The organism is Bacillus sp. JJ1533, from assembly GCF_036965045.1.
Lineage (GTDB): Bacteria > Bacillota > Bacilli > Bacillales > Bacillaceae_L > Ferdinandcohnia.
Genome location: NZ_JBALOV010000025.1, coordinates 158,270 through 215,940, shown reverse-complemented (window position 1 = coordinate 215,940; position 57,671 = coordinate 158,270). Strand labels below are relative to the sequence as shown.

At 36.2% G+C, this 57,671-nt stretch carries 49 protein-coding genes, 1 pseudogene and 2 riboswitches (2 of these 52 running past the window's edge); of the genes and pseudogenes, 49 read left to right on the top strand and 1 reads right to left on the bottom strand.

The window, feature by feature from the left end; genetic code table 11:
• The 14 genes from V7138_RS12995 to V7138_RS12930 form a co-directional block, all read left to right on the top strand.
• Positions 1 to 575, top strand: the final stretch of a protein-coding gene (locus V7138_RS12995; protein ID WP_335397965.1) for an oligosaccharide flippase family protein. It extends 865 nt beyond the left edge of the window; 575 of the gene's 1,440 nt are visible here — the last part of the coding sequence; the start codon falls outside the window, past its left edge; its stop codon occupies positions 573 to 575.
• 16 nt (positions 576 to 591) lie between these two features.
• Complete coding sequence (locus V7138_RS12990) at positions 592 to 1,704, top strand: glycosyltransferase (protein ID WP_335397963.1); 1,113 nt, start codon at positions 592 to 594, stop codon at positions 1,702 to 1,704.
• 31 nt (positions 1,705 to 1,735) lie between these two features.
• Positions 1,736 to 2,641 (top strand): glycosyltransferase family 2 protein, encoded by a 906-nt coding sequence (locus V7138_RS12985; protein WP_335397961.1) that lies wholly within the window; start codon positions 1,736 to 1,738, stop codon positions 2,639 to 2,641.
• Between the two features lie 36 nt (positions 2,642 to 2,677).
• Positions 2,678 to 3,952 (top strand): lipopolysaccharide biosynthesis protein, encoded by a 1,275-nt coding sequence (locus V7138_RS12980; RefSeq protein WP_335397959.1) that lies wholly within the window; start codon positions 2,678 to 2,680, stop codon positions 3,950 to 3,952.
• A gap of 50 nt (positions 3,953 to 4,002) precedes the next feature.
• Positions 4,003 to 4,236, top strand: a complete 234-nt coding sequence (locus V7138_RS12975; RefSeq protein WP_335397957.1) for a hypothetical protein — start codon at positions 4,003 to 4,005, stop codon at positions 4,234 to 4,236.
• A complete protein-coding gene (locus V7138_RS12970; protein ID WP_335397955.1) occupies positions 4,233 to 6,371 on the top strand; it encodes a hypothetical protein in 2,139 nt (712 codons plus the stop codon). Before V7138_RS12975 ends, V7138_RS12970 begins: the two co-directional genes overlap by 4 nt.
• Positions 6,372 to 6,435: 64 nt before the next feature.
• Positions 6,436 to 7,680 (top strand): hypothetical protein, encoded by a 1,245-nt coding sequence (locus tag V7138_RS12965; RefSeq protein WP_335397953.1) that lies wholly within the window; start codon positions 6,436 to 6,438, stop codon positions 7,678 to 7,680.
• Positions 7,681 to 7,691: 11 nt separating this feature from the next.
• Complete coding sequence (locus V7138_RS12960) at positions 7,692 to 8,795, top strand: glycosyltransferase family 4 protein (RefSeq protein WP_335397951.1); 1,104 nt, start codon at positions 7,692 to 7,694, stop codon at positions 8,793 to 8,795.
• Positions 8,796 to 9,107: 312 nt separating this feature from the next.
• Positions 9,108 to 10,196, top strand: coding sequence for a glycosyltransferase family 4 protein (locus V7138_RS12955; RefSeq protein WP_335397949.1), 1,089 nt, complete (start codon positions 9,108 to 9,110; stop codon positions 10,194 to 10,196).
• Positions 10,197 to 10,359: 163 nt separating this feature from the next.
• On the top strand, positions 10,360 to 11,196 hold the full coding sequence (locus tag V7138_RS12950; protein ID WP_335397947.1) for a glycosyltransferase: 837 nt from the start codon (positions 10,360 to 10,362) through the stop codon (positions 11,194 to 11,196).
• Between the two features lie 23 nt (positions 11,197 to 11,219).
• Entirely contained in the window at positions 11,220 to 12,221 is a 1,002-nt protein-coding gene (locus V7138_RS12945; protein WP_335397945.1) for an NAD-dependent epimerase, read from the top strand.
• Positions 12,222 to 12,259: 38 nt separating this feature from the next.
• A complete protein-coding gene (gene galU / locus V7138_RS12940; RefSeq protein ID WP_335397942.1) occupies positions 12,260 to 13,150 on the top strand; it encodes a UTP--glucose-1-phosphate uridylyltransferase GalU in 891 nt (296 codons plus the stop codon).
• Positions 13,151 to 13,353: 203 nt separating this feature from the next.
• Positions 13,354 to 14,361 carry an LCP family protein gene (locus V7138_RS12935; RefSeq protein WP_335397940.1) on the top strand — a complete coding sequence of 336 codons (1,008 nt, stop codon included), beginning with the start codon at positions 13,354 to 13,356 and terminating at the stop codon, positions 14,359 to 14,361.
• 136 nt (positions 14,362 to 14,497) lie between these two features.
• A complete protein-coding gene (locus tag V7138_RS12930) occupies positions 14,498 to 15,556 on the top strand; it encodes a glycosyltransferase family 4 protein (protein ID WP_335397938.1) in 1,059 nt (352 codons plus the stop codon).
• Positions 15,557 to 15,618: 62 nt separating this feature from the next.
• Here the strand turns inward: V7138_RS12930 and V7138_RS12925 are convergent, their stop codons facing one another.
• On the bottom strand, positions 15,619 to 16,251 hold the full coding sequence (locus tag V7138_RS12925) for a YigZ family protein (protein ID WP_335397936.1): 633 nt from the start codon (positions 16,249 to 16,251) through the stop codon (positions 15,619 to 15,621).
• Between the two features lie 156 nt (positions 16,252 to 16,407).
• On the opposite strand from V7138_RS12925, the gene V7138_RS12920 reads away from it, so the two are divergent.
• The 35 genes and pseudogenes from V7138_RS12920 to folE form a co-directional block, all read left to right on the top strand.
• Positions 16,408 to 16,947 carry a BsuPI-related putative proteinase inhibitor gene (locus V7138_RS12920; RefSeq protein WP_335397934.1) on the top strand — a complete coding sequence of 180 codons (540 nt, stop codon included), beginning with the start codon at positions 16,408 to 16,410 and terminating at the stop codon, positions 16,945 to 16,947.
• A gap of 286 nt (positions 16,948 to 17,233) precedes the next feature.
• The gene (locus V7138_RS12915) at positions 17,234 to 21,844 is read left to right on the top strand and encodes a cell wall-binding repeat-containing protein (protein ID WP_335397932.1); all 4,611 of its coding nucleotides are present in this window, start codon (positions 17,234 to 17,236) and stop codon (positions 21,842 to 21,844) included.
• Between the two features lie 266 nt (positions 21,845 to 22,110).
• The gene (locus tag V7138_RS12910) at positions 22,111 to 23,250 is read left to right on the top strand and encodes a sensor histidine kinase (RefSeq protein WP_335397930.1); all 1,140 of its coding nucleotides are present in this window, start codon (positions 22,111 to 22,113) and stop codon (positions 23,248 to 23,250) included.
• Positions 23,251 to 23,491: 241 nt separating this feature from the next.
• Positions 23,492 to 24,181, top strand: coding sequence for a response regulator transcription factor (locus tag V7138_RS12905; protein ID WP_335397928.1), 690 nt, complete (start codon positions 23,492 to 23,494; stop codon positions 24,179 to 24,181).
• A gap of 252 nt (positions 24,182 to 24,433) precedes the next feature.
• Positions 24,434 to 26,119 carry a hypothetical protein gene (locus tag V7138_RS12900; RefSeq protein WP_335397926.1) on the top strand — a complete coding sequence of 562 codons (1,686 nt, stop codon included), beginning with the start codon at positions 24,434 to 24,436 and terminating at the stop codon, positions 26,117 to 26,119.
• Positions 26,116 to 27,648 carry a hypothetical protein gene (locus V7138_RS12895; protein WP_335397924.1) on the top strand — a complete coding sequence of 511 codons (1,533 nt, stop codon included), beginning with the start codon at positions 26,116 to 26,118 and terminating at the stop codon, positions 27,646 to 27,648. Before V7138_RS12900 ends, V7138_RS12895 begins: the two co-directional genes overlap by 4 nt.
• A 132-nt stretch (positions 27,649 to 27,780) precedes the next feature.
• The gene (locus tag V7138_RS12890) at positions 27,781 to 28,623 is read left to right on the top strand and encodes a DegV family protein (RefSeq protein ID WP_335397922.1); all 843 of its coding nucleotides are present in this window, start codon (positions 27,781 to 27,783) and stop codon (positions 28,621 to 28,623) included.
• A gap of 57 nt (positions 28,624 to 28,680) precedes the next feature.
• On the top strand, positions 28,681 to 30,171 hold the full coding sequence (locus tag V7138_RS12885; RefSeq protein WP_335397920.1) for a DEAD/DEAH box helicase: 1,491 nt from the start codon (positions 28,681 to 28,683) through the stop codon (positions 30,169 to 30,171).
• Between the two features lie 65 nt (positions 30,172 to 30,236).
• Positions 30,237 to 30,824: a class D sortase gene (locus V7138_RS12880; protein WP_335397918.1), complete on the top strand. Its 588-nt coding sequence runs from the start codon at positions 30,237 to 30,239 to the stop codon at positions 30,822 to 30,824.
• A gap of 200 nt (positions 30,825 to 31,024) precedes the next feature.
• A complete protein-coding gene (locus V7138_RS12875) occupies positions 31,025 to 31,306 on the top strand; it encodes a late competence development ComFB family protein (RefSeq protein ID WP_335397916.1) in 282 nt (93 codons plus the stop codon).
• 3 nt (positions 31,307 to 31,309) lie between these two features.
• Positions 31,310 to 32,014, top strand: a complete 705-nt coding sequence (locus V7138_RS12870; protein ID WP_335397914.1) for a ComF family protein — start codon at positions 31,310 to 31,312, stop codon at positions 32,012 to 32,014.
• A gap of 47 nt (positions 32,015 to 32,061) precedes the next feature.
• The gene (locus V7138_RS12865; RefSeq protein ID WP_335397912.1) at positions 32,062 to 32,298 is read left to right on the top strand and encodes a hypothetical protein; all 237 of its coding nucleotides are present in this window, start codon (positions 32,062 to 32,064) and stop codon (positions 32,296 to 32,298) included.
• A gap of 430 nt (positions 32,299 to 32,728) precedes the next feature.
• On the top strand, positions 32,729 to 33,133 hold the full coding sequence (locus V7138_RS12860; protein WP_335397910.1) for a TIGR03826 family flagellar region protein: 405 nt from the start codon (positions 32,729 to 32,731) through the stop codon (positions 33,131 to 33,133).
• A gap of 76 nt (positions 33,134 to 33,209) precedes the next feature.
• Complete coding sequence (flgM, locus tag V7138_RS12855; protein ID WP_335397908.1) at positions 33,210 to 33,470, top strand: flagellar biosynthesis anti-sigma factor FlgM; 261 nt, start codon at positions 33,210 to 33,212, stop codon at positions 33,468 to 33,470.
• Between the two features lie 20 nt (positions 33,471 to 33,490).
• Positions 33,491 to 33,973 carry a flagellar protein FlgN gene (locus tag V7138_RS12850; protein ID WP_335397905.1) on the top strand — a complete coding sequence of 161 codons (483 nt, stop codon included), beginning with the start codon at positions 33,491 to 33,493 and terminating at the stop codon, positions 33,971 to 33,973.
• Positions 33,974 to 33,991: 18 nt separating this feature from the next.
• Positions 33,992 to 35,554 (top strand): flagellar hook-associated protein FlgK, encoded by a 1,563-nt coding sequence (gene flgK, locus V7138_RS12845; protein WP_335397903.1) that lies wholly within the window; start codon positions 33,992 to 33,994, stop codon positions 35,552 to 35,554.
• 10 nt (positions 35,555 to 35,564) lie between these two features.
• A complete protein-coding gene (flgL, locus tag V7138_RS12840; protein WP_335397901.1) occupies positions 35,565 to 36,467 on the top strand; it encodes a flagellar hook-associated protein FlgL in 903 nt (300 codons plus the stop codon).
• Positions 36,468 to 36,510: 43 nt separating this feature from the next.
• Entirely contained in the window at positions 36,511 to 37,080 is a 570-nt protein-coding gene (locus tag V7138_RS12835; protein ID WP_335397899.1) for a DUF6470 family protein, read from the top strand.
• A 22-nt stretch (positions 37,081 to 37,102) separates the two neighbouring features.
• The gene (gene fliW / locus V7138_RS12830) at positions 37,103 to 37,540 is read left to right on the top strand and encodes a flagellar assembly protein FliW (RefSeq protein WP_335397897.1); all 438 of its coding nucleotides are present in this window, start codon (positions 37,103 to 37,105) and stop codon (positions 37,538 to 37,540) included.
• A gap of 12 nt (positions 37,541 to 37,552) precedes the next feature.
• On the top strand, positions 37,553 to 37,777 hold the full coding sequence (gene csrA, locus V7138_RS12825) for a carbon storage regulator CsrA (protein WP_335397895.1): 225 nt from the start codon (positions 37,553 to 37,555) through the stop codon (positions 37,775 to 37,777).
• A gap of 184 nt (positions 37,778 to 37,961) precedes the next feature.
• Complete coding sequence (locus V7138_RS12820; RefSeq protein ID WP_335398079.1) at positions 37,962 to 38,780, top strand: flagellin; 819 nt, start codon at positions 37,962 to 37,964, stop codon at positions 38,778 to 38,780.
• Positions 38,781 to 38,906: 126 nt separating this feature from the next.
• Positions 38,907 to 40,139 carry a flagellin lysine-N-methylase gene (fliB, locus tag V7138_RS12815; protein ID WP_335397893.1) on the top strand — a complete coding sequence of 411 codons (1,233 nt, stop codon included), beginning with the start codon at positions 38,907 to 38,909 and terminating at the stop codon, positions 40,137 to 40,139.
• A gap of 783 nt (positions 40,140 to 40,922) precedes the next feature.
• Positions 40,923 to 41,148, top strand: a pseudogene (locus V7138_RS25305) (JAB domain-containing protein).
• Positions 41,149 to 42,487: 1,339 nt separating this feature from the next.
• Entirely contained in the window at positions 42,488 to 44,041 is a 1,554-nt protein-coding gene (gene fliD / locus V7138_RS12800) for a flagellar filament capping protein FliD (RefSeq protein ID WP_335397887.1), read from the top strand.
• A gap of 165 nt (positions 44,042 to 44,206) precedes the next feature.
• The gene (flaG, locus tag V7138_RS12795; protein WP_335397885.1) at positions 44,207 to 44,563 is read left to right on the top strand and encodes a flagellar protein FlaG; all 357 of its coding nucleotides are present in this window, start codon (positions 44,207 to 44,209) and stop codon (positions 44,561 to 44,563) included.
• 46 nt (positions 44,564 to 44,609) lie between these two features.
• Positions 44,610 to 45,008: a flagellar export chaperone FliS gene (fliS, locus tag V7138_RS12790; protein ID WP_335397883.1), complete on the top strand. Its 399-nt coding sequence runs from the start codon at positions 44,610 to 44,612 to the stop codon at positions 45,006 to 45,008.
• Positions 45,008 to 45,358, top strand: a complete 351-nt coding sequence (locus tag V7138_RS12785) for a flagellar protein FliT (protein ID WP_335397881.1) — start codon at positions 45,008 to 45,010, stop codon at positions 45,356 to 45,358. Before fliS ends, V7138_RS12785 begins: the two co-directional genes overlap by 1 nt.
• Positions 45,359 to 45,507: 149 nt before the next feature.
• A riboswitch (cyclic di-GMP riboswitch) is annotated at positions 45,508 to 45,593 on the top strand.
• A gap of 93 nt (positions 45,594 to 45,686) precedes the next feature.
• On the top strand, positions 45,687 to 50,510 hold the full coding sequence (locus tag V7138_RS12780) for an OmpL47-type beta-barrel domain-containing protein (protein ID WP_335397879.1): 4,824 nt from the start codon (positions 45,687 to 45,689) through the stop codon (positions 50,508 to 50,510).
• Positions 50,511 to 50,880: 370 nt separating this feature from the next.
• Positions 50,881 to 50,966, top strand: a riboswitch (cyclic di-GMP riboswitch).
• Positions 50,967 to 51,119: 153 nt separating this feature from the next.
• Positions 51,120 to 51,356 (top strand): phosphopantetheine-binding protein, encoded by a 237-nt coding sequence (locus tag V7138_RS12775; protein WP_335397878.1) that lies wholly within the window; start codon positions 51,120 to 51,122, stop codon positions 51,354 to 51,356.
• Positions 51,353 to 52,804: a class I adenylate-forming enzyme family protein gene (locus V7138_RS12770; RefSeq protein WP_335397876.1), complete on the top strand. Its 1,452-nt coding sequence runs from the start codon at positions 51,353 to 51,355 to the stop codon at positions 52,802 to 52,804. Before V7138_RS12775 ends, V7138_RS12770 begins: the two co-directional genes overlap by 4 nt.
• 135 nt (positions 52,805 to 52,939) lie before the next feature.
• On the top strand, positions 52,940 to 54,034 hold the full coding sequence (locus V7138_RS12765; protein ID WP_335397874.1) for an alpha/beta hydrolase: 1,095 nt from the start codon (positions 52,940 to 52,942) through the stop codon (positions 54,032 to 54,034).
• Positions 54,024 to 54,263 carry a phosphopantetheine-binding protein gene (locus tag V7138_RS12760; RefSeq protein WP_335397872.1) on the top strand — a complete coding sequence of 80 codons (240 nt, stop codon included), beginning with the start codon at positions 54,024 to 54,026 and terminating at the stop codon, positions 54,261 to 54,263. Before V7138_RS12765 ends, V7138_RS12760 begins: the two co-directional genes overlap by 11 nt.
• Complete coding sequence (locus V7138_RS12755) at positions 54,260 to 55,699, top strand: class I adenylate-forming enzyme family protein (protein ID WP_335397870.1); 1,440 nt, start codon at positions 54,260 to 54,262, stop codon at positions 55,697 to 55,699. Before V7138_RS12760 ends, V7138_RS12755 begins: the two co-directional genes overlap by 4 nt.
• A gap of 15 nt (positions 55,700 to 55,714) precedes the next feature.
• Positions 55,715 to 57,316: a methyl-accepting chemotaxis protein gene (locus V7138_RS12750; RefSeq protein ID WP_335397868.1), complete on the top strand. Its 1,602-nt coding sequence runs from the start codon at positions 55,715 to 55,717 to the stop codon at positions 57,314 to 57,316.
• A gap of 131 nt (positions 57,317 to 57,447) precedes the next feature.
• Positions 57,448 to 57,671, top strand: the 5' end (the start) of a protein-coding gene (gene folE / locus V7138_RS12745) for a GTP cyclohydrolase I FolE (RefSeq protein ID WP_335397866.1). 346 nt of this gene lie beyond the right edge of the window; the window shows 224 of its 570 coding nt (coding positions 1-224); its start codon is at positions 57,448 to 57,450; its stop codon lies off the right edge, out of view.

Sequence of the window (57,671 nt, the reverse complement as noted above, 5' to 3'; positions counted from 1 at the left end):
TAAGCCTTATCTCTATACCTGCTGTAGCAGGGTTTATGATGCTAGCCCCGAATATTGTTGAGATTGTCCTTGGAGAAGAGTATAGAAGCATTGCTCTTACACTCATCCCATTTATTGCAGTGGGAGCCTTCTTAAAGGGATTTAAGCTTTATTGTTTAGATATTATGTTCCATATCCATCAAAATACAGCCATTCAAATTATTCCGTCCCTGCTTGCAGCGATTGCCAATGTCATTTTAACCTTTCTGTTCATTCCTTTGTTCGGATTACAGGGAGCCGCAATGGCAACGGTATTGTCCTATTTGCTTGCTGTTGTATTGAGTTGGGTCATTATCAGTAGAAGGTATAGCTTTCCTTTTCCTACTAAAAATGTCTTTCTGATTCTTGTTGCCACATTAGGAATGAGTCTGTGTCTATGGCCACTTAAAGATAAAATAGGGCCCGGTATGTTGGCGATGCAGATTGGGATTGGCCTTCTATCTTATCTATTTCTCGTTCTTATTTTAAATATCGCTAATTCTAGAAAAAGATTAAGAAAGCTATTAAATAGGAAGATACTAAAAGGTGAAGAATAGAAAGAGGGAGGTTCTGATGAAAAAAATTGCACTCTTTATCCCGCGGCTAACCATTGGTGGCGCAGAAAAGGTGATGATTTCTATTGCAAATGGACTTTCGGAACGGGGACATGATGTCGATCTAGTTGTTATTTCCAAAGAGGGCGATTTGGCAGGAATGGTTTCACCCAGCGTTACGGTAGTGGATCTTCAAAGTAAAAGGACCTTCTGCAGTATTCTTGCGTTGAAGAAATATATTGAAGAAAAACGACCTGATGTATTATTATCAGCATTAGATAATGCGAATATTGTTGCGGGTTTAGCTAAAATATTAACAAATACCGACACAAAGCTTGTTTTAAGCATCCATACTAATTTACAATACTCTTATGAGCATCCAAGAACCTTTATTCAACGTTTTTATCCATTCCTATTAAGAAGGGTTTTTAAACAGGCAGATGCAGTTATTGCCGTTTCAAAATGTGTAGCAGCGCTTTCTAGCAAATTTTTAAACTACCCACTTGAGAAAGTGAAGGTTATTTATAATCCAGTTATTCATGAAGAAATCTATGAATTGGCTAATGAGGATCAAGAACATCTTTGGCTTCAAGAGAATCGCTCGATTCCAGCCGTTGTTGCAGTTGGTCGGATAGTAGAAGCAAAGGATTATCCAACTCTCATTCATGCATTCGCGAAGGTGGTCAAAAGGACAAAGGCAAGGTTGATCATTGTGGGAGATGGCAAGGAAAAGATAAAAAAAGATATGGAATCATTAATACAGTCCTATGAGATTCGTGATGTAGTGGACATCACGGGATATAAAAAAAATCCGTATTATTATATAAAAAATGCTGATTTGCTTGTATCCTCTTCTAAATTAGAGGGCTTCGGTAATGTGTTGGTTGAAGCATTAGCACTTCGAACACCGATTGTGTCAACGAATTGTCAATGTGGCCCTAGTGAAATTCTATTAGATGGCAGGTTAGGTAGCCTTGAGCCAGTAGGTGATGTGGATGCATTGGCGAAAGCCATTGAACAGAGGCTTACGAATCAATATGCATTTGATGAGGAACTTTTGACTACCCATTTACGTCAAATGGAAGCACAAGCGGCAGTTTTAGAATATGAAAAGGTAGTTTTGCAGGAATGAAAAAGAAGAGTAGGGCTAGGTGAATGTTTTTATGTACACTGTATCAGTAATAATACCGACGCATAACCGACCAGATTCTCTCCTATTAACGTTAAATAGTGTAATAAATCAAACCGTAAAGCCTTACGAAGTAATCGTTGTAATTGATGGAAATAGCCCTGATATTGAAGAGTTACTTCAAAGTTATGGTACAAATGGGATACCGCTTCTCATCGAGCACCTAAAACAGAAAAAAGGGGCTTGTTTTGCAAGAAATCATGGAGCCAATCGTTCAACCGGCGATATTTTAATGTTTCTTGACGACGATGATATATGGGAACCTACGAAAGTGGAAGATCAACTTAACGTGTTTAAGGCTAAGCCTGAGGTAGGTCTAGTCTACTCGGGAAGAATTGTCGTATATGAAGATGATCGGTCTACACCGATTCGAAAAATTACTCCTGTTATGAAAGGGAAATTATTCCCTCATATTTTTTATGATAATTATATAGGAACAACATCATCAGTTGCTCTAAAAAGATCATTGTTTATGGAAGTTGGAGGATTTGATGTTAATTTGCCTGCCATGCAAGACTATGATTTGTGGATACGATTCTGCAAATTAACGAGTGTTGATCATGATTCGAAGTACAATGTCCGCTATTCAGTCTATCGGAATCCGGACTTACACATTGGTGGAAAAGGCAATTATCATAAGTTTGTTGTCAATTACATGATGAAAAAGTATAAGGACGAGTTAGAACAATTATCTCCAAAAGTAAAAAGGAGATTTAAATCGTCAAGGTTTCTTCATGTGGCTAAAGCGGTATACAAAAAAAGCTATATTCGATCTCTTCGATTCTCGATGAAGAGTTATATCAATTATCCAAACATAAAAGCAATCGTACTGTTATTTCCAAAGGGCTTAGCTACACGGTTAAGTAAAAGAATTTATTAACCCTATTGGTTATGTACAGCAAAAGAAGGTGTCTTCGTGTTTCGAAAAGGTTCATTTACAAAAAATGTTGCAGTCTTAATGTCTGGAACTGCCATATCCCAAGGTATCTTAATTGCTGCAGCGCCCATACTGAGTAGGCTCTACACACCTGATGCATATGGTATATTTACTTTATTTACATCAATTGTGATTATCCTTTCCGTCGTAGCAACATGGAGGTACGAATTAGCTATTGTTCTACCGAAAAAGGATGAAGACGCTGTTAATGTGATGATGCTTTCAGCATTTTGCGTCGTACTTACTTCTCTATTTTCAGCAATCTTAATTCTGTTTTTCGGTGATTGGTTCGTAAAAGTAATTGATGCAGAAAATCTAAAGCCATGGCTATGGTGGATCCCAATCAGTATTTTTGCTACGGGGATTTATCAGAGTCTCAATTATTGGTCTACACGTACGAAGCATTTTGGAGAAGTTTCTATTTCTAGAAGCGTTCGTTCTGTTGGTACAGTTGGGGTACAAATACCCGTTGCTTTTGTAAATGCTGGACCAGTTGGACTTGTTTCAGGATACATTATTGGACAGGTAGTAGCATCCTTTGCTCTTGCCGTTCAAATTTTAAAAAAATATAAAACATTATTTAAGGATTCTTTTCAGGTCCAACGCACAAAAGAGCTTGCAAAAGAATACGCGGAATTCCCAAAATATAGCTCACCACAGGCTTTTATTAATGCGGTATCGCAAAACATTCCTTCATTTTTATTAGCCTTTTACTTTGGTCCGGAAGCGGTTGGATTGTATTCCCTTTCGCATCGGCTTTTGAGCATGCCAATCACCCTTATTACACAATCGGTGAAACAAGTGTTTTTCCAAAAAAGCTCAGAGGCTTATAATAACGGGCAAAATGTGTATAAATTATTAAGAAAAGCGACACTTGGGTTATTTGGAATCGGAATAATTCCATCGATAGTCGTGATTTTATTTGGACCTCCGCTTTTCGCTTTTGTTTTGGGAGCAGAATGGTATGATGGTGGCGCTTATGCGCAATGGATGATTTCTTGGTTGTTTTTTGCCTTTGTCAATTCACCTGCATTTGTTGTCGCACAAATCTATGGTTTTCAAAAACAACTCATGTATTATGAAATCGGTCTTTTTGTATTTCGGGCAATTGCCCTTGTTATCGGGGGGATGTATTTTACAGACCTCGGAAGCATCGCCCTTTATAGTATTGTTGGTGCGATTTATAATGGCTTATTAATTTATTTTGTCTTACAAGCAGCAAAGAAAAGACAGCCCGAGCAGCAGCCGGCTTAACGAAAAGGTAAGGCCGTAGTTTTCAAGTTCGTTTATTGGAGGATACACAAATGAGTAAACAAACCAATCGGAAAGAGAAAGGCATTCTTGATAAAAGGTTAAGTATCTCGGTTGTTCCAATCACTGTGTTTGGAATCTTGGTTGTGGGGGTTATTTTATCTGTATTTTTAATGCCGATTACGGAACCTTCCATTCAAAACACCAAGTATAAACAAAATCTAGTGGAATCGGGCGTTAATATTTATTGGAATGATCAATTAACAAAGGTAGAGGAAGAAAAATGAGATTAACGATTAAAGTAAAATATATTCTATACGTTTTAATAGCCTTACTATTGATCACTCCGATTCTTGGATTCACTCTGAAGCCTAAATGGGATGCACGGAATGCGAGCCAAATGTTAAATAGCGGTAATGAAGCTGGTTTAACGAGGGTTGAGCAGTTATTGAAGTCTGACCTAGCTAGTGAAGACCGGTATGCTGTCATTAGGGACTTTATAATAAAAGAGGTCTATTCTGATAGCTATGATTTTTATATTGTACCATCTGGCTACAATATGCCACGTCATTCTTCGATTGAATTTTCTTCATTAGAAGAGGCAAAGCCATATATTGAGGAGTATGTTGAAAATGGCCCAGTAGACGAGTTTCTATTGAAGGGAGCTAAGCAGCTAGCTTCCTATTATGATCGTAATCTCGATGGGCAAGCATCGATTGAGGTGCTAAAAAGAGCAGCTGAAAGATTTGACACAGATCATCCAAATTATCTGGATATGCAGCTTGCCCTTTCACAACAGCTTCTTAAATACGAACAAATCGAAGAGGCTCAGGAAATCATTCAAGGTGTAAAAGAAGTTATGCAGGATACTCCATCATTTGTCGGCTTATCTGTTTTTGATGCTGAAATCGCAATGCGGTTAGGCGAAAAGGAACAAGCATTGGCGAGTATTAACGAAGGAATTGCAGCCTTTGAAGAAAATAAGGAAAATGAGGATTACAGCAAAGTATTTAGAGAATATCAGGGGCTAACTCAACTCTCTGAGAGAATAGATGCAGGATTGTCGACTGTTAGAGGAACAATTAAGAGAAGTGATGGTACTCCCCTTAGTCATGTCAATCTTATTTTAGTTGGTGCTAATGATTCGAAGAACCGGAGCTTGTACACATATAACGTCATCACAGGTGAAGATGGCTCCTATCAATTCGATGGCGTTCCAGAAGGATTTTATAAAATAATCGTTGGGATAACATTCAACCAAGGTGAGGGCTGGACGTGGCCAATTAATAACTATGATACGATTGAGGTTCATGAAGAAAACACTGTGTATGATGTTGTGTTTAGACCGTTATTAAATTTAATTTCACCAACAAATGATGAAATTATTAGAGGTGACGATGTCACATTTAAGTGGGAAGAGGTTGAAGGTGCAGCCTATTATGACATGAGTTTTGGATTCAATGGTGCCTCAAGCAAGCTCTTGTTTAAAAAAATTCCAACTAATAGATTTGATATCACAACAAGTGAGCTTCAAGCCATTAACCTTGTGCAATATTCCAATAATAATGTGAATGCGAACTCCTTATTAGGTTTTTCAAACCCTGAATTGACTTTTTATTGGTATGTGACGGCTTATGATAAAGATGGAAAGCTGCTATCGAGAAGTAATGGGTATCGGTTAGGGAAAGAAAATACCGGGAACCTTCCGTTTTTTACCCTAGGTGCTCGTAATTTAACGGAAGCAGATAAAATGGTTTTAAGTTCCCGCTTTGGTCCTGCATTAAAGCAGTATCGTAACAATATTGCAAATGACCCAAGGGATGTTCATAGTATACGTATGGTTAATCGTCTAATACCAGTGATGAACCAGGATTTAGATGAATTTGAAATCTTGCGCAAAAAACTGCCGTATTTATTAGCTTTAGCAGATCTTGAACCAACTGAGGAAGTGGTGTTCGAGTTATCAAAGTATAATTTTTATAAAGAAAACTTTGAAAGACTTGATGAATGGTACAGTGTATACACAAGATTGTATGAGCCTAATCTTGATCTTGACATGATCTATGTCGAGTCACTATTAAAACGAGATTCAGTTGATGAGGCGATTACGAAACTTAACAAAATGGCTGAGGTTTATGAGGCTGACATTGATCGTATTATTGGTATGATTCTCGCAATAGAATTTTATTACAATAATAAATTTGATGAAGGTACGGAGATTGCACAACTGTACAAAGAGTATGAACCAACCATTGATTGGGTGAACCTGGTCACGATGCTACAGGTTGTAGATAAAGAAAAAATAGATGAAATCCTTACTTTATTTTTTGAAAGTCAGGATAAGAAATTAGTCGAGTTAAAAGATGAAGAAGAAAGTCAAATCGTGATTGATTTTATTGATGTATTACGAAAGGTAAAATAAGGATCAAGCCGGTCTTCCAGATGGAAGGCTGGGCTCCTTATATACTTACATTCTGGAGGAGCTTATGTGGTTTATAATAGGTATCATTTTTATTGTGCTTTTTCCAATCATCGAAATTTTTAATATGCCCTTGTTGTTAATTTTACCTATTGGGTTCATCCTCTTTGTCATTCAACAAAGAAAGATGCTTTTTCCGATAAAGGTAAATTCACTAAAAAGTATTATTCCAATAGAATATACAGTTGGGCTATCTCTCAGTGCTGCTTATTTTATTATTCACGCAGTCGTCTTATATCTGTTTGAGGGAAATTTATCGATAAAAGATCTCTCATATTTTACATTTCCACTTTTCTATTTGTTTTTAATCTTAATTTTTATGTATAGTAAAAATAACATCGAAATTTTAAAAGTCTATTTTTATGTGAATATCCTGATTGTATTAGCCATATTCATAGTACCTTCCCTTTCTCATTTTATAAAGGTGTATTATGAGTTATATGCGAAAGGTCCGATTGCAAGTCCTTCGACTGCCATCAGTGCCATCATTTCAAGACCATCCGGATTGTTGGTTCACCCATCATTGTTAAGCTTCACCATTTACTTAATTGGTAAATATCTTTCTGTAAAGATACCAAAGTATAAGTATTGGTTTTTAGGTTTATCCTTGATAACAATTGTGGCATCGAGTGGAAGAGCAGCACTTTTAATTCTTCTCTTCATTGAAGGGATATCATTTATCCTTAAAGGGAAATCAATTAAGAGGAAAATCGTAAGAGCAGTTAGTGCTCTCATTGTTGTTATGGGGCTGTTTGTGGCTCTTTACTTTATTAGTCCATTCTTTAATTGGTGGATTAATCTAACACTAGAGGATTTATATTATGGGAATGGCTTTCGCAGTCATTCGATCGAACATCGTCTAGATATGTTTGGCTGGCTGTTTGATGAACAAGCGAATGTGCTAAATTTCTTATTTGGCGGACGACTTACGATGGATACTTTGAGTTCATTGGGTATTAGTTATATCGATAGTGAGTTTGTAATGAGAATTCTACAATTTGGTTTGGTGGGTTATCTGTTACTTGCGATGCCATTCTTTGTTTTTTACTATCGTGCAAGAAAACTAAAACACAAGCCTTTTATGGCCTTTGGTCTATTTATGATTATGTTCGTATTTCTAGGTTCGCTTACAACCACAATTATGACAAAGATGGTGCTGGTTCTCATTTCATCAATGGTGATTGGTATGTGTGAGCGGGAAATGCGAAAACACGTTGCAAAAGAAGAAGTAGAAATTAGAAGTCTCACTTAGAGGTGTACTAGATGAAGATTGCTTATATTGTGTCGACCCTAAAGCTAGCAGGTCCTACAAACCAGCTTTTCAATATTGTAAAAAATATCGATAAGGAAAAACATCAGGTATTGGTCATTACATTATCTCCAGAACCAAAGGAGTCCTTGTGGGACAAGTTTGTTCAACATCGGATTCCTGTAAAAACGGTGGGACTGTCAAGATTACAAGGTGTGGTAAATGCTCATAAAGTTGTAAAGAAAATGTTAGAAGAATTTAATCCTGATGTTGTTCATACCCAAGGGATACGTGCAGATTATATTTCAGCTACCTATCTCCCATACCCAAACGTTGCAACACTTCGAAATTATCCTTATGCGGATTATGTGATGACGTACGGTAAAATAAAAGGTTGGATTATGGCTAAGGTTCACTTAAATATTCTTCAGAAATTATCTGCACCAGTTGCCTGTTCAGATAGTATTGCAAGAATGGTGGGCGAGCATGGGATTAAACTTTATTCGGTGAAAAATGGAGTAGACACCGATCGTTTCTTTCCGGCCACACCTGAGGAAAAAGAGTTAATTAAGAATGAGTTGAACCTTCCTAAGGATAAAAAGGTCTATGTCTCTGTCGGACACTTAAGTACAAGAAAGGATCCACTTTTCGTAATAAAGGGTTTCTTAAAAAGTAAACTTAAGGAGAATGGCTACCTTGTTATGGTTGGGGACGGTCCACTGCGCTCCGAATGTGAACAACTTGTTGAAAATGAAGATTCGGTTCATATCCTTGGTAGAACGGATCGAGTGAATGACTATTTAAGAGGAGCAGACTTTTGTATCTCTGCTTCAAAGGCTGAAGGATTGCCAAACTCCATATTAGAGGCACTTGCAACCGGTTTGCCAGCAGTATTGTCTGATATTGAACCACATAAGGAAATGCTTGAATTAAATACGAAAGCAGGTTTATTGTTTGTTTTAGGAGATGAATCTGAATTTGTAAACAAGCTCAATCAGATTCTTGATTTAAACCAGGATGAAATGAAGCAAGCGGCATTAGATATTATCGAATATCACTTAAGCGCTAAAAAAATGTCTGAAAACTATATGGAAATCTATAATAAGATTGTTAACTAAGCAAACAGATACGTTCTGTTTGCTTTTTCATAAGGTAATTACAATCTTAAAAACCGGAAAAGTAAAAATGGAAATCGTCTAGTTGTAACTTATTGAAATACCTTTCGTCTAATGATAGTGGATACACCAAAAAGAGCTTCCCCCAAAAACGATATCGAGTATTCGAAAGGATATGAAGAGCCTTGAGATGACTTTCTTCCTTGAAAAATTGTATAGACGTCGATGTATTGGTGTGATATCATAGCTTTGGTTCGAGTTTAGAAATCTTTTTCGATGAATTATTACAATAACTGACCCTTAGAGGTGTGAAAAATGTACACTTTACAATATCTGCTTCTATTTATAATAGGCGTTGCCGTAAGCTTTATACTTACACCTTTTGTCATTAAAATTGCTCATAAAATTGGTGCAGTTGATGTTCCAAATAAGCGTAAGGTTCATACTAACACCATTCCACGTCTAGGCGGTTTAGCGATCTACTTTGGATTTGTGATTACTTTTATTATGATGTCTTTTTTTGAGGATGTTTCTTGGAGTATTCTGGTCGGGGCAACAATTATTGTTGTGACAGGTATCCTAGACGATAAATTTGAAATTAAACCGATTCAAAAATTAGCGGGCCAAATTATTGCGGCACTTATTGTTTTGTTTAACGGTTTACAGATTAAGGTTATTACCATCCCGTTTTTCTCCGAGGATATTCAAATTAGCTGGTGGATTGCTTTTCTGGTTTCTTTTATTTGGATATTAGGGATCACAAATGCGGTTAACTTAATTGATGGACTAGATGGCCTAGCAGCTGGAGTCTCCATTATTGCGTTAACTTCAATCTTTATTATGTCCCTCATTATTGGAAATGAAGTCTCAGCATTATTGGCAATTGGGTTAATTGGCAGTACACTAGGTTTTCTGTTTTTTAACTTCCATCCAGCAAAGATTTTTATGGGGGATACCGGATCACTATTATTGGGATTCTTGCTTTCTGTGATGTCATTAATTGGATTAAAACAGGTAACTTTTGTAACATTAGTTATTCCAATTATCATTCTAGCTGTTCCTATTATTGACACACTTATTGCAATTATACGCAGAAAAATAAATAGACAAGGTATCATGGCACCAGATAAAAACCATATGCATCACCGTTTATTAGCCGTAGGGTTTTCTCACCGTAAGGCTGTGTTGATGATATACGGCATTGCGACTTTCTTTGGAGGCTCAGCTATCCTTTTCTATAAAGCTAATTTACTAGGGTCTTCCCTTATTTTTATCTTATTATTAATTGTAATCGAATTTATGATTGAAAAACTGTCTCTTATTAGTAAAAATTATAAGCCGATGATTACCATGTTCCATAAGATAAAAGTTTTATTATTTGGAACCGTCGGTTCAAAGGGATAGACAAGTTCAGAAAAGATAGTTGGTTTTTATCATCTATCTTTTTTTTGTGTTATAATAAATAATTATTTGTAAGAATTTGTCGTAAAAGAAAAAACATCCTGTGACAAATAATACTAATAACAATGGGATACATTGCCCAACAAAAAAATTGCGAGGTCGACGTATGAATGATTCAACGCGCATCACGGTTATAATGGCTACGTATAATTGTGCGAAGTACCTAGATGAATGTTTTACAAGTATTCTTAATCAAACGTATGAAAATTTTGTCGTAAAAATAATAGATGATTGTTCAAGCGATGACACTGTATCTTTTGTCGAAAAATGGGCTCAAAAAGATAAAAGAATTCAGTTCTTGGGAATCCACGAAGAAAATAAAGGACTCACTGTAACTTTAAATGAGCTTTTAGAAGAAGTAGATACAGAACTTGTTGCGAGAATGGATGCAGACGATGCATGTCTTCCCCAGCGGTTTGAAAAACAGGTTGAGTTTTTGGACGCACATCCAAATGTCAGCATTGTTGGAACCTGGGCAGAGGACTTTGATGATGACGGAAACTTTATAAAGGTGCGGAAAGTGCCAATAAAACATGAAGACATCAGAAAAATGATTATCAAAGCAAGCCCAATGATACATCCAAGTGTGATGATGAGAACGAAGGATGTAAAGAGCATTGGTGGGTATGACACAAGATTTCGCGTTGCTCAAGATATTAACCTTTGGTATCGCTTCTTAGGGGCAGGTCTAACCATGGCTAATATTCCTGAAATCCATATGAAATATCGTGTGAACCCTAATCATGCAAAAAAGAGAAGCTTTAAGCATCGAATGCTAGATGCCAAAATCCGTATAGGTGGAACCAAGCTAATTAAGGCCTCATTGCTGGAAAGAATTACAGCAGTAAGTATTCCGCTTGTGTTAGGAATCATGCCCGCAGGGATTACAAAGCTAATCTTAAAATATAGTGAAAAAATTGATCCAAGACAAAAAATTAAATAAGCAAACAGTAGGAGGTATCCGAAATGGCAATTTTGGTTACAGGGGCGGCAGGTTTTATAGGGTATCATTTATCCGAACGACTCTTAAAAGAAGGTAAAGAAGTAATTGGTCTTGATAACATGAATGATTATTATGAAATGTCATTAAAACAGGATCGCTTAACATTATTTAAGGAACAACAAGGTTTTACCTTTTATGAGGTAAATCTAGCTGATCGTGATGGAGTATTTGAGGTATTTAAAAATCATAAAATTACAACTGTAATCAATTTGGCTGCACAGGCTGGGGTTCGATATAGTCTGGAAAATCCATATGCGTATATTGAATCAAATATTAGCGGCTTTTTAAATGTTCTTGAGGCGTGTAGACATTATCCTGTTGATCATTTGATTTATGCTTCTTCTAGCTCTGTATATGGTGCGAATAAGAAGATGCCGTTTTCTGTAGAAGACCAGGTAGATTTCCCGGTAAGCCTTTATGCAGCAACAAAAAAATCAAATGAATTAATGGCACATACGTATAGTCATTTATACGGGATTCCTGTTACTGGACTTCGATTCTTTACTGTGTACGGACCTTGGGGAAGACCAGATATGGCCTATTTTTCTTTCACAAAAAATATTTTATCTGGAAAAACAATCAACGTATTCAATGATGGTAAGATGAAACGTGATTTCACATACATCGACGATATTGTTGAGGGAATCGTACGTTTAATCCCAAGAATTCCAGAGGAGAACTCTGTCGCTGATAAGGGTGCAGGATTTAATAGCAAAGCACGCTATAAGGTGTACAATATCGGAAATAATAAACCAGAAAATTTAATGGATTTTATCCAAACGTTAGAAAACCATCTTGGTGTGAAAGCAAATATTGAATTTATGCCAATGCAACCGGGTGATGTTGAAGCTACCTATGCCGATATCGCTGAACTTCAAAAAGATATTGGATTTAATCCATCCACTTCGATTGATGAGGGGCTTGGAAAATTTGTTAAGTGGTATAAAGAATACTATTCAAAATAACATGGTTTATTCGTTTTGAATCTGTGGAGGTTATAAAGATGAGTGTAAGAAAAGCAATAATCCCTGCTGCCGGGCTAGGTACAAGATTTCTTCCAGCAACAAAAGCACAACCAAAGGAAATGCTGCCAATTGTGGATAAGCCTACAATTCAGTATATTGTTGAGGAAGCAGTTGCTTCAGGTATTGAAGATATTATTATTGTAAGTGGACGTGGAAAGCGTGCTATCGAGGATCACTTTGACAAATCGTATGAATTAGAGGAAACCTTAGTTAAAAAAGAAAAATTTGAGATATTGAAAGAAATTCAACAAATCACAAATTTAGCTAATATCCATTATATTCGTCAAAAGGAACCGAAAGGACTAGGGCATGCTATTTATTGCGCAAGCCGATTCATAGGAAATGAACCATTTGCCGTTCTTTTGGGGGATGATATTGTAAAAACAACTGGAGAACCAGCATTAAAACAACTGATTGATGTTTATAATCATTATCATTCATCAGTTGTTGGCGTTCAAAATGTTGCAGATGAGGATGTTTCAAAATACGGAATCATTGCACCAAAAGGTTCTTCTCCAGAAGACCGTGTCATTCCTGTAGATGGATTCGTGGAGAAGCCAGCAATTAGTGAAGCTCCATCTAACTTAGCTATTATGGGTAGATATATTCTACGACCTGAAATATTTGATATACTTGCTGTACAAGAGCCAGGTTCAGGCGGAGAAATTCAATTAACTGATGCGATTAATACGTTAAATAAACAACAATCTGTCCTTGCTTATGATTTTATTGGAGATCGTTATGATGTTGGAAATAAGCTTGGTTTTATTCAAGCGACAGTTGACTTTGCCTTGGAAAGAGATGGCTTACGTGAGGAAGTCCTACAGTATTTAGAAAATGTTCTTCAAAAGAATGCAACAAGAGGATAATTGCTTTTTGGTAAGCTCTTAATCGAGATGGCAATTTATAAGGCACATACTCTTCATGTTATTACAAAGATTAATTAAAGCAACGTTATATAAATTCAAATGGGCGCTCTTCTGTTCTTCAAATTAAATGGGGGAAGGATTGAAAGGCGAATGCTTATTCTGCGCTTTTCAATGGTGCTTTTTGAAAGGAAGAGACAATTTTAATGAAGGCTAAAAATCGTACGGAAAAAAGGAAAAAAGGAAAACGCAAAAGAGTCCTTAAATTTTTCTTCTCACTTCTTGTTATTCTATTATTGGGTGCAGGTTACTTAATTTACGATGCGTTAAATCAGGTAAAACAGACACATGTCGAATTAGAGAGAGGGACACACTCTGAAAAGCGTGAACAGCCAGTCCAACTTCAAAAGAAGCCAATCTCAATTGCCCTGTTTGGTGTTGAAAATTATGTAGATGCCGGGGCAAATGGTCGTTCAGACACAATTATGATTTTCACTTTAAATCCTGCTGATAAAACAGTTAAAGTAGTTAGTATACCAAGGGATACAAGGGTAGAGATTGTTGGCTATGGAACAGTAGATAAAATAAACCATGCCTATTCATTTGGTGGACCAGATATGTCCATTGACACAATTGAAAATTTTTTGGATATTCCAATTGACTACTTTGCGACCATTAATTTTGATGTGTTTAAAAAAGTTGTCGATGAACTTGGTGGTGTCACCGTTGATGTTCCATTTGATTTTTGGGAGACGAATGTTGGAGTCGGCTATTACGATAAAATTTATTTTAAACAGGGAACTCAAAAGCTTAATGGTGAAGAGGCCCTAGCGTATGTTCGAATGCGAAAGCAGGATCCAAGAGGTGATATAGGACGTGCTGAAAGACAGCAACAGGTAATAGCTGCATTAATGGATCAGATTTCACCGCAGACTCTTTTATTGAAATATGATGATATCTTGGATCATGTTAGTGATAATATGAGGACAAACCTTAGTTCCCAAGATATGTTAAGCATTATTAAAACATATTCAGGTATCAAATCAAGTAATATGGAAAGGTTAACCATTCAAGGTACTGACCTCTATCTGAATAGAATTTATTACTATGATCCGGATATAACGGAGTTAGCTAATTTGCAACAGGTGTTAAAGGATCATCTCGAATTAGATGTAACAACACAAATACCTTCAATGAATGATACGAATGGGTAGCAGTTCGCTGCCCTTTTTTATAGTTTGCTATACTGGTAGTTTATTCCGTACGTACTCTTTTTACATATATTTCAGTGTTTTTAATATTGCTGAAGTGTTAAACTAATCATACCAATTAAAGTAAGGGGATTTAATTATGGACATTGCGTTATTAATACCTTTTTTTGTTTCACTTGTCACAGTCCTGATTATTACTCCGTTTGTTATTAAATTTGCAATTAAAATTGGGGCAACAGATAAACCGAATCACCGAAAGGTTCATCAAAAGATTATGCCAAGATTAGGTGGATTAGCAATTTTCGCTGGTGTAGTAGCCGGTTATTTTGCAGGCGGCCTATATAATGAAAAAGTAACAGGGATCACTGTTGGAGCAATTATCATTGTGATTATCGGCATTCTTGATGATAAGTATGAGTTGTCTGCAAAGGTGAAATTTCTTGGACAAATTATTGCTGCTTTAGTGATTGTGAGTACAGGTTTAAAGATAGACTTTTTAAGTATTCCATTTTTGGTAGAACGACTTGACCTTGGTTGGTTATCCTACCCAATCACCGTTTTTTGGATTGTTGGAATAACGAATGCGATTAATTTAATTGATGGTTTAGATGGATTAGCAGCTGGTATTTCTTCAATCGGCATTGCCGCGATCGCAGTGATGGCTGCATTTGCTGGAAAAGAGTTAATTCTAGTCTTATCTCTCATTTTACTTGGCAGTACGATTGGATTTTTATTTTACAATTTCCACCCTGCGAAAATTTTTATGGGGGATACCGGAGCACTGTTCTTAGGTTATTCGATTTCCATCCTATCCCTATTGGGGCTATATAAGAGTGTGACATTGTTTAGTTTCATCATTCCAATTATTATTTTAGGGGTTCCGGTTTTTGATACGGCGTTTGCGATTGTTCGAAGGGTTCTAAACAAAAAGCCGATTTCAGCACCTGATAAACAGCATTTACACCATCGAATTCTGGCACTCGGCTTGTCTCATCGGAATACAGTCATTGTGATTTACGGATTTGGTATTTTATTTGCTGTCTTTGCGATCTTACTTTCAACTTCCACTATACGTGTTGCCTTGCTTGTTGTTGCAGGTTTAATTATTTTAATTCATGTGATTGCAGAGCTTGTAGGTATCGTGCATCAGAGGTTTCACCTTTATAAGTTTTATCGAAAAGTATTCGGAAGACAATAAAAAGGGCTGTCCCAAAAGTCAATTAAGACTTTGGCAGCCCTTCATGCTTGTATGGTTCCTTGTTACATTTCCGTTTCTAAGTATGTTACGCTACCTTCAGAAATATCAGATTTTGCATTCGTAAGCTCTATCATCCATTCCCTAAACTTCTCTTTTTGTTCCTCTTCTACATATGCTTCGATTTCAACATCACCGAGATAATGGATTTCCTTTAATTGATAAACGGAAGAACGAAGCTCATTTTCCACTTTTCCTAATAACGTATAATCAATTTTTGTATGCATAACCCTCATTAGTTTTCGTTCTACGATTCCGGATGCTTGAAGGCCCTCAGAGGTTGCCTTTCCATAAGCCCGGATTAGACCACCCGCACCTAGCTTTATTCCTCCAAAATACCTTGTTACGACTACGACAGTATCCTTTAAATGTTTTTTCTTGAGTACCTCTAGAATGGGTACCCCGGCAGTTCCACTCGGTTCACCATCATCGTTTGCTTTTTGAATATGGTCCTTTTCCCCTATCAGGTAGGCAGAACAATTATGTGTTGCGTCCCAGTGCTTTTTCTTAATCTGGGCGATAAACTCCTGAGCTTCTTCTTCAGTTGTAGCGCGGTTTGTATAGGCGATAAACCGTGACTTTTGTATCACGATTTCATGTGCTCCATACCCTTTTACGGTATGATATTGTAAAAGCATAGCTTTTTTAACCTCCAGTTACGTGCGAAAAGTTATCATAACGATTGATATATCATATGTCCATTCTTATATTATAAATAGACATAATTTTAACATCAAATCTTTTGACTATTCTATGTGGTAATGACTTTTAAAAGATAGGAGGAAAAAACGAAGATGAAAAAAGTACTTTGGAGAATAGGTTTCGGATTTATTTGCCTACTAGTCGGTATTTTTATTTGGAATAAACAAGAAGTAAATCATCAAAAAATAGCTGTAAAAAACCCTGAGATTCTTGTAGATAAAAGTGAATCACAAAAACCTTTAGCTGTTTCAGGAACAGTGAAAAAAAGTATAAAAGGGGACTTAGAGATGTTAGATTTTGAAACTGCCTTGACCAAAAAGGATAAAGAGGGAAACAACGAATTTACCTTTGAAATAAAAAATATCGGTAAGCAAGAACGAATTTTACATTTTACTTCAAGCCAAAGATATGATTATGAAATTTATGAAAAAAGCGGAAACCTTGTAACGAGGTATTCGGATGGAAAAAGTTTTTTACAAGTAATACAAGACATATCAATAGCACCAAATGAATCATTATCTTTTGATATACGGATTCCTCGTTTAGATAGCGGCGAATATTCACTTGTTGTTTGGCCAACTGCAAAAGGAACTAGTATGTTACGAAATAAAATTGAATTTATTGTGAAATAGCAGGTGCGCAGGAATTTTCACATTCCTTTTGAAAAAAATTTCACAGAATACAGAGATGTTTGTCACAATGTGTTAAAAACAATGATGCTTCTTCTTTTTATTTTTGGAATTTAGGTGAAATTTGTTTATAATTGTTTGACTATTGCCTCTATTTTAATTAAACTGAAATAGTAAATTATTCTAATTTTTGGAAGGGGAGGATTAGATACATAATCTAGGTGGTTAATAGACAGAGATTTTAGTAGATTTCTAGTCTATATTTTTCATTTTAGGGGGGATTTTGATTATGAAGAAAACGTTAGTACTTGTATTGGCATTTTTAATGTTATTTGCTAATACAGCAATGGCGGCTATTGGTCCGGTAAAAGAACCAAGAGCAAAAAATACAAGTGAAAAAACATCGTTTAGCACGGAAGAGGCTTCGAAATACGACGCAAATGAAAAAGTTCGTGTCATTGTTGAAGTAGAAGGTGCTCCGGCAATTGAATATGCAACGAAGCAAGGTAAAAAGTTCAGTGAACTTTCTGAGTCAAAGAAGGCTGAACTTCATAATAAAGCATTATCTTCACAGAACACAGTAAAGTCTAAGCTTTCTTCCAATAAAGTGAGCATGGATTTTAAGGAAAGTTTTACAACCGCTTTCAACGGGTTTAGTGGTGTTGTTGAATACGGTAAAATTGCAGTCATTGAAAAGCTTGATGGAGTATCAAGAGTAACGATTGCAAACGAGTATCAGCGTCCAACTGAAAAACCGGACATGAAATACTCAAAAGAGCTTGTAGAGGCTCAAAAAGCATGGGCTGATTATGGATACAATGGTGAAGGTATGATTGTCGGTGTGATCGACTCTGGTATTGATCCAACTCATAAAGATATGGTGTTAACTGACGGTTCAAAAGCAGCATTATCTTCTAAAGAAGTTGAAGCTAAAGTAGCTGAAAATAAACTTCCAGGAAAGTATTATACGGAGAAGGTACCATATGGTTATAACTATATGGACAAAAACTCTGAAGTTCGTGACCTTGGACCTGGAGCTTCTATGCACGGTATGCACGTATCAGGTACTGTAGGAGCAAATGGTGACGAGGATAACGGCGGAATTAAGGGTGTTGCTCCAGAAGCACAAATCCTTGGTTTGAAAGTATTCGGTAACGACCCTGAAATGGGATCTACGTGGGGCGATATCTATATTAAGGCAATCGATGATGCAATCGTTTTAGGAGTAGACGTTATTAACATGAGCTTAGGTTCAACAGCTTCTTTCGTAGATGCTAATGACCCTGAACAGCAAGCTGTAGCAAGAGCAGTTGATAATGGAGTGTTAATGTCGATTTCAGCTGGTAACTCCGCTCATCTTGGAAATGGGTTCTTTAATCCATATGCTTCCAACCCTGATATCGGTGTAGTCGGTGCTCCTGGTTTATCATATGATTCTTTACAAGTAGCATCAATTGAGAACACATATGTAACATTAGAAGGTTTTAAAACCTTTATTGATGGGAAAGAATATAAAACTATTGGTTACCAAAAACAAGATACTCCTAACTTTTTAGATTTATTTAAAGATCAAAAGCAAGAAGTAGTATATGTTGGAACCGGTGAAGCATCTTATTACGAAGGAAAAGATGTGAAAGGAAAAATTGTTTTTGCTGTGCGTCCAGGAGCGTTCAATTATGGAATGATTGAAGCGGAAGCTGTAAAACAAGGTGCTGCTGGTGTTATTCTAAGAGGAAATCCGGCTCACGGCGATTATGTAAACATGGCTTTAAATCTTCATACAATTCCAATGGTTACTTTATCCATTGCAGACGGAAATGATTTAGATGCAAAATTTACAGCTGGATCAAGTATAGAAGTCATTTTTGACGGTTCACCTGTATATGCGCCAAACTTAGAAGCAGGAAAAATGTCTGCATTTACATCTTGGGGTGTAACACCAAACTTAGATTTCAAACCTGAAATTACAGCTCCAGGTGGAAAAATTTATTCAACATTTAACGATAACCAATATGGTACAATGAACGGAACATCAATGGCTGCTCCACATGTTGCTGGTGGTTCAGCGCTAGTATTGCAACATGTCGATAATGAATTTGGTTTAGAGGGTAAAGAACGTGTTCAAATGGCTAAAAACATTTTAATGAATACGGCTAAACCTGTATTAGATAAGGGTGCTGCACAAGGTGCTCTTGGACAAGAAAATCCGTACTCACCTCGTCGTCAAGGCTCTGGTTTAATGCAACTTCATGCTGCTTTAAGCACTCCGGTTGTTGTAACTGAAAAGAACACTGGAGAAGCAAAGGTTGCTCTTAAAGAAGTTGGCGATAAGTTTAGCTTTACACTAGAGGCTAAAAACTATAGTGATAAGGCAGTAACGTATGATGTTTCTGCAAATGTACAAACAGATTTTGCATTCTATGGATTAATTGGAAACGCCTATTTAACCGGAGCGATTGATCAACTTGAAGCGCAAGAGCTTGTAGATGCGAAAGTAACTCTTAATGGTGGACAGCCAGTTGTTGAAGTACCTGCAAATGAAACAGCAACAATTACAGTGAATGTGGATTTATCTGAGGCTAAAGTTTTAGCAGAAGATGGTTCTGGTTTTGTTACACCTGAAGATGTGTTTGTTAACGGCTATTTTGTAGAAGGATTTGTATCTCTTTCAAATGAAGCATTACCTGAGCTTTCAGTTCCATATGTTGGATTTAAAGGAGACTGGAACGCTGCTCCTGTTCTAGATGAGTTTGCCTATGATGACCATAACTCTTTCTATGAAGATGCTGGTATGTTATATACAGGTAAAAATGATAAAGGTGCAACTACTTATTATTATTTAGGTTACAATCCAATTACTAAAGAAAATGAGAAGGCAAGAATTGCTATTTCTCCAAATGGAGATGGCGTACAAGATGATGCTTTCCCAATTCTTTCATTCTTGCGAAATGCGAAACTAGTAGAATATAGTGTGCTAGATTCAGATAAAAAGCAATTACGTAAACTACGAACTGAGACAAATGTTCGCAAGCATTATTTTGATGCTGGTGCAGGAGGCACATACTCATTAAAGCAGGCAAGTGCATGGGATGGAACGGTTAAGAAAGAAGTTGTTGCTGATGGTACTTATTACTATGAAATAGCAACAACAATTGACTATCCAGGTAAAGAAGCTCAAAAATTACAAGTGCCTGTAATCGTAGATACAGTAGCACCTACCGTATCTGGAACAATTGAAGAAGATGTAGTAAAAATCAATGCGAAGGATGAACTTTCCGGAATTAAATTAGTAGAAGTAGTCATTAACGGTGAATCACTTGGATTGGTTTCTGGTGATACAAAAGAACTTGAATTAAAAGAAGCTGTACCAGCAGATGCTGAGTTAGTTTTGGTTGCTGTCGATAATGCAGGAAACAGCACAGAATTTAGCTCTGATGTTGCAAAAGATACAAAAGCTCCAGCTATTTTAGTTAAGTCACCACAAACATTCTCGATTCATGACACAAGTAAAATAACAGTCTCTGGTACTGTACAAGATGAATCAGCCATCACAAGGTTTACAGTTCAAGGAAAAGATGTACCTCTTGTTAAAACTGGTAACGGCGAATTTGCATTTGAAACTACTATCACATTACCTGACGGTGCAAATGATATCGAAATTATAGCTGTGGATGCAAACGGTAATGAAACATCTTTAACAAATAGCAGACTAATCTTTGTTGATACAACTGCTCCAGAAATTGATGTAGATGCTCCTTCTTTCGTGGATCATAATGTTGAATCATATGAACTTTCAGCAGTTATCTCAGATAACGCAGAAGAATTACGATTCTTTGTTGATGAAAACGAAGTATTCTACCAAGAGTTACCAGGATACGATATGAAGCCATTCAGTAAGAAAGTAACAACTGAAGTTACTTTACAACCAGGTAAAAACGTATTTGAATTAAGGCTAGTTGACCTAGCTGGGAATACAACAGTAAAATTAGTTGAAATTTACAGAAATGATGCTGATTCACGTGTTGATCGCTTAAGTGGTGAAAACCGCTACCAAACTTCTGTTGAAGTAAGTAAAAAGGGTTGGAAATCTGCAGATGTTGTTGTTATAGCTCGTGGAGATGACTATGCAGATGCAATTACTGGTGTACCTTTAGCTAAGAAATTTGATGCACCGCTTCTATTAACAAAGCCATCCACTATTTCAGATGCGGTATTGGCAGAGATTGAAAGATTAGGGGCCAAAACAGTCTATGTTTTAGGTGGAAAATCTGCAATTGATAGCAAGGTTGAAGGAAGCCTTAAAGCATTAGGTGTTAAAGTGAAGCGTCTATCTGGTGATAATCGTTACGAAACTGCAGCAAAAGTTGCTGATGTCGTTGCTCCAAATGGAGTAGACAAAGCAGTTATTGCAAGTGGTCAAAACTTCCCTGATGCACTTACTGTTTCATCTTATGCTGCTAGCGAGGGAATTCCAGTGCTATTAACAAAAGCAGCTGAATTACACGACGAAACGGCTAAGGCTCTTGAAAAGCTTGGCGTTTCAAAAACGATTGTTGTTGGAGGTAAAGAGGTAATCTCAAATGATGTACTGCTTGAGCTTCCATCTCAACCTGTTCGGCTTTCAGGTGAAAACCGTTATGAAACGGCATTAGCTATCGCAAACTACTTTGATGTCGATAACTATCACTATTACGTAGCAACTGGTAAAAACTTTGCTGACGCATTGTCAGGTGCTGCTTTAGCTGCTAAGAATGAAGCGGGTGTTGTTCTTGTTCGCGAAACATTAACTAGTAATGTTGGTGGATTCTTAGAAAAGAATGCAAAAACAGTTACGGTTATTGGTGGGGAGCACGTAATCAGCAATTCTGTCGTAAATGAAATTAGTAAGCTTCTAAAATAATAGTAAAGATTTTTGAAAAGGCTGTCTGGGAATCCAGGCGGCCTTTTTACTATTAGGTGATATACTTATCCAATTTTCCTTTGCTAATGAAAAATATTCCAATAAATGTATATAATAGCATTAGTAGTAGTCACAATGTAATCAAAATTTCATGTTCGTGATACATTTTTCCTGTATAATAAAGACAGTATGTAGTTCAACATACATGAATGATGAAATACAAAATAGATTAATTATATAGATGATTTATGGATGGAGGTGGAAGCATGGCCACCAAAGGGCTTGATTGTAAAGTTCTTGATTCAATATTGGAAAAAATGGTGAACACCGTTGATCATAGCAAGGAAGAGATTTTTCGGATTGGTGAGCAATCTCGCAATGAATTTGTAACTTTAACCGATGAGTTAAAGGATATTAAGGAACGGGTTGGAACGATTATTGATGAGGTGGACCGTTTAGAAAACCACTCTCGATTTGCAAGAAAGCGGCTTTCCGAGGTAAGCAGTCATTTTAATAAGTATTCAGAAGATGAAATTCGGAATGCATATGAGAAGGCTCATGATTTGCAGATGCAGTTAACTGTCATACGGCAGGAGGAAAAGCAGCTCCGCGAACGCCGAGATGAGCTTGAAAGACGATTAGTTGGGTTGAATGAGACAATTGAACGAGCTGATCATCTTGTCGGACAAATTTCCGTTGTTCTCAATTATTTAACGAGTGATTTTAAGATGGTTGGTGAAATGATTGAAGATGCCAAGCAAAAGCAAGAGTTTGGTCTGAAGATTATCGAGGCACAGGAAGAGGAGCGCCGTAAGCTCTCACGTGAAATTCATGATGGGCCAGCACAGATGCTTGCGAATGTGATGCTGCGCTCGCAAATCATTGATAAGGTCTACCGTGAAAGTCCTGAACAAGGTGTGAAGGAAATTCATGACTTGCGAAAAATGGTTCGTTCCGCGCTATATGAAGTCCGTCGAATCATTTATGACCTACGACCTATGGCATTGGATGATCTTGGATTGGTTCCTACCCTCAAAAAGTACCTATCTACAATCGAAGAATATAATGGCGACACTACGATTTCTTTTACATTTATTGGATCGGAGCAAAGAATCCCATCAAAATTCGAGGTGGCTTTATTCCGAATGGTCCAAGAAGCGGTTCAAAATGCGTTAAAGCATGCGGAAGCTCGAGAAATCGCAGTTAAGCTTGAGATAAGTAGACATCATGTAACAGTAATCGTAAAAGACAATGGAAAAGGCTTTGATATCCGAGAGAAGAAAAAAGATTCCTTTGGATTGATCGGAATGCGTGAACGAGTGGATCTGCTTGATGGTCATTTAACGATTGATTCAAGTGCTGGTGCCGGAACGATTGTGATGATTCAGGTACCGTTTGAAGTTTAACTTGTGACCCGAGAAAAATCGGGCGCGAACGCGATAAGGCACATTTGATCTTCCCTTTTCTGGTTTGAGAATATTTCGGTTTTTTGATGATACGTTACAAGAAATGGTCTCACTACTATACGCTACTTATTTATATAGGAATAATAAGAATAATCTTACTAATAGGGTCTGTTAATACTGCTTAAGGAGTATTGACCGAAATTGCCTCGATTTGTCAAAATGAAAGGGGGAGGCGTTATTCATGAAAACAAGCATAGTTATTATTGATGATCACCAATTATTTCGCGAGGGTGTAAAACGTATACTAGATTTTGAACCAACCTTTCAAGTGGTAGCAGAGGGTGACGATGGGGAACAGGCGGTAGCTCTAATTGAGCAGCATAAGCCTGATGTAGTCATCATGGACATTAACATGCCGAACTTGAACGGAATTGAAGCAACGAAACAATTAATTGACACATACCCTGATACGAAGGTCATTATTTTATCGATCCACGATGACGAAAGCTATGTGACGCATGCCCTTAAAACTGGAGCAACTGGTTACTTATTAAAGGAAATGGATGCGGATTCTCTAGTCGAAGCGGTCAAGGTCGTCGCAGAAGGTGGATCATACTTGCATCCAAGGGTAACACATAACTTAGTAAAAGAATTCCGTCGACTTGCCGTCGCAAGTGGCCAATCCGTTTCATCGCATTCAAATGTAGCTACAGAGGTACGCCGTCCGCTACATCTTCTAACAAGAAGGGAATGTGAGGTTCTTCAACTATTAACAGACGGAAGAAGCAACCGCGGCATTGGTGACGACCTATATATCAGTGAAAAAACGGTTAAAAACCATGTAAGTAATATCCTACAAAAAATGAATGTAAATGATCGTACCCAGGCTGTTGTAGTAGCAATTAAGAATGGCTGGGTTGAAGTTAAATAATTTAATAGAGTGGTAGAAAAGCTGAGCTCTCAGGGGCTTGGCTTTTTTTAGTTTAAACATTATACAAACAGAATAAAAATATAGTACAATTTACCTAGATGTTACCATTTTACCAAATTTACAAATAAGTAAAGTGAAGATGTTTATTAAAAAGGTCTGACACTCTGTTAAAGGGGTCAGGCCCTACTTTTATAATTGCATATTCAACTTAGCTTAAGATTACAGAAAATAAGAGGGTTAGGAGCAAGAGTTATGTCCATTCAAAAATTCATAAAAGAGAATATCAATAAATTAGGGAGCACATCGTATGTAGCACCATACATACCTGACAAAAAAGTAAATACTGCAATCAATTCATTTGGAAATGATATAGATCCTGACTATATAATTGCGATTTATGATTCTACTATATTTTCATCTGGAAAAGATGGATGTTTATTTATAGGTGACGCCGTTTATTTAAAAGCAGCATTTGAAAAAAGTCTAAAACTTCAATATGCAGATATAGAAGATATTGAATATAACACGACAAACATAACAAACCGTGGAAAAACGAAAACCGTAGAAAAAGTTTATATTAAACTAAAAAACCAAGATAGAATGAATCTCACACCACATTTATTAAACGTGAATTATAAAGGGTTTGTTGAGTTAATTCAGGGCATTCTCGAACTCGCTGATGGTAGTGGAGAAGAATTTGTTAATACATCTCAATTAACACCATTGGCAGAATTAGATGAACAGGTGAAGTTTGACTATTTAAAGTTAGTCAGTAATTTTGCCTTTTCGGATGATCAAGAAGTTAACCCCAAAGAGTATGCCGAAATCATATCATTGGTCGCAAGAATTGAAGTAAGTACAACTATTCGAGTTGCTATTCGCGGTTACTTAAGTGATATAAATCAAACGGAAGAAACCATTTCAATCATATCTCGATTAAAAGAAAATGTTTCAGAGGGTACATACGAAGTAATCGGAAAGTCTTTAATAAAGGATATGCTCTATATTTACAAGCAAACGCACGCAATAATAGAATGGCAAAACAATGATTTTATCAAGCAAATTATTGAGCATTTTAATATGCGAAAAGAAGAAATTGAATTAATTATTGAAGCGATACAGAATGATGAAGATATTTTACATAAACGAAAAAATGATAGTGAAATTGCAAAATCAATAAAGGATATTGCATCGAAAGCTGGGGCTGTTGGAGTTCCGTTAGCTGCGATTTATTTTTCAGGCTCTGTTGTAGGGTTTAGTGCGGCAGGTATTACATCTGGTTTAGCAACAATGGGACTAGGCGGTTTATTAGGCTTTTCTGGCATGGTGACAGGAATCGGAGCAGTCGTTTTAATCGGTGTTGGTACTTACCATGGGTTGAAGAAAATTACAGGTATCGGTGATGTAGAAAATAATAAACAACGTGAGTTCATGCTTCAAGCAATTATTCGTAACACACAAAAAACGCTTAATTATTTAATTGAAGATATTAATGAAATTACTAGACAACTATCCATTGAGATTCAAAAAGGAAATGAAAATTCTTCTAAAATTGAACAATTGTCGAAAATGCTTAATTTATTAAGTAAAGGTGCACAGGTTAGTGCTGAAAAACAAAATCATTCACAGATTGAACAAATCATTACGCGTCTGCCATTGAAGCTTGATATGAGCAGATTAATTGAATTAACACAAAAACCAACACAAGAAAAAATTCGAGAATTTATCATGAATTGCTATGAAATGAGGGAAGAATCCGAAGAAGCAGGAAATGAAAATAAGTGGTTTTTACGTGATAATCTGACTTTAAGTGAAGTAGAAAACTTATATGATTGTTTTGAAGCAATCGATTATAATAAGTTATCCCAAGCTGCACTTGCAACTGTGACAGGGTCAGTGAAAAAGTTTGGCGGATCTATTTTTGGTGAACGGAATTGAAAAATAAAGATAAGTTGTCAAATAGCATGATGAATGATGCTGCAAAAGCATTAATCGTTCAAAAGGATTTATTGAATAAGTCGGAACAAAATTTACAATATATTCATGAAGATTTAGATCAATTAACAGACCTAAATAATCAACACAATGATGCTTTAGATATGTTATTACAACAAGCAAAAAGTATGTTGAATCAAGAAAATACTAGCTTTATTAAAAATACAACCGTATCGTTCAATTCTATTGAGGAACGTATATACAATCAGATAGAGACTATCGAAGTTAAAGAAGAACAGGATTGGCAGTCTTTCAACAGTTCAATGGACGAATATCTTACTCGTAATAATATTCATGTAGCTAAGGATCCATTTGATAATCTGTTAACAGATATTGAAAAAATAGAACTTGCTAAACGAATCCAACTGGACTATAAAGTGAAAAGTGCCAATTGCGATAAATATGATTATTTAATAGCAGCTTTTAGCGGATTAGCAACTGGATTAATTGATGCATTTTTTGTTGGAACTCCGATGGATTCGAAGCTAGGGCGATGGACAGACAAACAAACAGATAATGTAGTTATTAAATTTGCAAAAATGGTATGGTCACATGATAAAAACAACGGGTCCAACTTAAAAAAAGTGCCGGACTCAATAGGAAGCGCAATTGGTTTTTTGGAAAGAAGATTTAAGGTTAATTATGATGCTCGTTTTATGAAAGATTTACATACAGAAGGACAAGATTTTCAAATGTCACCAAGTAACCATCATTTAAAGTCTTTAGGTCATTCACCAGACATAATCGGATTGTTTTTCTCGATTCTCGATCAATTTACTGGGAAAGCAAGCTTTATATCCGATGGTAAAATCATTAGAATGGAACCAATTGAAGGAACGAATAAATTTGAATTGGTTGGCGGTAATTTTATTGCGAAAATCTTTGCAGGTATTGCAAATTGGTTCGGTCATTTATTGTCAGATGTAGCTGGTTCAAGTGGTACAAGGGGCCATAATGATGGCCGAAGAGGCGCAGGAATTCCGATTCCATTTTTTGAGTTATTTCAGCTGTTTGATTTTGGTTCAATTCCTGTAGAAGAAAAATCATTTACGATTGCTCAATTTTCAACGAAGGTTTTTGAATCGGGCTATGATGCACGCTTTGGGGCGACGATGGCGATTCCTGTCACAATTAATGAACTCTGTATTCGATTATTATGGGCACTAAAGTCTAAGTTTTATCATAAAAGAAGTTTGAAAGAATCCTTGCCAGTCGGTAATAAGCCTGAATTGAGAAGAATGTTGCTAGTTGGTCACGGAACACTTTGCCTAGTGGATGGAGTAGATGCAGCGATCCGCTCACAAAGTAATCTATTGTTATTTGCGTTACGTCTAAATTCAGTGGCATGGTCAAGATTTGCGATGGCGGGATTTGTTGAAATAAGAAGAATATATAATAAAAATGCAATTGATCTTGTTGCGATGGAAAGGGACGTCCAAGTAGAATGGTCACGGTTGTTTGAAATGAAATAAAGTTTTATCTGCTTGGAACAACTAGATCGCAGTATAAAACAACCTGTCCCGCATATACATAAACAAGTGACATCCCAGCCCATATCATTTAAAATGGAAATTACAAAGTATCAGGACAGGAAGGTAAAAAATATGAAAACGGCGATTGTAACTGATAGTACAGCTTACATACCAAAGGAACTTCGTGAAAAACTTAATATACATATGATTCCGCTAAGTGTTGTATTTGGTGAGGAAAGCTATCGTGAGGAAGTCGATATTACGGCAAAGGCATTTTATGAGGAGCTTAAGGCTCGTAATGATTTGCCGACCACATCTCAGCCTCCAATCGGGGAGTTTGTTGAACTTTTCAAAAAGCTAGGGCAGGAGTACGATGCTGTCATTAGTATTCACTTATCGAGTGGAATTAGCGGGACCTATCAGGGTTCTGTGACAGCTGGTGAAATGGTTGAGGATGTGAAGGTGTATTCATTCGACTCAGAGATCAGTTGTATTGTGCAGGGCTTTTATGCGCTAGAGGCAGCGGAAATGGCGAATGAAGGGAAACCAGTTGAAGATATTCTGGCAAGACTTGATAAAATGAAGGAATCAATGAGAGCCTACTTTATGGTAGATGACCTCACAAATCTTCAGCGTGGTGGCCGCTTGAGCGGTGCTGCTGCATTTGTCGGAAGCTTGTTACAGGTGAAGCCCATTCTAAACTTCGAGGATAAAGTGATTGTACCGTTTGAAAAAATTCGTACGCGTAAAAAAGCATTGAACCGAGTGTTCGAGTTGTTCGATGAGGACGCAAGACAAGGTGTGCCAATGCGTGCAGCGCTGATTCACGCCAATATCGAGGAAGAAGCTTTAGAATTGAAGGCTGAACTTGAAAAGAAATACCCACATGTCGAATTTTTACTAAGCTATTTCGGACCTGTGATTGGAACCCATCTAGGGGAAGGTGCGATTGGGTTAGGCTGGTATAAAAAGTAATATGGGCGCCGTGCTGAGGTGCGGCGCTGTTTTTGAAAAAACATAAGGAGGTCAATCATGAGATATTTACTAGAAAACGAAATATTAATACCAGAACGATTATCGGACAAGTCTGGTGCAAGACGAATTACCGATTTTGAATCCAATTATCCGCAACCACTGAATTCTACATTTGAGTACTCCTCTGAACTCCAACATTTCCTCTCCGGAAAGCAACTCCTACTTGAAGAAATTCCTTTTTCCCTAGAAGACATACAACAACACTATTTGAATGGTTATTTAGAATATCGAAAATGCATCACGAAAACAAAGGAAGGTTATTCGTGCGTTCGGTGTGGGAATTCCGATCAAAAGCTTTTCGCTTCGTTTGGATGCGCAAGGTGTAAACATGAATGTACCTATTGCAGGAAATGCATCAATATGGGGCGGATGAGTGAATGTACGGTTTTGGTAAGTTGGAATGGGCCAAGTCCGAGGTCTGAAATTCCGGAAAAACCACTTGTGTGGGAAGGAACACTTTCTCCGGGGCAACAAAAAGCTTCAACAGAGCTAATCAAAGCTGTTCAAAACAATGAGCAGTTGTTAATCTGGGCTGTGTGCGGAGCGGGAAAAACTGAAATTCTGTTTGAAGGAATCCAAACTGCACTACAGGCTGGTAAAAAAGTTTGCATCGCGACACCACGAACGGATGTGGTAATTGAACTCGCACCTCGAATAAAAGCATCATTCCCCGAAGTCGATGTCATCGCCTTGTATGGCGGAAGTGAGGACCGTAACAAGACTGCCCCCATCACACTCTCTACGACCCACCAGCTCCTTCGTTTTTACAAAGCCTTTGACATGATTATCATTGATGAGGTCGACGCCTTTCCGTATTCAGTCGAGCCCATGTTGCGATATGCTGTCAGCCAAGCGAAGAAAGACTTCTCCTCCACCATCTACCTTACCGCAACGCCTAATCAAACGTGGAAAAGTGAAATTGCTGCGGGTAAAAGAACGGCCGTGACCATTCCGGCTCGTTACCATCGATATGCATTACCTGTTCCGGACTTTATTTGGTGTGGGAACTGGGAGAAGTTATTGAAAAAGAAGAGACTTCCGCGGAACGTGCTGGCGTGGTTAAAGGAACATCTCGAAGTCGGCAAGCAAGTCTTCTTATTTGTACCGCGAATTACTTATTTAGAAAGTATCGTAGAAATTCTCCAAACTCTTGATCCCCGAATTGAAGGCGTTCATGCCGAGGACCAAGACCGAAAGGATAAGGTAGCACGCTTCCGCTCCGGTGAAATCCCAATTCTCGTCACGACAACTATTCTAGAAAGAGGCGTAACAGTCCCCAATATTGACGTTGCCGTGCTTGGTGCGGAGGATATTATTTTTACAGAGAGCGCATTAGTGCAGATTTCAGGTCGTGTTGGTCGTAGTGCCCAATTTCCGACTGGTGAGATTTTATTTTTCCATTACGGAAGAACGAGGGAAATGATTAAGGCCAAACACCATATCGAAAATATGAACAAAGAAGCGCTCCAAAACGGCTTCATCGATTGATTTCAAAGCCCATTTTTATTAAGATTAAAGGTAAGTGATAAAGAACGGACAAGGCGGTGATTTCAGTGAAAAAGGTTGTTTATACAATTGCACTACTCTTCATCATCGGCGGTGTTTCATTAACGGGTTACTCGGTTTTTCAAATCTGGGATTCAAATCAGGCACAAAAAGAAGCATTGGTTCAGGCGGAAGAGCTTATTTCTACATCTCCGACCGAGGAAAAGGCTGAAAAGGAAATTGTCATTCCGACCTACGAAAAAGGCGAAACAATAGGTGTTTTAGAGGTCCCAAAGCTCGGTGAAAAAATGCCAATCATTGAAGGAACGGATGAAGAGGAACTGGCAAAAGGTGTTGGACATTATCTCGGCACTGCATTACCAACACAAAATGATCAAATCGTTCTATCAGGTCATCGCGATACCCTTTTTAAACGATTTGATGAGCTCGAAATCGGCGACACATTTGTGGTGCAATTAGAATACGGCGACTTTACCTATGAAATTGTCGATACGAAAATCGTGGATGCGGACGACCGAACTGTGATCAAGTCAACAGCACCCAACGAAGAGCTTGTTGTGACTACCTGTTATCCATTCGGATACCTTGGCGACGCACCATACCGATACATTTTTTACGGAAAAAAAGTAGATTAAATTGTGACCCCTAGGTTGGACGAAGAATCTAACAAAGGGGTTTTTTGTATAATACTTAAGTATTGTTTCGCATAGGATGAAAGGCGAATTTATCAATTATCTTAAATCAATTATTGTTGTAGTAGGAAGAAATATAATATTTCCATTTTATGTTTATTATGTGATAATAAAAAGAAGATAGAGAGAATGGAGAGGTTCATGTGAAGGTTTTTAATGCAATGGAGCCGCTTGTAGCCGAAGCGATCAATGAAAACTGGAATGAATACAACTTACCTTGCAAATGTGAACAATGTAAAAATGATGTATTTGCCCTCACGCTCAATAATCTGCCACCACGTTATGTATCAAAGGAGAATGGCGTGGCATATGTCCGGGCGCAATATTTTAATAAACAAATGATGGCTAACATCTATGTGAAAATTGCAGAGGCCGTAAACATTGTCGCGAAAAATCCTCAATGCGAGAATTTAAAAAGGAGCTGAATGATGTCTACATGCCTACTTTGTCATAATTGCTTTGAAGAAGTGGATTCCTGGTCGACATTGTTTTCGTTGGCTGAACCAGATCCACTTTGTTCTACTTGCAGTGAAAAACTCGAAAAAGTTGACGGTGAACTTTGTGAAATATGTGGTCGACCTTTTTCTGAACTGTCCGATGAGTATCGTGAAGGAAACCTCTGCTTTGACTGTATTCGCTGGGAAAAAGACCCGCGGTGGCAAGGTGTACTCACAAAGAACCGTTCAATTTACCTCTATAATGACTTTGCAAAAGATGTACTCTCCCTCTACAAATTCCGAGGCGACTACGCAATATCTACTATTTTTAAAACACCTTTGAAAAAAGCCTCCAAAACACATTTTAATCCTTCCTATTTTGTTGTTCCGATTCCATTAAGTGATGAGCGTTTGTATGAGCGTGGATTTAACCAGGCAAAGGCGTTAGCAGAGCTATTAGGTATGCCTGTACATGAAGTTTTAGCACGAACTCACCTTGAAAAGCAATCGAAAAAGAGCCGTGATGAACGGATATCTGGAGAGAATGTGTTCCGAGTGATTGATGTGGTTCAGGATAAGGACATTTTATTAGTGGATGATATTTATACGACTGGGTCAACTTTACGGCATGCGGCAGCGGTGCTGTTAGAGGCTGGTACGAAGTCGGTATCGTCGCTGACGTTGATGAGAGGGTAAGGAACGTAATATAATTATATAAATAAATGAAAGGGCGTGATTTATTAATGAAACCATTTAAAATTGAAGATCAAGAATTGAAAAAGGCTATCATCTCAGGTAACCATTACTTGGAGGTTGGAGAAAGAAAATTTTTGTTATTTGAAGTAGAAGAGGTTAATGACTCAAATGTTTATCATGTAACTGATGAAGAGGAAGAGAATGAAATATTAGAGGCTTTAGACGAGGAAAAAAACCCCATATTATCAAAAGAGGAAATCCGTAGAATGTTGGAGAAAAAATAATGGATATTTACTGGAGAAAGAAAGCAATCCAAACATTAATCGATTTAGATAATTGGAGATTATCATTGGATCTACCTATGATAGGAGAATTTCTCCAACAGAGTATAGAAAGTTATTTTAAGAATCAGAATTTCTCGATCTATATCCCTGGAAAACCAATATTTATAAAAGGTTCACCTACTGAACTGAGATTGGTTCTGTTTAGAATAGGAAAATCGGATCCTTATAAGGTTTATTATCGCCTTACCTCTCGAAATGTAGAAATTTTCCTTGTTAAACATCCACGTCAAAAACCCCTATAATAGATCTGCATAAGAAACCTACATAAAAAATCCCACTGAGAATTCTATTTCAAAAATCTGTCACTACAAACTCCCATGTAAACACCGATATAATAGAAGGAAATAAGGTGTTATAGGAGAGAATTAACATGGCAGAACTTATGAATTGCCCAAATTGTGGCGCAGTATTTGTAAAAACAAATCTTCGTGATGTATGTGAAAAATGCTATAAGGATGAGCAAATCGCATTCGAAACGGTATATAAATTTATTCGAAAAAGAGAAAACCGCACAGCAACTATTTTTGAAGCCTCTGAAGGTACAGGTGTGGATGAAGAATTAATCATCAAGTTCATCCGAACAGGAAAGCTGAAATTGGCTCAATTCCCGAACCTTGGATATCCATGCCAAAAATGTCGTACCATAATCCGTGAAGGGATCTTATGTGACGATTGTTCAAAGGAACTTCGTGGTGAATTATCGACTTTTGAACAGGAAGAAGAACGGAAGAAAGAAATCCGAGAACGTGAAAAAAGAACATATTTTGTGGATTAAAATTTCTAAACATTTTCATGTCACTGCCGATATAAAGGAAAAGACATGAAGTTCGGATAGAAAGTGAGGTTTTACCATGAAAATTAACCAGTTCGGACCTGTAGGAATGAATCCGTATAAAAAGCAGATGAACAAAATTGCTGCAACAGAAAGGTCACCTCAGACAGATAAGGTTGAAATTTCTTCGGCTGCAAAACAGCTACAGGAAACTTCACCTATTACGGTTGAACGCCAGCAAAAAGTAGAAGCACTAAAGCAACAGGTTCAAAACGGAACCTATAAGGTGAATGCAGAAGACGTGGCGAAAAGCGTCTACGATTTTTATTTTAAAAAATAATTTGAGAACGGAGGGTCATTATGTCAGCTGAAAACTTAGTCGTGATGCTCAAAAAAATACTTGCTTTACACCAAAACTTACTTAAGCTATCTGAGCGAAAAACAGACATCTTGAAAAAAGGCGACATCGATGCCCTCAACGAACAGATGAAGGAAGAACAGAAATACATTCTAGCAATCAGACAATTGGAAAATGAACGGATTACAATTGTTGAAAAATGGCTTGGACCTCGTGTTGAAGAAAAGACATTATCGAAGTGTATTGAGGCTGCAAGTGAGCCAATTCGTTCGGAGTTGGCGGGATTACATGAGGATTTAGTTAAAGTGACTCACGAATTAAAGGTCGTGAACGAATTAAATCAGCAGCTCACACACCAATCTTTGCAGTACGTGAACATGTCATTGGACATGCTTCTTCCGCAAGAACAAAACGTCAATTACGGCAACCCGGCGGGAACACAAGAGAAAAAGCAAACACGCTCGATGTTTGATTCGAAAGCTTAGACAACGGAGGATGGAAAAATGGTATCAACCTTTCATGGACTAGAAACAGCACGCCGCGGCATGATGACCCAGCAAAGCGCGCTATATACAACTGGACATAATATCGCAAACGCCAGTACACCTGGCTATACAAGGCAACGCGTTAATTTCACCCAGACAACTCCATACCCATCTCCTGGTCTAAATACGGCGAAAATTCCTGGTCAAGTTGGAACAGGAGTTGAGGCTGGTACAATTCAGCGTGTGCGTGAAGGATTTTTAGACTTACAATTTAGAGGCGAAAATACTAAAAATGGATATTGGGAAGCTCGTACTAACGCAATCTCTAAAATGGAAGATATTTTAAATGAACCGAGTGAAACGGGTTTAGCAAAATCAATGGATCAATTTTGGCAATCGCTTCAGGATCTTAGTGTGAACCCAGAAAACAAAGGGGCCAGAGCGGTTGTTGCACAACGTGGAACTGCTGTTGCTGATACATTTCATTATCTTCACGATTCAATTAAGGGTATCAAACAGGACTTAGGAAACGAGTTGAGCGTTTCATTAAAAAATGTGAATACCATTCTTGAAAAAATCGCAGGTCTTAATAGTCAAATCTCAGAAATTGAACCTGTTGGTTATTTACCAAATGATCTTTATGATCAGAGAGATATGTTAGTAGATGAGCTTTCAAAATTTATTGACATAAAAGTGGAGCAAAAAGGTACTGGTGGTAATGCTTTAGATATTGCTGAAGGAATTTATGATATTAAACTAGCAAGTGGTGAGACTCTGGTAAGTGGTTCTATCTTTAATAGATTCGCTGTTAGCCCGAATAATGGAAGCAGTGATCAAACAATTCCAGGAGATGTCATTCAAAAAATTAATATTGTATCAAGTACTGGAACGACTGAAATTAATGCTTATGATATACCATCAGGAAAAATTAAAGCTCTAGTTGAATCTTTCGGATATGAAAATGCAACAGGTAATACGGAGGGTCTTTTTCCACAGATGCTAGATGATTTAGACCAAATGGCTTATACATTTATTACTGAATTTAACGCACAGCACCAAAAAGGCTGGTCACTCGATCGAAATGGAGGCAATTCTAGTCAAACAAGTCTCAATTTCTTTGAACCAGCAAATGATTACAAAGGTGCAGCTAAAGCAATAGCGGTTAATCAACAAATTCTTGATAACAATGATTTAATTGCCGCTTCAAGTGAAGCAAACGTATCTGGAAACGGTATAAACGCAATTAACCTTGCTGGAGTAAAACAAACAGCGCTATCAGGATCACCCTTAGCTGGTTCAAACGGTTTTGTTTCTGAAGGAACACTGGAAACCTTCTACCAAGGGTTAATTGGAGATTTAGGAGTTAAAGGCCAACATGCAAGACAAATGGAAACGAACAGTGCGATATTGAAAGATACTGTAGAGAAAAATCGTCGATCGGTTTCCTCAGTATCTTTAGATGAAGAAATGACAAATATGATTACATTCCAACACGCTTACAATGCAGCAGCAAGACAAATTACAGTGATTGATGAAATGCTAGACAAAATTATAAATGGTATGGGTGTTGTAGGAAGGTAGGTGTTAAATAATGCGAGTTACTCAATCGATGCTTTCAAATAATATGCTACGTCATTTGTCCGGAAGCTATTCAAAAATGGGGAAAATTCAAGAGCAGCTTATGACAGGGAAAAAAATCAATCGTCCTTCAGATGATCCGGTTGTGGCGATGAAGGGTATTGGGTATCGAACGAATTTGGATAAAGTTCAACAATTTCAAAGGAATATTGGTGAGGTTCATAACTGGTTAGATACAACAGATGAGACGCTGAATCAAGTTACTAGTGCCATGCATCGTGTTTCCGAGTTGTTAGTACAAGCATCTACCGATTCACTTACGCCAGATGATCGTGAGAAAATAGCTGTAGAAATGGAACAACTCCAGAAACAGATTGTTGATTTCGCGAATACGAAGGTAGGAGACAAGTATTTATTTAGTGGAACAAATACATTACAACCATTATTTAATGGATATCCTATAACAGGTAATTTGAATGTGAATCCTACTGCCAATAGCAACAAAGTTGAGATTGAAGTTTTTAATGGAATTACTCTTGATGTCAATGCAGATGGACATACATTTTTTGCTTCGGCAAATGGAGTTGTTGCAAAGCTTGGTGAGATTATAGGAGCATTAAAAGACCCAACTAAAAGTGGGGCAGACCTTACTGGGTATATATCAGATATCGAAATTCAAAAGGATAATTTGTTACTTCTTCGTGCTGAGACTGGTGCAAAACAAAACCGTGTTGAGATGATGGAAAACCGTTTAAATAGTCAGGAAATAACAGCTGTAAAGCTTTTAGCAGAAAATGAAGATGCAGATATTGAAAAAGTAATTACAGAGTTAACAGCACAAGAGAGTCTTCATCGAGCAGCTCTTAGTGTAGGTGCAAGAATCATTCAACCATCTTTAATAGATTTTTTACGGTAAGCTATCTTTTGTAGATAGCTTTTTTACTAGGAGTGTATAAAGCATGAGACTTCCGCAAATAAGATTAGAAAGTAAACAAGCACAAATTGGAATCGAAACAGCCAATGCAAGAACAGAAACTAAGCAACCAATGGCTGAATTATCGATTCAACAGCCAAAGGCAGATATCACGATGGAAACAACTACTCCCAAATTAACAATTGACCAAACAGAAGCTTGGGCCGAAATGGGCTTAAAGAATATCTTACGGAGTATTGAGGAATTAGCTCAGCAGGGAAAAGAGGATTTGCTCGTCGGGATTGCAAGAAGAGCTCAACAAGGAAATGAATTAATGGAAATTGAAAATGGTGGAAATCCATTAGCAAGGCAAGCGAAAGAAAATGGTCAAAAGCCCATGAAGGAATTTAACATTGGCTATATTCCATCCTTTGGTAGTGTGAAGATTCATTATGACCCTCGTAAAGTGGACATTAAGGTAACACCTCATAAACCTATTATTGATGTTCAAGTAAATAAGCCAATCGTTGATTATTATCAGGGTAAAGTCGATATTTATTTGAGGCAAAGAAATGAACTAAAAATTGATTTTGAAAATATTGATGTTAAGGCATAATAAGGGAAGAGGATGGTGACAAATGGTCATTCAAACAAAGTACCATGGAGAAATTGAGATAAAAGAGAATGACATTATAAAGTTTCCTAATGGTATTCCAGGATTTATAGAGGAAAAACAATTCGTATTGTTGCCAATAAACAAAGAATCACCTTTCTTCATTTTACAATCAATACATACTGATGAAGTAGGTTTTGTAGTTGTGAATCCATTTCTTTTTTTACATGACTATGAATTTTTATTGTCAAAAGTAGAAAAAGAAACTTTGAAGGTAGATACTGATCAAGATGTACAAGTATATACGATAGTTACATTAAAAGAACCTTTTGGAGAATCGACAGCAAATTTACAAGGTCCGATCATACTTAATGGAAACAAAAAGATTGGAAAACAAGTAATTTTGAATGATTCGCCATATACAACTAGGCATAAACTCTTTGCTGAAAAAATAATTAAATAGGGAGGTGGAAGTATGCTTGTTTTATCAAGAAAAGTAAATGAAGCCATTCAGATAGGCGATGAAGTAGAAATAACGATTCTTTCTGTTCAAGGTGATCAAATAAAATTAGGAATCAATGCCCCAAAACATGTTGACATACATCGGAAAGAAGTATATTTATCGATACAAGAATCAAATAATGAAGCTGCTTCTATCTCTACAACCTTATTAGATCAAATAAAGAATCAAAAATTCTAACCTTAAGTCACGATGCTTAAGGTTTTTTTGGAAAAAAATCAAAAAAACTTTTAGAAACTATTAAACTTCTAAAAATCATGTCGATATATTTAATGTAAGGCAAACAAAGCTTAAGGCGGCCGACTTTAGCTTAATAATAACCACATGGATGTGGACAAACCCATTTTCAAGGAGGAAAAATAAAATGATTATCAATCACAATTTAAATGCAATGAACTCACACCGTCAGATGGGCATGAATGTAAACAATGCTGCAAAATCAATGGAGAAATTATCTTCAGGTCTTCGTATTAACCGTGCTGGTGACGATGCTGCTGGGCTTTCAATCTCTGAAAAAATGCGTGGTCAAATTCGTGGATTAGACCAAGCGAGTCGCAACTCTCAAGATGCAATTTCTTTAATCCAAACAGCAGAAGGTGCACTTAATGAAACTCATGCTATCTTACAGCGTCAGAGAGAACTAATTGTTCAAGCAGGTAATGGTGGTACACTTGAAACTGAAGATCTTAATGCAATTAAAGCAGAGATTACAGAGCTAAATGCGGAACTAGATGGAATCGCTGAACGTACACAATTCAATGGAAAGAAATTATTAGATGGAGGTTTTGCAAGCGACTTCCAAATTGGAGCTAATGGAGGACAAAAACTTACTCTAACAATAGCTACAAAAATGGATTCTGGTACTTTAGGCGTTAGTGCACTGGCTCCAGATGGCACATCAGGACAAACTACTACAGATCTTGGTCTTGTTGATACAGCAATTAAAACGGTGTCAGGTATACGTTCATCTCTTGGTGCAAATCAAAATCGTTTAGAGCATACTATTAAAAACCTTGATAATGCTGCTGAAAACCTACAAGCTGCAGAATCCCGAATTCGTGATGTTGATATGGCTAAAGAAATGATGAATTTCACTAAGAATAATATTCTTAACCAAGCATCTCAAGCTATGCTTGCACAAGCTAATCAACAACCACAAGCTGTATTACAATTATTACGTTAATAATTTTAGAAAGAAAAGGAATGGAGTTCATTCCTTTTCTTTTATTAAAAATATTAATCTTTCTAGATAGACACCTAAAGATATAGATTTCTATCTAGAAAGATTAAACTTAAAGGAGTAACAACTATGTCTAATACAAAATTAGTTGAAATGCTAATTCCAGAATATGTTAAAGGATTTTCTTGCATTGGATCAGCATGTGAAGATACTTGTTGTGCTGGTTGGAGAGTGAATATAGATGAAGAAACATATAAAAAATATAAAAAAGTTAAACAAGTTGATATAAAGTCTAGATTAGAAAAAAATATTAGTCGGAACCGTTCTAATCCTACGAAGAATAATATTGCAAAAATGAAAATGATTAAGGGTAAATGTTCCTTTTTAAGTGAAGAAGGCTGGTGTGATATTCAAACGAAGCTAGGCGAGGATTATTTATGTAATACATGTGCTGTATATCCTAGAATTAACAACAAAGTGAATGAAATAGTTGAGCAAAGTCTAACCTTATCTTGTCCTGAAGCTTCTAGATTGGTATTGTTTAATGAGGATGGTATAAAATTTGAACAAGGTCAAAAAGAAATGGAAATTAGACTTCTTTCAAGTTTAGTTAATACCAGTAATAAAGAAATCACCCATTGGACAGACCTTTTTAACGAATATCGATATATTACGATTTCAGTTTTACAAAATAGGGAGTACAGTCTCGAAGAGCGTTTACTAATTTTAGGATTATTTTATAACGAGCTTCAGGAATGTATAAATAAGAATAGGGTAAATGATATTCCCGACATCATGGGACAATATCTAAAAAGTGTGGAAGATTACACATTTAAAGGCGCTTTTAAAAATATTTCTAAAAGAATGGATATACACTTACGTTTATGTCAAGAACTTTTAGTATTGCGTTTAAATGGACGAGTAGCTTCTACAAGATATTTAGAATGTTCAAGAGACATGTTATCTGGGTTAAGGATTGAAGAAGGTACTACAAATGAACAAACTCAAGAACAATATCAATATGCCTACAGTAAGTATTATGAAGCATTTATGCAAGAGAAAGGATATATGCTAGAAAATTATCTTGTAAATTATGTGTTTAAAAATTGTTTACCGATAGATTGTGGTTCTCCATTTGAAAGTTATTCACGAATGATTCTATTATATGCATTAATAAAAGTGCATTTAGTTGGGATAGCAAATCATCATAAAGGATTAACATCAGAGTTAGTTATCAAACTTGTCCAATCCCTTTCGAAAACTTTTGAGCACAATCCTGAATACCTTGAAAAAATATTTAAATTGATGAAAGAAAAAGATTTATTGACATTAACCTATATGTCTATATTAATTAATAATTAGTATCATAAAGGAATAGGTTAGTTTTTGCTAACTAGCAGACATAATCTGTTTAAATCTATCTTAGGAAGACTCTAGTTATGCTAGGGTCTTTTTTCATAGATTTTGTAAAGGAGTAGTTATGAATGGCAATGTTTTTTAAACCAGATGAAATTAGAAGTTTGACTGTTGAAGAATTAGAAGCACCTAGAAGGCAGATAAAGGAGCATTACCAATTAACAGAACTCTTGTTAATAAGGTAAACCCAAAACAATGTGACGTCTAGAAGTAATGATAAGGATTAGTACGTATATCAAAAAAATCTAGACTTGTCATAATAGAAGAAATCTGTTCAGAAGTATAAAACAATTCAGAGATACTGACAGGGACAAATCGGGAAAGGTGAACTGTGCCCTGAAAGCACATGCATTTGATTACTAGCCTTAGAAAATGAAACAATACATACTACATCACGGTAACAAAGCAACCTTCAGACATATATTATAAAATTGAACTTACGTTTGTTTTATGAGTGCAAGATGTTCGAGAAACAAGCGACCTAAGCCTCTACTTCAATTGTGGGAGTAGGGGCTATTTTATTTTAGGAGGAATGTTTAGGTGAGAAGGTATGATTACGGAATACAGTTACAGTTTCCATTGATTGATGTAGTAAAGGAGAAGAAGCAGGAGCCACTAAAGTGAGTGAACATTGTTAGTCTAAAGATGGTTTGGGAGTAAAGTTTGTTGCACAAATATCGTAAGAGTAAGTCACCAGAGGATGCATACCAGCTACTTAAGCCATTTTTAGTGGATTCTAATCGTGAACAGATCATGCTTATAACATTAGATACGAAGAACCAACCAACTGCCATTCATACGGTTAGTGTAGGAACATTGAATTCAAGTCTCGTATCCAAGGGAGGTGATGAAAGTTGCCATTCTAGCTAATTCTGCTTGGATCATTGTAGAGCACAATCATCCGAACCAAATTCCATCTGAATCAAGAGAAGATGTGGAGGTCACAAGCGTTTAGCTGAGGCTGGTAAGATACTAGGCATAAACTGATTGATCATTTGATCATCTGCGAGGACAAGTTTGTTTCACTCAAAGAAATAGGACATCTGTAAAGGAGGGCTGTAGTCGTAGGGATTACAGATCGTAGTGTTCGAGATGTGCTAGAAAAATTCTGCAATCAGTATGAAGGATAAAATATGCAAGACTTTAAAGAAGGTAGGTAGTACAAATTCAAAGCAGCATGGAATGGTCTATTAATGACACTCATGATCGTAACAAACATGCCTTAATATGATAAGCGTAAAGATCATTATTCATTACAGGGACATACCTATTTTATGTAAAATACATTCTTAAAGCTTTAGTTCAAGTTCAGCTTATTGGTATGTACCATGAGTCTTCAGGATTGCTTGATCTATTTCGTTTAAGTATTCATCAATACCTTTAATTAAACTCTTCTAAATAATAAATTCAAATTTGTAATAATTGGATAAATAATCCAACTTATGGTTATTATAGTTTCAATAGAATTGTTTATCAAAATGGTATGGGTGGTTTCGGCTGTGGAGAGGCTGTAGCTAAGGCGAGTGAGCACTTGGAAGGATTTAAGGAAAAGAATAATTTTTTGAGGATTTCATTAACAGATTTTCATCATGTAGGAGATGGAATACAAAATACCTTATTTTCTCAAATTCATACTATAGTTCAAAAAAAAATAATGGTCAGATCGATAATAATATTAAATCCGTGGACCTAGGTTTTGATAATGGAAAAATAGAAAAGTATCAAAGTGAAATAAAAAAGTTAGATGCATTTAGGTAGATATATAATTATAATAATCTACATTATAAAAATAACGATGTGCTAGTTGTTTTAAATTCTAATCATGGACATACATTTTTTTAAGAGGAATCATATTCCCCTCATGAGATCAAAAGAACTGTCCCTTTTATGTTATATGGAAAAAGTGTAACCAATATACAATCAGAAGAAATGATAAATTTTATAAAGAAAAAGTTAACATGTGGAAAGAAGTTATTTTTATGCATATTAAGGAAAATATCAAGGTTTAATTATTCGTATTATTGGTTCTATTCTTATACAACAAGTAGTAAACTATCAAAGCTAAAGGTTATATATTCAGTTAATACCATGCACACAATGTTTCATGTAAACAACATGGACTTTTTGTTGTTGCAATTTGCTTACTACAATCAGGCTTTTTTTATTCATTTACTTAAATCCTCTCAATTTTTGAAAGGTTTATCCGATATATAAACTAAGTATAAAAAAATAATATGGATGTTACCTATAACCACGAAAGATTTTTGATGTATTTAGGTAAGGAGGGAAAAGGTATGTTAAATAGTACCACGATTAGATTTTCAGGTTTAGCCTCAGGCTTAGACACAGAAAGTATGGTAAAGGAGTTAGTTAATGCTCAAAAGCATAGGTTAATTAAATTACAGCAAGCGAAAACAATGAATATATGGAAAACAGATGCTTATCGAGAAATTAATAGTAAGCTTGTAAGCTTTCGATCTGCAACTGAGCATCTAAGACTTCAAACCCCCTTTAATAAACAGACTACGACAGTGACACAACCTGAAAAATTGGGAGCCACAGTTACAGGATTACCATCTTCTTCAACTTACACCATAAGTGAAGCAACTATGGCTACAGAGGCTAGAGGTGCTACTGTTAGTTTTAAATTAAATATTGCAGAGGGGGTAGCCCTAGATGAAGAGATTTCTTTTAAACTTAATGGAATTGATGTTAGCATTGGAGCTGCAGACACAATAGCATCTACCATTACTAAAATAAATGATGCTGGAGCAGGTGTTGTTACAGCCTCTTACTTTAAAGATGGAAATTCATTAATTCTAACTAGTACGAATAAAGCAGCAGCATCTGAGATCTCTATCACTAATTTAACAGTAAATGGTGATACAGCTATAACTGCAAATAAGATAGGGCTCATAAATGGGACAATAAATGAAAGTACAGATAGCTTTTCTTCAAATGGTGTATCCACAGCTAAAGGTGCCGATGCCGTTGCTGCGAAAGTTGTCATAAATGGATTGACAATTAATCCAACAGGGAACAGCTTTACTTTTGATGGAATTAAATTCGATTTGAAGGCAAATATCACACCCGATCAACCGGTGTCTGTTGGAACAAAAAAAGATACATCAGTTGTTTTTGACAGCATTAAAAATTTTGTGGATAAGTACAATGAACTGGTTGAGGAGCTTAATGGAAAGATATCAGAGAAACGCTACAGGGATTTTCCTCCTCTAACAGAGGAACAAAAAAATGAAATGACAGATCGGGAAATTGAGCTTTGGGAAGAAAAAGCTCAAAGCGGAATGTTAAATGGGGACCATACTGTTTCTAGGCTTCTCACAGATTTAAGATCTAGTTTAGGGACTGCTGTTGGGACGGGGGATGCGGGATTTCAATCTTTATTTGATATTGGCATTACAACTAGTAAAAATTGGCGAGAAAATGGCAAGTTAGAAATCGATGAAAAAAAGCTAAATGCAGCTTTAGAAAATAATATGGATAGTATCATAAAGCTTTTTACTTCAAGAAGTACAGAAACTGGTACGACTGTAACCAATGTCCAAAAACATAATGAAAGTGGCTTAGGTATCAGATTATACGAACGATTAAATTTTGGAATTTCTGAACTAAGTTCAAAGGCAGGTTCTCCTAATCTATCTATTGACGTAAATAGTATGATGGCTAAAGAGCTGAAAAATATAGAAGGCGGGATATCCAGAGAAGAGGATCGTTTAGCTCGAGTTGAAGATCGTTACTGGAAACAGTTTCAAGCGATGGAATTGGCTATGCAAAGAGCTAACTCTCAAAGCGGTTGGCTTATGCAGCAATTCGGTGGAGGGATGTAAAAAATAGCGAAGTGGGGGATTTGAACCCTTCACTTTGTTTTTTCATTTAGAGCTATAACAAAAACTCATCTAAGCATTTGGTTATAAATTTCTACTAAATGTAAATGAATTATTGCCGATATTAGCAATAGATTTGGTTTGTTCAGTCGAAAGGAGAAGACTAGTATGGTAATTAAAGATATTTCCTTTGATTCTTCTGTTTTTAAGAACGCTGATATTTCAAGTAGAAATAATGAATTGATTATTGATCACATACAACCAAAAGAAGATAAACATGTAGAGGAAAATATACTAGTTTCAAAGGAAAAGCTTGAAGATGTGGTGGATGTGATGAATGATTTTTTATCTCCAACAACTACTGCATTAAAGTTTGAATTACATGAAGAATTACAAAAATACTACGTAAAGATTATTGATACAAATTCAAATGAAGTTGTCCGTGAGATACCATCAAAGAAATTGCTGGATATCTATGCGTCAATGACAAATTATTTGGGGCTCTTTTTTGATAATAAAGCTTAAAATTGATTTTCTAGTTTTTTAATAGTAAAGAAGGAGTAGATGAAAAATGGCTGTGAATAATCCATATCAAACCTATCAAAAGAATTCATTTTCAACTGCATCGCCAGGTGAGTTAACATTAATGCTCTATAACGGTTGTCTTAAATTTATAACAACGGCCCGAGTTGCAATTCAAGAAAACGATATTAGTGAAAAAAATACTAATTTGATTAAGGCGCAAAATATTATCCAGGAACTTATGGTTACATTAAATATGGAAAATGAGATTTCAAAGCAAATGATTGTAATGTATGACTATATTAAATCACTCCTAATCGAAGCTAACATAAATAATGACCTTCAAATATTAGAAGAAGCAGAGGGATATGTGACAGAATTTAGAGATACATGGAAACAAGTTATTCAAGTGAACCGTCAAAAACAATATCAAGGTGGACAAGTATAGTGAACGCACTTTTGTCACTAAACGGTATAACAAAAGAATTACTAGAGTTATTAGAGCAACCGATTCCGAAAGAGAATCGTGATAGTTTTATTGAAAGAATCACTTCTTTTTTAGACTTGAGGGACAGAGCTATAAAAGAAATTGCTCCTCCCTACACTGATGAAGAAAAGAAGTTAGGTGCTGAAATTGTCCTTATCAACAAAATCATTGATGCTAAACTAGCGGAAATCAAACTCGAGATCCAAACGGATTTAGCCCAATTGAAAAAAAGTAAAGCTACTTCAAAAAAATATGCTAACCCTTATCAAGCTGGACCGGCAGATGGAATGTTTTTTGATAAAAGAAAATAGAGATGGTTCCGAGTAGTGTATCTGCTACTCGGTTTGTTTTGCTAGATTTTTCTGTTAAATAAGGATAAATTGACTATAACTAGTAAAATAGACCTTTTCAATTCGCTGGTAAAATAGTATGATAATAGTTAATGAATAATAAAAAACCAAAGTGAAAAAGGCAAACTATGGGAAATCGTAGGACGCAAAGCCAAGGGCCTGACCCACAATCAGTGGATGGTAGCCGGTTGCCACAAGGAATCATAGTCTATTTACCTATGAACCTTGTATGAGGTTCTTTTTCTTTTGGCTTTTTTTAGAAAGGTAGGACTAAAGGATGAAGAAAATCTTGAAGAGAAACGTCACTATTCTTGCATTGCTTCTAATGGTTGTTCAATTATTCTTTCCATTCGGCAATGCACTCGCTAATGGTAGTATGCTGCCACCAAGTGATATTTCGTATCAGGAGGTAACTCCAGATGATATTAAACTCAGTTGGAATTCTGTGTATGGCGCAACAGGATACAATATTTATGAAATTACTGAAGGGCAACTCATTTTAAAACAAAAGGTGACTTCTAATAGCTATCTAATGAAGGATCTTCCAGAAGGAACCTATACATTTGTCATTTCAACCTTAAACTCAGATGGTGAGTCTGGACCTAGTGCACCAATTAGTTTTACTGTCACATACCCAGAGATGGCTGCGCCAGCAAATCTTTCTTATAAAATTTCGAATGGAAACAATGTTGTTTTAACATGGGATGCAGTTAAATATGCGGAAGTCTATAAACTCTATCGGGTTTCTGAAAGTGGCGAGTTTACGTTACTAGACTCTCCAACGAAGAATAATTACACAATTACGAATGCAGCAGAAGGAACCTATCAATATGCTGTTTCTGCGGATAACGTATTATATGGAGAATCTCCTTCTTCAGCACCTATCCTTGCTGAGGTGGTTCATCCAACGATGGTAACACCAAGTAATTTCAAATACTCTATTACAAATGGGAATGATGTTACTTTCAGTTGGACATCCGTTCCTTATTCAACAGAATATAGATTATATGAAATTACCGAAAATGGTAAAGAGCTTGTTGGAACAACAACTAATACGTCTATTAAACTATCAAATGTTGCACCAGGAAGTTATAAGTATGAAGTTCAATCATTTAGTGACCGCTTTGGAGAATCCAGTGGTGGAGACGGTCTAACAGTTGTTTTAGATGAAATTACCATGGCTGCACCAGCAAATTTTTCATATCAATTATTAAACCTAAATGATATAAAGCTAACTTGGGATAGTGCCCCAAATGCAAAAGAATATAAAATCTATCAAATCATCGATGGTGAAAAAGTATTAAAAAGTACGGTTACAAATACGTCCATCACCTATTCTAAGGCGGAAGCAGGTAAGTATGAATTTGTAATCCATTCCTACAATGATAGATTTGGAGAATCACAAGAGAGTGCGAGTGTTTCATTGACGATTGATCACGTTGAAATGCAGGCACCGAGCAAAGTAACGTCTTATGTAAAAAATGGTAATGATGTTGTATTGGAATGGGAACCAACTTCTAATACCAACAATTATTATGTTTATCAAGTAAAAGATGATGGATCTAAAGTAAGAGTAAGAACATTATCAAGTACGTCTACTACGACTACTATTGGAAATATGGCAGAAGGAAACTATAAATATGTAGTCCATTCTTATTCATCAAGGTTCGGTGAATCAGTGGAGGGAACTGAAACAACAATTTCAGTTGTTCACCCCGAAATGGCTGCACCAACAAATGTTACGAAGACAATTAAGAGTGAGACATCTTTTAGTCTAGAATGGGAAGCTGTTGAATATGCAACATCCTATAAGATTTATCAGATTGAAAACGGAGAAAAGGTTCTGAAGGCAACAACTACTAGTACAAATAGAACTTTCTCAAATATGTCTGCTGGGGAATACACTTATGAGATTTACTCACTATCTTCAAAATTTGGTGAATCTGAGACAGGTACTCAAGTAAGTGTTACTGTTGAGGGACTTACAATTAAAGCACCAACAAATCTAAAGTATGATATCAGAAATGGAAATGATATATATCTTTCATGGACGGGTGCAGAATTTGCGACAAATTACAATGTTTATCAGGTTATCGATGGAGAGAAAGTTCTCGTAAGAAATGTAACGTCAAGTTTAATACCTATTACGAACCAACCTGAAGGAGACTACCATTTAGTCGTTCATTCAAACTCTACAATTCACGGTGAATCGAAGTTTGGGGCTGAAATATTTGTAAACTTGGTCCATCCAGAAATGGAGAACCCAGCAAATCTTAACCCTGCTATTGTTAATGGAAATGATATTAAACTTTCATGGGAAAAGGCTGATTATGCTGATTCTTACAATGTCTATGAGGTAATAGGTGACCAAAAGGAATTAGTGAAAAATATTACTTCGAATATATATACAATAAGCAATGTAACTGAGGGAAAACATTCCTATGTTGTCCATTCTGTAAGTAAACGTTTTGGGGAATCAGTAGAGGGTAGCACTGTTTCTTTAGAAGTAGTATTTCCAATTATGCAAGCCCCTGAAAACTTAACAACAAATATATTGAACGGTAATGACATTCAATTAAAGTGGACTTCATCAGATTACGCTAAGTCTTACAATATCTATCAAATTATAGATGGTGAAAAAGTATTACTAAAAACAGTAACAGGAACGAGTAATACATTTACAAATCAACCTGAAGGCAACTACGAATACGAGGTGTATTCATACAGTGACCGCTTTGGAGAATCTCCAAAAAGTAGTGCGATTTCGCTTACTTTGGTTCATCCTATCATGCAGGCACCTGAAAATGTGACAAACAGTATTTCAAACGGAAATAACATCATCCTTAAATGGGATAAGGTAGAGTTTGCAAAAGAATACAATGTGTATCAAATGATCGATGGAGAAAAGGTATTCCAACGTAAAACTACAGGTACATCAATGACATTCAGTAATATGCCTGAAGGTGATTACAACTATGTCGTCCATTCTTATAGTGACCGTTTTGATGAGTCTCCTGAGAGTAGTTCAATTGAGCTAACATTAATCTGGCCTGAGGTACAGCCGGCCCAGCTAGAGGGAGTAATTAATGACGTAAACAATATTACGTTAAAATGGACAAAGGCTGATTGGGCAAATCGATATAAAGTGTATCAAATAACCGCCGATAGTCGAAAGCAAGTTTATGATGGAACAGCAACAAGCACTAAAGTTTATAATTTAACCGAAGATAGCCATTCCTTTGAAGTAATTGCTTATCATACTACTTTCGGTGAAGCCGTTCCTTCAAACCAGATTACAGAAAATATCATCTATCCAGTTATGCAACCACCTGTCGCAACCTTGAAACTATTAAGCGATACAAGTGCAAGAATTAGCTGGGATTTCGTAACCTATGCAAATGGATATAACATCTATGAAATTATTGATGGAGAGAAAGTTTTAATAGCTGAAAAGGTTAATAATCTATCTTATACAATCAATAATCTTTCATATGCAAACCATGAATATATTGTTACTTCTGTTAGTAATTCATTTGGAGAGTCAGCTCCTTCAAATGTTGTACTTGCTAAATTGATTATCGATGAAGAAGCGCCTGTTACATCAATCGATGCACCGACTGATTGGGTGAATGAGAGTGTTGATGTCCGTCTAGCGGCTACTGATAATGAAGTAGGGGTTGAAAAAACATTCTATTCTCTAGATAATGGAGTATTCGTTGAGGGAACTTCATTCACGATCCAAGAGGAAGGGACCCACAAGGTTGATTATTACTCTGTTGATAAAGTCGGTAATACGGAAAAAATAAAAACAGCTGAAGTAAAGATTGACAAAACAAAACCAACAACATTATCAAATGTAGAAGATGCTTGGAACAATAAGGACTTCTTAGTAGAACTAACAGCTTCCGATAACTTAAGTGGTGTTGCTAAAACGTTCTATTCATATGATGGTCTTATTTTTGTAGAAGGATCAGGCTTCATTGTCAAAGAAGAAGCAGTGAATAATATTTATTTCTATAGTATTGACGAAGCGGGGAATAAAGAAGATATCCAAACTGTGGAAGTTAAAGTGGACAAAACAGCTCCTGGTACAACTTCTAATGTTGAAAATGTATGGTCTAAAAAAGACGTACAAGTTGAGTTATCAGTAACTGACAACTTAAGTGGCGTAGCTCAAACATTCTATTCTGTTAATGGATCTGAGTTTGTAGAGGGTACAAGCTTAATAGTAAGTGAAGAAGGTGTAACCGAAGTATCTTTCTACAGTGTAGATGTTGCAGGTAACGTTGAAGATGTCCAAACAGTACAAGTTAAAGTGGACAAAACAGCACCAGAAACAACATCAAATGTTGAAGAGGTATGGTCTAACGAAGAAGTCCAGGTTGAGTTATCAGTAACCGACAACTTAAGCGGAGTAGCTCATACATTCTATTCTATAAACGGCTCTGAGTTTGTAGAGGGTACAAGCCTAATAGTAAGTGAAGAAGGAATAACTGAAGTTTCTTTCTACAGTGTTGACTTAGCAGGAAATGTTGAAGAAGTTCAAACCGTACAGGTCAAAATCGACAAAACTGCACCAACCATTAACCTAGACCTAGCAGACGAGTATGCGTTGGGAACAGATTTAAAATTAGCTTATACTGCAACTGATAATCTATCTGGAGTTGCACATGAACAAATGACTGTGAATGGTCAAATTGTTCAAAACGGTGGAAATATTTCATTCGACCAACCAGGTCAATATGTAATTGAGATTGAAGCAACAGATCACGCCAGATGGACAACAAAGGTTACAAAAACAATCCTTGTTTATATTCCAGCAACTGTTGAAGTATTGCCTAAGGTTATGAATGGAAACAAAGGTGTATTCACCGTTCAAGTTTTGTTACCAATGGGGTATAGCCCTACAGACTTTGATTTAGATGAAGTAACTCTTAATGGAGTTTCGGCCCTAACATCAAAAAAAGGCTATTACCAACAAGCGAAAAAAGGTCAGTTCAAGTTCGAACGACAAGACTTCTTCTGGGTTCGTGGTCAAATGATGATGAACTTCGAAGGAAAACTAGGCAATTTCATAGTAAAAGGCCAAACTGAAATGAAAGTAATTAAATAATTTTTGAGAGGTATCCAATATGGAGCTTAGCTGCATTTGGATGCCTTTTTCATGTAAAAGAATAACTAAATATCTTACACTACGTCTGTTTCTCCTTCCCAATCAGTACCCTTCCACCCTGAAAATAGGAATACCTTCCTAGTTAAATCCTTAAAAATAGGAATACCTGGTGATATTAATAATTGACAAAATTCGTCAAAATGATAGTATAAAAGACGCTGTTTTTTAATTTGTACTACATAAGTACTATTTGTTTTTTTATTGGAATAATAAATAGGTTCTATTCGTCATTTTATTTACATACCACACAGGTACTATTTACCATTCCAACATACGAGATAACATGCCGATATATTAAGTAAGAGAATACCTTCGACAATGGCAAATCTATTGAAAGATAGGGACGCAAAGCTACGGGTCTAAGGCTATATTAGCTATGATCGCCGGGTTACCGAAAAGGATTGGAACAGAATTTGTTGCGCAGGTTAACTAGTTGTTTTGAACTACGACTATTTACCTATTCAACATGCCCGCCAATATCCTTTTGGTGGGCTTTTTTTATTGTAATTAAACACAGTTCTGCGAAATGGTTTAGGGGGATAAGTATTCATGACATTTAAGGATTTTACTACAGTAATGTTTGATTTACTTGATTTAGAGGAAGTAGAAGTAACTGAAACATCTAGTCTAAGAGATGATTTAAACATAGATTCACTTCAAATGGTTAATTTAACTACAAGTCTAGCGGAGCATTACAAAATTCCGTTTCGTGTGTTTATTAAAAACGGCAGCAAGATTGATATTGTAGGTGAATTATACACCATTGTAACGGAGGAAAAGCTGTGAGTTTTTATACCAGTGTAATAGAAGGGTTAGATAACGATCATTTATCGTTATCTAACTTGGATCGTGGATACTCTGTAAAAGATATTAAAGAATCGGTTGCTTTTTATCAATCTATGTTTGGTATAGATAGTTTAGAAGGTAAAAAGGTAGCAATATTAGTTGAATCCGTAAAAGAAAATATTTCTTTATTCTATGCAATTCGTAATCTCAAAGGAACAGTAATACCTTTAAGCACACAGTCCAAAAGAGATGATTTGGTGGGGGTATTAGATTCACTATACCCACATATTGTTTTCACAGATAACATGATTAAGGGTTTTAACTGTTCTGAAGTAATAAGTGAATGGGCAGAAGGGAATAAAACAAAAACACTCGTTATATCAACAGATGATTATAAAAGTTTCCACACAACTTCCTTAGGTGGCGAAGAAGAATCTTCGCTTTATAATAGAGGGGATTTTATCACATTTTCATCAGGAAGTACTGGAACACCTAAAGGTATTGTTTTCAAAGATAGTGTATTTGAACATACTTTCAAATGTTTACACAGTAGTTGGGAGTTAAAACCCTCGGATAATATTTTTTTCTTTGCACCTACAAGTTCTCTATTCGGAGTAACTGGAATTAACACAATCATAAAAAGTGGGGCGAATTTTATTCACTCAGACGATTTTGACTTGTTAAAAATCGTAAAAATACTGGATAAATGGAAATGTAATAAAATTTCAACCACACCATCCATTTTCAAGGCCATTTACAATTTTGCAAGTAATTTAAAACCAGAAGTTTTAGAAAGATTGGAATTGGTATGCGTGGTAGGCGAAAAGGTATCACCAAACTATATAAGTAATTTTCCAATCATGAAAAATTGTAAGTTCCTATCTCATTTAGGTAGTTCAGAAGCTGGTTCAATTGCCGATGGTTATATAACGGATAAAGATGCTAAAGATATTGACTTTAAAATAGTCAATGAAGCCGAACATAGAGTAGTTGATGGTGAGTTACTCCTAAAAACAGGAGGTTTGTTCACTGAATACTATAATAGTAAATCTTTAACGGATGAAGCATTTGAAAACGGATGGTTTAAAACAGGAGATTTAGTAGAGTTTGGTGATGACGGAACCTTTAAGATTGTAGGTAGAAAAAAAGACGTGATAAAAAAGGGTGGTCGTCACGTAGTTGCTAGTGAAATAGAGAGTGTGATTCAAAAAATTGAAGGGGTAAATAATGTTACGGTCATTGGAGCATCGCATGATATCTATGGAGAGCAGATTGTAGCATTTGTAGCAGCAAAAAATTTGACTTCAAAAAATATTCGTTCTTATTGTGCAAGTCGAGTATCATCCTACAAAATTCCTGATAAGGTCATTTTTTTAGAAGAAATACCTTTAAAAAATAATAAAGTAGATAAACAAAAATTAAAAGCGTTAATTGCGGAGGCAAAATAGTGTGTCGAGAGATGAAAGGTTATTCAACAAAGAAGTCACTTGGCCAGGGGTTACAATGAAGTTGGCATCCCGACTCTGTTAAAAACCCATAAAGTGATTCTACGATATTTTTAATTTTTGAAAAGGGAGAAGAAAATGGAAAAGTTACAAACTAAGTTACAGGAAATGTCCACCGATACAATTATTAAAAAAACCATTCTTGCAAGTATGATGGATAATGGTTTTTGGAGTCGTTGGTATGTACATGGTATTGATGAAGACTTTGTCAAAGCACATAAATCAAAAATGATTACTGCTAAAGGTTGGGTTACAGAACTTTCTAATAAAGCCCAAGAGTACAAAGAAAAAGCAGACACCTTCAAATCTAGTAATGATTTTGCTAAGGCAGAAGAAAACTACCGTAAAGCAGGTATTTATCTAAACCTTGCACAGTGGGTGTACCCTGAACCCCACGGTATAAGAGCCGACTGGTATAAAAAGTGTCTAGATTTGTTCGACCTTGCTGATGAAGTATCTGCTGGTGAAGTCTTTCGTCATACCTTAACAATTAACGGTAAAAACTATGGTGGTCGTATTCACTTACCAGAGTCTGAACCTCAAGGCGTGGTTATCCTTGTCACTCCGACTGACTCTACAAAGGAAGAATTCTATCTGTATGAACAAGACTTCGTAAATGAGGGGTTAGTAGTGATAAGTTTTGACGGGACTGGTCAAGGGGAAACCTTAATGGTTCATGGTCATAAAGCTGACTACCAATCATGGAAGGAATTTACTAAAGGGGTAGTGGAATTTGCTCACTTAAAGTTTCCTAATCTCTCTATCAATCTATTCGGAACAAGTTCAGGTGGTGCTTGGGCGATCGAAGCAAGTAGACATCCACTAGTAGATAAGATCGTATCGGTAAGTCCACCTACTAGGTATGCATCTAATATTAGACTTCCTGATTATTTCCGAAACCGTATGAGTAATATGCTAGTAGACTTTGATACAGGGTATTTACCTACATTTGAGGAAGATAGTGTTTCTGATATTAGTAATATTGTTATCGTACATGGTGAGAAAGACCTCTTAATAGATGGTAAAGAATTAAAGCGAGTGTATAACAACTTTGATGAAGAAAAACGTTTCATAATATACGAAAATGAGGCGCACTGTTGTGATAATAAATTAGGCGAAATAAGACACCGTTCCGCTGAATGGTTCAAGGGAGTAAATATCAATGACATTTAATGATTTTACAGCTACAATGTTCGACTTGCTTGAGCAAGAACAAGTCGAAGTATCTGAAGAAACAAATATTAGGGATGAGTTAGATGTTGATTCCCTTCAAATGGTAAATTTGACAACTATGTTAGCTGACCATTATCAAGTTTCTTTTAGTAACTTTATAGAAAACGCGGATAAAACAGCTACTGTTGGCGGTCTTTATTCCATAGTAAGTGAGGGGTTATCTAAATGAATTTCTATGAAAATATACTAACAGGGTTGGATGATGGGAATGTAACCTTATCATCTCTATCAAAAAGCCTTACTGCAGGAGAATTAAAAACTGAGATTGCTAGGTATGAGGCTTTGTTAGACTATAAGGATTTAAAGGGTAAAGCAGTAGCAGTATTAGTAAATGTAGTAGAGGAGTATATTCCTTTATTCTTTGCAGTCAACAAGCTAAACGCAACGCTAGTACCTGTTAGCTTACAGTCGAGGACAGATGACTTATTAGGGGTATTAAATTCTCTTGACCCTCATATTATTTTCACTATTAATGAGTTATCAGGTTTTTCCTTCTCGACACTCATAAAAGACTGGGCAGAGGGAAGGGATACAAAAACTACAATCTTCACTTCTGATGATTGTACTACGTGGGATAAAACTAATTATGGTCGTATCGAAAAGAGTAATACCTCTGCCAAAGGAGAGTTTGTAACTTTCTCATCAGGAAGTACAGGTCAACCTAAAGGGATAGTATTTGGTAACAGTATTTTCGATTTTACTTATGATTGTCTTTTCAAATGTTGGGATTTAAAACCAACAGATAATATGTTTATATATGCAGCTATAAGTACTTTCAGTGCAGTTGTAGCTATGAAATCAGTAATAAAGGCAGGTTCAAACTTAGTTGTAGCAAGTGAGTTTGATCTAGTAAAAATGATAGAAACTATTGAAAAAACAAATACAAATAAAGTGATGACTACACCTTCAATCTTTAAATCACTTTATAATTTTGCTAGTCGACTAAAACCTGAAGTCTTAAAGAAATTAGAACTTGTATGTTTTATTGGAGAAAAAGTAACACCTAGTATTTTAAAAGCCTTCCCTCTAATAGAAGATTGTACATTCGTAACCCTTTTAGGTAGCTCTGAAGCAGGAGCCATAGGTGATGGGGTAATTACTGATAATGGCGATGAGGAGATCGTGTTAACCTTATTCGATGAAGCTGAGTATAAAGTAGTAGATGGTGAATTGTGGTTAAAAACAGGGAGTATGTTCACGGAATACTACAATAATCCCGTTACTACACAAGAAGCCTTTGAAGATGGATGGTTTAAAACAGGAGACTTAGTAGAGTTTCCTTCTGATAGAACTTTCAAGATAGTGGGTCGTAAGAAGGATGTTATCAAAAAAGCTGGTCGACAGGTAATATCGAATGAGATAGAAACCTTTCTTCAACAGATTGAAGGAATAAAAAATGTCGCAGTTGTAGGTGTACCTCATGATATTTATGGAGAGCAAATTGTGGCTTTTGTAGTTGCTGACGGGGTAACAACTAAAGATATTCGTTCTTATTGTTCAGGTCGAATTTCAGCTTATAAAATTCCTGATAAAGTAATATTTATAGATGAAATGCCTTTAATATCTAATAAGATTGATAAAGTCAAACTAAAATCACTAATTTAATATGGAGGACAGATTATGTCAGAAACCATAAAGAAAGTCAGAAGTACCTTAAAAAGACAATTTACTACTACAATGTTAATCGTTCTTTTAATCATTTTAGTCTGCTCAGGTGCATTTCAATATACGTACCTTAGTAAGAAAATTGAGTCTGATGTAGCAGTAGAGGCCCAAAAAGTAAGTAAAAGTATAGAACAAGGAATGATTGAAACTCAGATGGCAACAAAAGCCATTGAACTTCAGTTAGACCTAAAATTAAAGCTAATTGCAGAACGTATCGATGACAGACTTGGGGATAAGCCTTTAGAAGAAATTACTAACGAAGAGTTAGTGGATCTAATAGATGAATTTGGTATTGCAGGTATAACCCTACTTACAGAACAAGGTGATCAAGGTGTAATGGGAGTAAAGTCTACAACCCCAACAGATATAGGGTTTAGCTTTAAAGAGTACTTAGGTGAAGAATCACCTGTATATCAAATCCTTCATGCTTTATATTATGAGGAAGAACTTCCTGATTTCTTTGGAGCATATAAAGAAGAAAATACAATGATACTTCCTATTGCGCCATCGGGTTCTAACACTGAAAAGCCTACTTTCTTCAAATATGGATACTACAAACCTGAAGGGAAAGATTATATCATCAATCCTTATATTGAAGCAAACGAGGTTTATAACTTTACTCAAGAAGTTGGACCAGATATGTGGATTAAGACAGTTCTAAATTCAAATAAAAATGTTTTAGAACTTGCGGTTCTAACCCCACAAGTGTATGCAGACCCTTCACTACTGGAAATTGAAATATCAGATTGGAAGGCAGTTAACTATGGGACGTTCGAGTCTAAAACTGAAAAGGATGTAGCTACACTTGTAAATTTAGTCAAAACGCCTAAACAAGTTTCATACAAAGAAGAATTAGGAGGTAATACTTATTATAAAGTGTTTATTCCTACTTCTGATGGAAAAGCAATTTACGTTGGTTTAGATTATGACCATTTAAGTCAACCTTTAAAAAGTATGGCAACATTACTGATAATTTTTAGCTTAATATCGTTACTGGCATTATTTATTCTATCTACTAGATTCTTCGGAAGAATATACAAAGATATTCAAGTGATTATAACTCAAATCAAAACTCTTGAGTCAGGAGATTTTTCTACTAAGTCAACAATTAAAGGAAAAGGTGAGTTAGCAGACCTTTCTAACAGTACGAATCGAATGACAAGTACCTTAAATAAGGTTTTAAAAGATACAACTAAAGAAGCTAAAAAAGTACAAAATTTATCTTTAGAGTTAAAGACAGCGGCTGATGAGTCTGTTGAAAAGGCGTATGCGCTATCTGTTGATTTAACTTCTAGGGCTAGAGAAGACAATTATGAAATTATAGATTTCTTAGATGCTCTTGAAGAAAAAATAGATTCATTGACCAATAAAGAAGAGTTCAAGGATATCAAGTCTAGAATACATGCAGTTCGTGAAATTTCTAATAATAATACATCTTCTACTACAGATATGACAATTACGCTATCTGATTTGTTTAAATCATTACAAGCACAATCAATTGAATTATCTAATATCTCTAAAACATTATTCGAGAATATGTACAAGTTTAAACTTTAATAAATATACGAATTGCACGCGCAATTAGTAGGTAAAAAGTATTAGTGCAAAAGTTTTGTTTTTGAAGGTGTTTTTTTTGAACCTTCCACAAGAGTTTATAATTAAAAATTTCATCAAAGGGGAAATCAAGCATGTCAGTTGAACTTAAAAAAAGTCTAATGGAGGATCATATCCGCTCTATTTTAGAAATAATAGGCGAGGATCCATCAAGAGAGGGTTTACTAGATACACCAAAGCGAGTCGCGAAAATGTTTGGGGAAGTATTTGAAGGTGTAGGAGTTGACCCTGAAACAGCACTTACCACAACATTTGAGGAAAACTATGATGGAATCGTTATAGTAAAGGACATTACCTA

Excerpts from the sequence above, each read along its gene's own strand:
- V7138_RS12925 (WP_335397936.1), bottom strand. The coding sequence starts at position 16,251 with ATGCTTTTACAATATCATACCGTAAAAGGGTATGGAGCACATGAAATC.
- V7138_RS12750 (WP_335397868.1), top strand. The coding sequence starts at position 55,715 with ATGTCAGAAACCATAAAGAAAGTCAGAAGTACCTTAAAAAGACAATTT.
- V7138_RS12955 (WP_335397949.1), top strand. The coding sequence starts at position 9,108 with ATGTACACTTTACAATATCTGCTTCTATTTATAATAGGCGTTGCCGTA.
- V7138_RS12990 (WP_335397963.1), top strand. The coding sequence starts at position 592 with ATGAAAAAAATTGCACTCTTTATCCCGCGGCTAACCATTGGTGGCGCA.
- V7138_RS12970 (WP_335397955.1), top strand. The coding sequence starts at position 4,233 with ATGAGATTAACGATTAAAGTAAAATATATTCTATACGTTTTAATAGCC.
- V7138_RS12945 (WP_335397945.1), top strand. The coding sequence starts at position 11,220 with ATGGCAATTTTGGTTACAGGGGCGGCAGGTTTTATAGGGTATCATTTA.
- V7138_RS12965 (WP_335397953.1), top strand. The coding sequence starts at position 6,436 with ATGTGGTTTATAATAGGTATCATTTTTATTGTGCTTTTTCCAATCATC.
- V7138_RS12775 (WP_335397878.1), top strand. The coding sequence starts at position 51,120 with ATGACATTTAAGGATTTTACTACAGTAATGTTTGATTTACTTGATTTA.
- flgK (WP_335397903.1), top strand. The coding sequence starts at position 33,992 with ATGGTATCAACCTTTCATGGACTAGAAACAGCACGCCGCGGCATGATG.
- flgL (WP_335397901.1), top strand. The coding sequence starts at position 35,565 with ATGCGAGTTACTCAATCGATGCTTTCAAATAATATGCTACGTCATTTG.
- csrA (WP_335397895.1), top strand. The coding sequence starts at position 37,553 with ATGCTTGTTTTATCAAGAAAAGTAAATGAAGCCATTCAGATAGGCGAT.
- V7138_RS12865 (WP_335397912.1), top strand. The coding sequence starts at position 32,062 with ATGAAACCATTTAAAATTGAAGATCAAGAATTGAAAAAGGCTATCATC.
- flaG (WP_335397885.1), top strand. The coding sequence starts at position 44,207 with ATGGTAATTAAAGATATTTCCTTTGATTCTTCTGTTTTTAAGAACGCT.
- V7138_RS12950 (WP_335397947.1), top strand. The coding sequence starts at position 10,360 with ATGAATGATTCAACGCGCATCACGGTTATAATGGCTACGTATAATTGT.
- V7138_RS12835 (WP_335397899.1), top strand. The coding sequence starts at position 36,511 with ATGAGACTTCCGCAAATAAGATTAGAAAGTAAACAAGCACAAATTGGA.
- fliS (WP_335397883.1), top strand. The coding sequence starts at position 44,610 with ATGGCTGTGAATAATCCATATCAAACCTATCAAAAGAATTCATTTTCA.
- V7138_RS12910 (WP_335397930.1), top strand. The coding sequence starts at position 22,111 with ATGGCCACCAAAGGGCTTGATTGTAAAGTTCTTGATTCAATATTGGAA.
- V7138_RS12930 (WP_335397938.1), top strand. The coding sequence starts at position 14,498 with ATGGACATTGCGTTATTAATACCTTTTTTTGTTTCACTTGTCACAGTC.
- V7138_RS12915 (WP_335397932.1), top strand. The coding sequence starts at position 17,234 with ATGAAGAAAACGTTAGTACTTGTATTGGCATTTTTAATGTTATTTGCT.
- V7138_RS12860 (WP_335397910.1), top strand. The coding sequence starts at position 32,729 with ATGGCAGAACTTATGAATTGCCCAAATTGTGGCGCAGTATTTGTAAAA.
- fliB (WP_335397893.1), top strand. The coding sequence starts at position 38,907 with ATGTCTAATACAAAATTAGTTGAAATGCTAATTCCAGAATATGTTAAA.
- V7138_RS12765 (WP_335397874.1), top strand. The coding sequence starts at position 52,940 with ATGGAAAAGTTACAAACTAAGTTACAGGAAATGTCCACCGATACAATT.
- V7138_RS12920 (WP_335397934.1), top strand. The coding sequence starts at position 16,408 with ATGAAAAAAGTACTTTGGAGAATAGGTTTCGGATTTATTTGCCTACTA.
- V7138_RS12960 (WP_335397951.1), top strand. The coding sequence starts at position 7,692 with ATGAAGATTGCTTATATTGTGTCGACCCTAAAGCTAGCAGGTCCTACA.
- galU (WP_335397942.1), top strand. The coding sequence starts at position 12,260 with ATGAGTGTAAGAAAAGCAATAATCCCTGCTGCCGGGCTAGGTACAAGA.
- V7138_RS12905 (WP_335397928.1), top strand. The coding sequence starts at position 23,492 with ATGAAAACAAGCATAGTTATTATTGATGATCACCAATTATTTCGCGAG.
- fliD (WP_335397887.1), top strand. The coding sequence starts at position 42,488 with ATGTTAAATAGTACCACGATTAGATTTTCAGGTTTAGCCTCAGGCTTA.
- V7138_RS12935 (WP_335397940.1), top strand. The coding sequence starts at position 13,354 with ATGAAGGCTAAAAATCGTACGGAAAAAAGGAAAAAAGGAAAACGCAAA.
- V7138_RS12820 (WP_335398079.1), top strand. The coding sequence starts at position 37,962 with ATGATTATCAATCACAATTTAAATGCAATGAACTCACACCGTCAGATG.
- flgM (WP_335397908.1), top strand. The coding sequence starts at position 33,210 with ATGAAAATTAACCAGTTCGGACCTGTAGGAATGAATCCGTATAAAAAG.
- V7138_RS12755 (WP_335397870.1), top strand. The coding sequence starts at position 54,260 with ATGAATTTCTATGAAAATATACTAACAGGGTTGGATGATGGGAATGTA.
- V7138_RS12890 (WP_335397922.1), top strand. The coding sequence starts at position 27,781 with ATGAAAACGGCGATTGTAACTGATAGTACAGCTTACATACCAAAGGAA.
- fliW (WP_335397897.1), top strand. The coding sequence starts at position 37,103 with ATGGTCATTCAAACAAAGTACCATGGAGAAATTGAGATAAAAGAGAAT.
- V7138_RS12850 (WP_335397905.1), top strand. The coding sequence starts at position 33,491 with ATGTCAGCTGAAAACTTAGTCGTGATGCTCAAAAAAATACTTGCTTTA.
- V7138_RS12985 (WP_335397961.1), top strand. The coding sequence starts at position 1,736 with ATGTACACTGTATCAGTAATAATACCGACGCATAACCGACCAGATTCT.
- V7138_RS12760 (WP_335397872.1), top strand. The coding sequence starts at position 54,024 with ATGACATTTAATGATTTTACAGCTACAATGTTCGACTTGCTTGAGCAA.
- V7138_RS12870 (WP_335397914.1), top strand. The coding sequence starts at position 31,310 with ATGTCTACATGCCTACTTTGTCATAATTGCTTTGAAGAAGTGGATTCC.
- V7138_RS12975 (WP_335397957.1), top strand. The coding sequence starts at position 4,003 with ATGAGTAAACAAACCAATCGGAAAGAGAAAGGCATTCTTGATAAAAGG.
- V7138_RS12885 (WP_335397920.1), top strand. The coding sequence starts at position 28,681 with ATGAGATATTTACTAGAAAACGAAATATTAATACCAGAACGATTATCG.
- V7138_RS12900 (WP_335397926.1), top strand. The coding sequence starts at position 24,434 with ATGTCCATTCAAAAATTCATAAAAGAGAATATCAATAAATTAGGGAGC.